The sequence below is a fragment of the Mucilaginibacter polytrichastri genome (assembly GCF_001911425.1).
Taxonomy (GTDB): Bacteria; Bacteroidota; Bacteroidia; order Sphingobacteriales; family Sphingobacteriaceae; genus Mucilaginibacter; species Mucilaginibacter polytrichastri.
Genome location: NZ_MPPL01000001.1, coordinates 4,466,794 through 4,518,065, shown reverse-complemented (window position 1 = coordinate 4,518,065; position 51,272 = coordinate 4,466,794). Strand labels below are relative to the sequence as shown.

Below are 51,272 nucleotides of genomic sequence, written 5' to 3'. Positions count from 1 at the left end.
TGCTTAAAACCATAGATCAGAATTTTAAAGATGCGGCTGTACAATATAAGCTAATGAAGGAGGAACTGAAACCCGGCCAGTTCCCTAAAACGTTTGACCCCAAAACAGGTATATCAGAAACCAGTAATTCTGACTGGTGGTGCAGTGGTTTTTACCCCGGTACCTTATTGGATATTTATAAAGAAACCCATGATGCTGCCCTGCTAACCGAGGCCAAACGCATGCTGGCCTTGCTAAGTAACGAGCAGTATAACAGAGGCACGCACGACCTTGGCTTTATGATGTATTGCAGTTTTGGCACCGCCGAAAAGGTAGCGCCAGAGGCTAAATACAAACAGATTCTGATTAATAGTGCAAAGTCATTATTAACCCGGTTTAACCCAAAGGTAGGCTGCATTAAATCATGGGATTCTAAAAAGCCGGAATACCTGGTAATCATTGATAATATGATGAACCTCGAGTTGTTGTTTTGGGCTACTAAGGTAACAGGCGACTCCAGCTATTATAAAATAGCGGTTACGCACGCCAATACTACCATGAAAAACCATTTCAGGGCCGATTATAGTTCGTACCATGTGGTTAACTACGACCCGCAAACAGGAGCTGTAATACAAAAAAGAACAGCACAGGGCTATGCTGATGAATCTGCCTGGGCGCGCGGCCAAACCTGGGGATTGTACGGCTATACCTTAATGTACCGCGAAACTCACGATAAAAAATACCTGGAGCAGGCGCAGCGCATTGCCGGTTTTATACTGCACAACCCTAATTTGCCAAAAGATAAAGTGCCCTACTGGGATTTTAATGCACCCAATATCCCGGATGCTTTGCGCGATGCTTCTGCCGGCGCGGTAATGGCTTCGGCCTTGTTAGAGCTTTGCCGTTATACCGATGCTAAAAGCGGGCGGGAGTATTTTAATGTAGCGCAAACCCTATTAACATCATTATCTGCCGAGCCATATAAAGCAACCAACGGCACCAATGGCGGCTTCTTATTGCAACACAGTGTAGGTAATATACCGGGGCATACAGAGATAGACCAGCCCTTAACTTATGCCGATTATTATTTTGTAGAGGCGATGATGCGTTACAAAGGATTTGCTAAATAGCTTTCCCTGTTTTACCTTTTAGCATATCCAGCGAATAAAAACTATCGCGCCAGTAAATACCGCCTTGTTTAAGGGTGATGAATGCCGACCGGGCCGAGATATAAGCTAATAATAAACCCGCGAAAGGTATCATCACAGCATGCCACCATTTATTGGGCAGTACTGGTGATGCCATAAAAATAGCCTGGAAAAACAGTATAAGGCATGCCATTATGCGTTCTGCCGGGGTGCCCAATATCAGCATTAATGGTACGGGTAAGGCTATTAATGCCAGGATAGCGATGATGCCTCCGATGGTTTTAAGCACACTGTAATCTGCCACGGCAAAAGAGTTTTTCATTAAGCCATTAACAAATTCCCCTACATTTCTGTACCACTCTAAGCCAATGTAGCCCCTGCCGGCTAATACTTCCTGCCGCAAGCCGGCCGCTTTAATAAGATCGCCCAGTTTCAGATCGTCATCCGGGCGCAGTTTAATACGTTGGTGTGTACCAGCTTTTTCATAGGCTTCGCGGCGTATGAGGTTAAAGGCACCAATGCCAATGGAGGCCTTCGATTTGGGATTAATAGCTGCCCAGGGCCTGAACTGCAGCATAAACAATAGTGTAAAAGTGCCAAGCATGCCATTTAGCATTTCCGACCGCGAAATTACTTCTGGCAATATGCAAAGATGATCTAGCCGGTTTTTGGTGACATACGCTGCTGCCTTACTCAGCGAATCGGGATGAAACGCTACATCGGCATCGGTAAAAAGCATCCATTCTTCGGTGCTGTTTAAATAGCCCTGGTAAAGCGCATGGTTTTTGCCCAGCCAGCCATCGGGCAAGGTAGTGATATGAGTAACTGTAAGTTGCGGATACCTGCCTGTGAACCCTGCTAATATAGCCGCGGTGCCATCGGTAGACCGGTCGTTAAGTACAATAATGCGGTAGTTGGCATAATGGAGATTACAGACACTTTGCAGCGCCTTTTCCAGATCTGCCTCCTCATTACGCACCGCGATGATGATAGCCACTGCAGGTTCTGTCTCGGCCAAAGGCTGTAATTTAAGATAGCTTATTTTTTTGCCATTAATCAGCAGGTAAATAATAATACTTACCCAGCCAATTGTGGCAATTAAACTGTAATAGAAAAGAGTCATTGTGCGGGGTTCAATCTGGCATAAAGATGAACAAAATTGGCTTGTAATTGTGCAATTTATACCCGTTCTATCACCTCATGTGCTTTTTGATTTGGGCGCCCTTATTTCACCAGGTTTAATTCCATCTGTATGTTGCAACGCTCATAAGGCGATGGATTGCCGATCACTTTCTTAAAACCTAATTTCTGATACAAGCTGATGGCCGGTTTAAGGATCATATTACTTTCTAGGTATAGTTTTTTAGCACCGACCGATTTTGCCCGTTCAATAACCGCATTGCCTAGCAGGCTGCCAATACCTTTGCCTTTAGCCAATGGCGATACCGCCATTTTAGCCAGCTCGAAGGTGTCTTCATCTTTTTTAATTAAAGCACAGGTACCAATAGGTTCGCCCTTATCCAGCGCGAAAAGGATATAACCGCCTTTATCTAAAATATATTCCTTAGCATGGTCGAGCGATTTGTAGTCGGCTTCTTCCATTTTAAAATAAGTGGTTATCCACTCTTCATTCAGTTGTTTAAAAGCCGGCTGGTATTTCGGGTCATAATCAACAATCAAAATATCTTTGCTTTCGCGCTGTTTTTTAGCATCTATTACGCGTTTATCCAGGCTTCTTTGCTCCAATATGTACTCCCACTCTTCAATGGCTTTCCATAAATTATGTTGTGTTTCGGCAAGGGCACCTTCAATGGCAGCATTTACATCCAAAAATTGCTCCTGCAAACGCTCATCGTACGACATTCCTTTTTCCGTTAGCATTACATAGTTTTTTCGCCCATCGCCCTTGTACGGGCTTTCCTTAACTATACCCTTTTTAGTCATTTCCTTTACAATAATGCTTACAGAAGGGTGCGAGTGGCCAATTTCCTGCGCTATTTGCGTAATGGTTTTTTCTTCGCCATTACACAGGGTATAATACACCGGGAACCATTTAGATTGCATCTCAACATTATACAAAGCGTATACCTTGCTGGCCTGGTCCATGTGTAGCTCTGTTAACCTGCGCATACGGCTGCCTAAAGCAAGGCGGCCAATTTTATTGTAAAATTCCATTGTTATTGGTAATTACGTAATTGATTACGCAAATATAAATTTCATAACTAATTATCCCAAACGAAATTCATAAATAATGCTTTTGTAACAAATGAGTTAATTTGGCATTTGTGCTATATTTACTGCATCAATGCCTCAACATACCCCATATTTTAAAAACAAACTGCTAATTGCTGGCGGTCTGCTTGTTTTCATCATCTTATTGGGTAACCTGCAATCGGCTCCGCAATTTGTAGATCAATTTTACTCCCGTGGGCTATATCGGGCTATTTGTGTTGTGCTGCACCTTTTGCTAGGGTGGCTGCCTTTTAGCTTTGGAGATGTATTATATATTACAGTGATAGGCTATTTGCTGTATGCCGTTTTTCATCTGCTGAAATTACTTTTCAAAAAAAGATTTAAACCTGCCGGTATCTACCTGCTGCAACTCATTATAGGTTTCCAGGTGGCCATTGTGTTATTTTACATGTGCTGGGGCTTAAACTATTTCAGGCCATCGGCTGCCAGGCGTTTAAGCTTGCAGGATACATCATACACACTTACAGACGTGGAAGCCATAACCCGTATGCTGGTTGATAGTGTAAATGAAACCCGTAATGCTTTAACGACAGCAGATTTACATCAGCAGAATAGTGCCATTTACAGCACCGCAGTTAATGCTATTGATACATTGGCGGGCACATCTGCGCACTTTAAAACCTTTATGCCGGGGGTTAAGCCATCGTTAATTAGCCCGTTGTTAAATTATTTAAGTACCTCGGGCTACTACAATCCCTTTACGGGCGAAGCGCAGATCAACTGGCAAATGCCTGTGTTCGATCGTCCGTTTACGGCCTGTCACGAAATGTCGCACCAAATGGGTTTTGGCCGCGAAGATGAAGCCAATTTTGTAGGTTACCTGGCTGGTATTCACTCATCAAACAGGCTGCTTAAATACTCGGCCTACTATGAAGGTACTATTGAGTTTCTGCATTATCTGTATCGCCGGGATACCACAGCGCATCACCAGTTAAAGGCCATGCTTAATGCATCGGTTAAGCAAGATCTTAAAACAGATAGCGCCTATTGGGAAGGTTATGCCGGGCAAATTGGCTTAATAAGCGGCCGTTTTTACGATAGCTTTTTAAAAGCCAATAACCAACCAGCGGGCCTGCGTACTTACAACCGGATGATCAGGCTTACGATGGCCTGGTACAGGAAGAAGGAGCGTGGACAGTTTAACCCTGTTAAACTCTAAACCGCCATGCTTGTTTCGGACAGGTATAAAATAGGCATTTCGCAAACTAAGCACATCGGATGCCGAAACAAGTTCGGCACTAGGGGATAAAAAAATGCAATTTTATACTATTTTTAAAATCTATGCCCGCCAAACCAGTTTCCAAAAAAATCCGTCCGCTACAACTCATTGTAATTATCTTTTTCACGGTATCGGGTGGGCCATATGGGTTGGAGTCGCTGATGAGTTATGCGGGGGCGCATGCCACTTTATTAATCTTATTAATTACTCCCATACTATGGGACGTGCCCGCTATACTAACCGTTGCCGAACTTAACAGCATGATGCCGGTAGAGGGCGGCTATTATCAATGGGTAAAAAACGCCTTGGGTATGCGTTTCGGTTTTTACGAGGGCTGGTGGACCTGGCTCTATACGTTTATAGATCTGGCCATATACCCGGTTATGTTTATCCAGTATGCCACTTTCTTTTTCCCGTGGATGGTTACTTATCAGATCCCGGTTTGTTTGGTGTTTATCTGGCTATCGGCATTAATTAATATTTGGGGTATTGTGCAGGTTGGCCGCGCATCAATGATACTCAGTGTGGCTGTACTTGGGCCTTTTGTAGTATTGTTGATAGCTGCGCTGATGCACCATTCGCTAAGTGCTTATATGCCTGCACCGTATGTAAGGCATCTTAAATTCCCGGCATTGGCTATGGCTTTGTATACCGTAATGTGGAACTGCCTGGGTTGGGATAATATTACTACTTATGCCGGCGAGGTAGAAAAACCGGTAAGGTCATATCTGATCTCCGTATTCTGTGCTTTTGCGCTTGTTATGGTGCTGTACTTTGTGGTAATGCTTATCGCGCAGCAATCGGGCATTAACCCGCAGGTGCTGAGTGATAAGCGTTTCCCGGCCCTGGGCGAATTGATCGGCGGGCATTGGCTGGGGGGCTTAATAGCCATTGGAGGGATGGCAAGCGCTATGGGGATCTATACCGCCGTGCTGCTTTCGGTATCGCGTATCCCCAAGGTAATGGCTGATGATAAACTACTGCCTAAAGTACTAACCAGGCTTCATCCTAAATATAACACACCGTATTGGTCTATCATCATATGCTCGGGGCTGGTAAGTTTAATGATCCTGTGGTCGTTCGAAGAATTGCTGATTATTGACGTTACTGTTTATGGCGCAGGCTTTTTTTTAGAATATGCCGCACTTATTGCTACGCGCATAAAACAACCCGATGCACACCGGCCATTTAAAATACCACTGGGTGTGGGCGGCTTACTCGTGCTTTTAATACTGCCAATTGCCGTATATTTTATAGCAATGGCTGGTGCCTTTGATTCGACAGAACAGGCTATAAGGCCTGCCATATTTGCCATCTTAGCCCTATCAACCGCAGAATTATGTTGGCAAATGATTAACTTAAGGCGCCGTTTTACGTTAAAAGATAAAAACCTTTGATCTATAGCAACTGATTATGTTATTACCCATAAAAATGAGGAAATTTACTTCCCTTCTTACACTAGCGTTACTTTTAACCGGCTTTGCCCAGCAGTTGGCGGCGCAATCTGTTGCTGTTGGTAAGCCTGCCGAAGTAGTAATTACTCCCTACAAAACCACCATGCTGGCAGATGGGAAAGATGAAGCGCAAATTAAAGTAGTTATTATTGATAAGAACGGTAATACCATTCTGCATGCAGGCAAGTTGATAAAGTTTACCATTACTGGTGATGCCATGATTAGTAAATTAAGCGATCATCAGCAATATAGTGAGGTGGGCATGCCAAACCATATTGTAACAGAGGGTAAATTGCATGATGGTATTTTATGGGTTACCTTGCGTTCGGGGCATCAAAAAGGGAGTGTTAAGTTTGAAGCTAAAGCAGATAGCCTGTATCCCGGTGCTACCGAAATAAAAATGATCCAACCGGGCGCTGCACATAAGATAACTACGCTGATGTATATCCCAAAAAAGGTGCAGGATAAAATAATGGGAGCAGATATCTCATTTCTGCCTGAATTGGAAGCTAAAGGCCTTAAGTTTTCTGACAAGGGCGTACAAAAAGATGCTCTTGAGATATTAAAAGATCACGGGTTTAATTATATCCGCCTGCGGATATTTAATAATCCGGCACGCGATAGTGGCTACTCGCCCAATAAAGGTTTTTGTGATCTGGAACATACCCGGCAAATGGCCAAGCGGGTTAAAGCTGCCGGTATGAAGTTGTTGCTTGATTTTCATTACAGTGATTACTGGGCCGACCCACAACAGCAGTATAAACCTGCGGGATGGCGCGGGCAAGATTTTAATACCATTAAACATGCTGTTTACACCTACACGGTTGATGTACTGCAACAGCTAAAATCTCAGGGAACCCTGCCGGATATGGTGCAGGTTGGTAATGAGATTAACCACGGGATGATATGGCCGGAAGGAGAGATCAATAACCTGGACAGTTTGGCTGAGTTAATAAACATGGGTGTACAGGGGGTAAAAGCGGTTGACCCATCTACCCCGGTAATGCTGCATGTGGCATTAGGAGGGCAAAATTTAGAGGCCCGTTTCTTTATGGATCAAATGCTTGAACGTAATGTGCCTTTTGATGTGATCGGCTTATCTTACTACCCCAAATGGCATGGTACCTTAGATGATCTTAAAGAAAACATGACTGATCTGGCCACACGCTACAAACGCCAGGTAATGGTTGCCGAATATACCCAGCTAAAAACAGAGGTTAATGATATTGCCTTTAACCTGCCCGATGGTAAATCGCTCGGTACCTTTATTTGGGAACCGCTGAACACATGGGAACAGATCTTCGATAAGGCAGGCAAATCCAACGGGTACATTGATTTGTATGATGGTATTGCGAAGAAGTATATCACGAAGTAAGATCAGAATTTTCAAAATTCAGGAATTAAGAGAATCGTCCCGGAATTGCATTCGGGGAATTCTATAATTCGCTAAATTTTGATCCAAAACACATTAACCTTTTGATAGTTATAGTTAGGTTGTATTAAACAGGCTAATTATGAGATCAATATGGAAAGGCTCAATCGGGTTTGGGCTGGTAAATATTCCCGTTAAGTTATATTCGGCAGTGCAAAGCAGCTCGCTGGATCTGGATATGCTGGATGGCCGCGACCATGCCCGCATCCATTTTATGCGGGTAAACGAAAACACCAAAAAAGAAGTGCCGTACGATAAGATCGTTAGGGCCTATAAGCTCGATGATGTTTACATTGTAGTTGAAGAGGCCGACTTTGAAGCTGCCATCCCCGAAAAAACCAAGCTGATAGAAATAGAAAGCTTTGTAGAGATGAGCGAGGTGAACCCCATGTTTTATGAAACCTCTTACTATGCCGAGCCCGAGCAGAAAAATAGTAAAGCTTACACACTTTTAATTAAAGCGCTGGAGAAAAGCAAAAAGGCCGGCCTGGCCCGTTTTGTATTGCGCAACACCGAGAACCTGTGCATTATCCATCCCGAAAATAATGTGCTGGTGGTTACCCGCATCCGCTTCGGGCAGGAGATAAGGGGGACTGAAGATCTGAACATCCCGAAAGAAAGTACCATCAGCAAAAAGGAACTGGACATGGGCCTTGCGCTGATTAACCAATATGCCGAGAAATTCGACGTATCGAAGTTTAAAGATCAGTACAGTGATGAGTTGCTGAAAATTATTAAGGCCAAAGCTAAAGGCAAACGCCCTACCATCAAGAAAATGAAGGTGGTTAAAACATCAAGCGATGACCTTTACGATCAATTAATGGCAAGTTTAAGCAAGAAAGGAGCGTAACTCATGGGCCTGAAAGAGTATGAAAAGAAACGCGATTTCAAAAAAACATCCGAGCCTAAAGGGGGTAAGGGTACTGGTAAAACCTTAAGATTTGTGGTGCAGCGGCACCATGCTTCGCACCTGCATTACGATTTCCGGCTGGAGTTGGATGGTGTTTTAAAAAGCTGGGCCGTACCCAAAGGCCCATCCATGAATCCGGGCGATAAGCGGCTGGCCATGATGGTGGAAGATCATCCCTATGATTACCGGACTTTTGAAGGCATTATACCCAGTGGCGAATATGGCGGCGGGGTTGTAATTGTATGGGACGAAGGAACCTATGAATCACTTGCCGAATCGCGTGCTGATGATGTGAAAACACTACATGCCGGGCTGCACTCGGGCGATATGAAATTTAGATTGAATGGTAAGATATTAAAAGGCGAGTTTGTTTTGGTGAAACTCCATACCGACGAAAAATCGTGGCTGTTGATTAAGCATAAAGATGATTATGCTATAAAAACCAAATACAACAGCGAAGATTTTGTGCCCGATAATATTAAAGTGCTGCTGAATAATAAGGGCGATAAAGTTAAAAAACTACCTAAACATCAAAACTCAGCCGACATAGCCGGTGCCGGTAAAGAGGAAGAAGATATTGAGCAGGAGCAAGAAGCCGAACCTGAAACCAAACCGGCAAAATCATACCAACCCATGATGGCCAAACTGGAAGCCAAGCTGGTTGACCATGCCGATTGGATCTATGAGCACAAACTGGATGGGTACCGTGCCATTGCCCATACAGGCAAAAAACCGGAGTTACTGTCGCGCAATAATATCGATTTCAGTGCCAAGTATAAATTGGTAATGGATGAGGTAAAAATTATGGATAGAAGTGCAGTGCTTGATGGCGAAATTGTGGTAGAAGATAAACAGGGCAAGGCCAGCTTTCAGGATTTGCAGAATTATTTAAAAAATGATTTAAAGAGCGACAAAAACCTGACGCTGAAATATTATGTATTCGACCTGCTGATGCTGGATGGGCACGATACGCGGCACCTGGAACTGTGGAAACGTAAAGAATTATTGAAAGCACTGATCGCTTCTTATCCTGATCTGAAAAACATTGCCTATCACGGGCATATCGATGGTGAAGGGACTAAATTAATGGCTCAGGCTAAAAAAGAAAGTTGGGAGGGTATTATCGGCAAAGACAGGGCGAGCATTTACGAAAGCGGCAGGCGATCAGAAAAATGGCTGAAGTTTAAACTCCAAAATTCGCAGGAGGCTATTATCTGCGGTTTTACCCAACCCGAGGGGGCGCGCCATTTCTTTGGCTCGTTAATATTGGGCATAAAGGAGGGAAGCCGTATCCGCTATGCAGGTAATTGCGGTACGGGTTTTAATGAGGCTACGCTTAAAGATGTGTATCATCAAATGGAGGCGCTGGTTGTGAAAGAGCGTACCCTGCCCGAAAAAATAAACCAGCGGGGTAAGGTAACCTGGGTTAAGCCGCAATTGGTTTGCGAAGTTTTTTATAGTGAATGGACGGAGGATGCGCATATGCGCCATCCGGTATTTAAAGGCTTACGTATGGACAAGGAACCAGAAAAGGTAGTTATAGAAACACCCAACACGCAATTGGCTGACGATGAAACGGTAAAGTTTAATGGCCAGAATATAAAGCTGACCAACCAGAATAAACTCTGGTGGAAAACCGAAGGCATTACCAAAGGGCAGTTGCTGCATTACTATATGCAGGTGGCTCCGTACATGGTGCCTTACCTAAAAGATAAGCCCATGTCTATGCGCAGGCAACCCAATGGCATTGAAGACGAAGGCTTTTTTCAAAAAGATGTAGACCCTGCCAAGTTACCTAAGTGGATAAAAATAGAACCGCTACACTCAGATAGTAATGATAAGGATATCCATTACATTATTGGTAAAGATGCGGCCACATTGCTTTACATGGCCAATATGGGTTCTATAGAAATAAACCCCTGGTTAAGCTCTTATAAAAAGCCAGAGAATCCGGATTATATGGTGATAGATCTGGATCCGCACGATGTGCCTTTTACCGAGGCGATAGAAGCGGCCCTGGTAACCAAGCAGGTATTTGACCGTATGGGGCTGGATGTATTTATTAAAACATCGGGATCAAAGGGGTTGCACATATATTGTTACCTGGGTGCCAAATATGATTATGATTTTGTGAAAATGTTTGCCGAATATGTGGCGCACCATGTGCATGATCAGTTGCCCGATACTACCAGTATAGAACGTAGCCCGGCCAAGCGGCCTCATAAAACCTATATCGACTTTTTGCAGAACCGACGGGGGCAAACCATTGCTGCGCCTTATTCGGTAAGGCCTAAACCGGGGGCTACGGTATCAACACCGTTGCATTGGCATGAAGTAAATAATGATTTAAAGATCTCGAACTTCGATATATTTAATATACTGGATAGAATTAGCAAAATTGATGACCCGTGGAAAGCCTTAACCGCTAAAAAAGCCGACTTGAAACAAGCATTAAAATTGTTGCAGAAAGATTAAGCTAAATTGTTTTTTGTTAATTATATAAGTAATAAAACTTTCTAATTAGTTTAATGTTGTAATTTATAACTAAAACAAAACAACATCATGGCAACAAAAGCAAAAACTGCAACAGCAGAAACCACTACCACAGAAGTGAGTGAGTCGGCATTAAACGAATTGTTTATCGACGAATTAAAAGATATTTACTGGGCAGAAAAGCACCTAACCAAAGCTTTAGCCAAAATGGCTAAAAAAGCAACATCAGATGAGTTGCGTACGGCCCTGCAAAACCACCTGACAGAAACTGAAGGACAGATTACCCGCCTGGAATCAGTTTTCGAGTCAATTGGTGAAAAAGCCGTTGCAAAGAAATGTGAAGCCATGAATGGTTTGATTAAAGAAGCAGAAGAAATTATGGAAGACACGGAAGATGGCAGCATCACCCGCGATGCCGGTATTATTTCTGCAGCTCAAAAATCTGAGCATTACGAAATTGCATCTTACGGTACTTTGAAAACTTTGGCTGCAACATTAGGTTACAACGAAGCCGCCGAACTTTTAGGCCAGACTTTAGAAGAAGAAAAAAATGCAGATGCATTACTAACCCAAATTGCAGAAGCAGGTATCAACACATCTGCAAAGAGCGAAAAGAAATAATAGGGGACAACTTATTTCTTTAAAACAACAAAGGGCCTTTAAGGTCCTTTGTTGTTTGTATTAGTTTTTATCGTAAAATTTTCCGTCAACCCAGTTTAGTGCCAACCCGGTGTCTATCATGTTGCGGGTTACTTCAGCGTTAACGATCAGAGCCAGATCAAACCTTTGAAATAGAATACAGGTTTCATAAAGTGCTTCCGTTATGCTAAGGGCCATTTCAAAATTATGTCCGCTTATTTTATTTAACTGGTACGCGCCTGAACAGTACTTATCGGGGAAATGGCTTGTTGCATCAAGTCCCAACAATTTGCATATATGAGTGAGCATATAGATGTTAATAGCGTCATCATCATCGAGCAAGTGGAATAAGGTATTTTCAAGTTGTTGAGTAAAATTGAAAGTGGAGTCATCTACTTCAATTTTCCTTATAATTGACATAGTTTATTTCTAATTAAAAAATAAAGATATAAATTCTATAGCACTCCTTTTGGAAAAATATGCAAAAGAGATAGGCTTATAAGTAAAAATACCGTGTTTATGAATGCTACATCGATGAATTAGTTACTTTGACTTGTAAGCATAAAGCATTAACTTTCGGGTTATAACATATTCCTTAATTCAATGAAACTAAAACCCATACTTTCTGCTGTACTTTTTTGTGCGGTAAGTTTATCTGCCAGTGCGCAAAACGATTCGGTAACTATCCGCAAAATTTATGACGAAGCCCTTGTAAACGGTAAAGCTTACGAGAACCTGCATTATTTGTGTAAAAATATCGGTCAGCGCATTAGCGGTTCTGCCAATGCGCAAAAGGCGGTAGAGTGGAGCAAAAAGTTGATGGAAGGTTACGGCTTCGACAAAGTTTATTTGCAGGAAGTAATGGTACCACATTGGGTGCGTGGCGAAAAAGAACAGGGCTTTATTATTGATGGTAAAACACGTACGCCGGTAGCTTTAGCAGCGCTGGGCATGTCGGTAGGTACACCCAAAGCGGGTATTACTGCCGAGGTAATTGAGCTGCACAGCCTGAAAGAACTGGAAACTTTAGGTGCAGATAAAATTAAGGGGAAGATCGTTTTTTTTAACCGCCCTTTTGATGAACGCTTTATTGAGGCAGGCCGTGCTTACGGTACCGCGGGCGATCAGCGTAATTTGGGCCCGGGTGCAGCATCTAAATATGGTGCGGTGGCCGTTATTGTACGTTCGTTAACATCGGCGTTGGATAACTACCCGCATACAGGCGCTACCAGCTATGGCACCAATACGCCAATACCGGCAGCGGCATTATCAACTATAGCGGCTAATAAGCTAAGCGAAACAATAAAAAATGCCAAGGGTAAGCCGGTGCAATTCTTTTTAAAAGATAACTGCCAGATGCTACCTGATGCACAATCATTTAATGTGGTTGGTGAGTTAAAAGGGACTGAAGAACCTAATCAATTTATTACGGTAGGTGGCCACCTGGATTCGTGGGACCTGGCCGAAGGTGCACATGATGACGGTACCGGCGTAATGCAATCGGCAGAAGTGCTGCGCATTTTTAAAGCAATGGGTTACAAACCTAAACACAGCATTCGTGCCGTATTTTTTATGAACGAAGAGAACGGCGACCGCGGCGGTTTAAAGTATGCCGAGCTTGCTGCTGCCAATAAGGAAGAGCATATTGCAGCCATAGAATCTGACGGCGGTGGTTTTACGCCACGCGGTTTTGGGATAACTACATCAGCAGCAACGCTTCAAAAAATTAACGAGAACTGGAAACCTCTGTTTACGCCTTACCAAAGCGATCACCTTACGCAAGGCGGCGGCGGCTCTGATATTGGCCCGTTAAAGCAAACTGTACCGGGTGTTACGCTGATTGGTTTCCAGGCAGACTCGCAACGTTACTTTGATATTCACCACACGCCTAATGATGTGTTTGAAAACGTGAATAAACGCGAGTTGGAACTGGGAGCAGCCTCTATGGCTTCATTGGTATACCTGATAGATCAGCATGGTTTGAAATTTTAAATTTTTACCGGGTATTCAAAACTACAGTCGTAACTTTGCGCCATACATCTAAATATCAGCGTGTCAGACGACGGAAATAGTCAACCCCAGAAAAAAGATTCATTTGCAGCCCTTCGCTATAAGGACTTTCGCGCTTATCTTGGTATGCGCTTCTTTTTTACGTTTGCCTATCAAATGCAAACAACGGTGCTGGGTTTTTACATTTATCAATTAACACACAGTAAAGTAGCCATTGCCTTTATTGGCCTCAGCGAAGCCATCCCGGCGGTTGGTATAGCGCTATATGGTGGTTATATTGCCGATAAATACGAAAAAAGAAAAATGCTGCTCTTCATATTTGGCGGCGTTTTTCTTTCTTCGTTAGTGATGTTTACTTTCACGCTTAACAGCATGAAAGCATATGATAACGGCTGGATCCTGTACATCCTGTACGCCATGATTTTCTGCAACGGTATTGCACGTGCTTTTTACGGCCCTGCTACTTTTACAGTTTATGCACATAGCATCCCTAAAGAAGTTTACCCCAACGGCAGCAGCTGGAGCAGCTCTGCCTGGCAAATGGCTTCGATATTGGGGCCGCTAACCGGGGGATTCTTATACGGTTTCTCTGGTAAGATAATCCCGGGCTTGTCAGGTATTACAGCCAACTTTAGCGTTATCTTAATATTTTTGTTTATAGCGCTTGTATTGGTTTACAGGCTGCGTAAATATCCTGCGGTATTTATACCGAAAGAAAGCATCTGGATTAGTTTGAAAGAAGGCTTACACTTTGTATTCAACAACAAAATGATGTTCTACGCCATGAGCCTCGACCTGTTCTCGGTGTTTTTTGGTGGCGTGGTCGCATTGCTGCCGGTGTATGCATTAGATATTTTAAAGGTAGGCTCTGAGGGCTTGGGCGTAATGCGCATGGCATCATCATTAGGCGCTGCGTTAACTATGCTGGCTATGGTTAGGTTCTCACCCATGAACAGGCCGTGGCGTAACCTGCTGATAGCGGTTGCCGGGTTCGGTGTATCTATTATAGGCTTCGGCTTATCTAATATATTTTACGTATCGCTGTTGTTCCTTTTCTTACAGGGGGCTTTTGATAGCGTAAGTGTAATTATCCGTGGTACCATTATGCAATTGCTCACCCCCGATCAAATGCGCGGGCGGGTATCTGCCGTAAACTCTATGTTCATCGGTTCATCTAACGAGATCGGCGATTTCGAATCGGGTATGGCCGCTAAAATATTGGGCACCACACCGGCCGTATTGTTTGGCGGCTGTATGACTTTACTGGTAGTAACGGTGACTTACTTTAAAACCAAGAATTTAATACCAAGCAGTCTGGAAGATATCCATTCGCCCGAGGTTACACCACCTGTTAATTAAACCGAATCATTAGCCTTCTTCGGATTTAGTAAACGTATAGCCACAAAAAAAGTCCGGCATTTGCCGGACTCAAATATACTTTCTTGTATAAACTATCTTGTATCTAACTACAAAGACAGCCACTTCTTCCGCACAGCTAACTGCGCTGCAGACGGCGAATCGATGCTTTCTATTTTGTATTTAAAATCGTTGTTGCGTAGCAAGGTAACCGGTAAGTTAAGCGATTGGCCATCGCGGGTTACGGTAACGGTTATTTTATCGCCTACTTTTTTATCGCCCAACAGGTTTTTGGGGTCGGCTATTGGCTGGCCATCAATTGCGGTGATCTCATCGTTTACGTTAATACCGTCAGTCCAGCCTGCTGTACCACGGCCAACACCTGTTACTTTAACATTAGTGCCTGCCGCTACTGTTTTAATACCCAGTGTTGGGTTATTGCTGGCGGCCAGGTCATCGGTTAATTTATATCCGGCGTAGCCTAAATATTTGTTGTAATCAATGGCGTCCAGGCCGTTAATATATTTCTGATAAAAGCTGTCGAGGTTTTTACCGGCAAATTTCTCCAGTCCTTGTTTAAACTCAGTATCAGTATAACCGCGTTTTTTTAGCTTGTAATACTCAGTGTACATGTATTTCATTACATCGTCCAAACAGTATTTGCTTTGGCTATCGTTAATAATTTCCAGATCCAGCAATAATGCAGCAACAGAGCCTTTATTGTAATAAGAGATGGTGGTATTGGCCGAGTTTTCATCCGGGCGGTAAGCCTTAATCCAGGCATCATAGCTTGATTGCGATAATGGCTGAATTTTAGCACCTTGGGAATTTTCTACAATGTTAATGTCGGCAGCTAATACACCCAGGTAATTTTCGGTGCTGTATAGCTTGGTGCGTTGCACAACAATGTTATCGTAGTAGGCAGTAAAACCTTCGGCTATCCACAGGTCGGTGGTATAGTTCTCGTTGTCATAATCAAAGGGGCCTAAAGCAACAGGGCGCAAACGTTTTACATTCCACAGGTGGAAATGCTCGTGCGATACCAGGGCCAAGAAGTTTTGATAACCGGTTTCGGTATTGTAGCTATTGCGCGATGCGCCAAGCACAGTAGAGCTTAAATGCTCTAAACCACCGCCGCCTTTGCTATAGTTATGTACAATAAAGGTGTAATGCTTGTTGGGGTTCTCCCCGTATACTGCGGTTTCCAGCTCCACAATGTGGGCCATATCCTTTTTCAGGCGTTCCTTATCATAGTTACCGCCGCCATACATGGCCACTTCATAATCAACGCCGGCTGCTTTAAAGCCAAACACATCCTGGTTGCCAACCTCAATAGGCGAATCGAACAGGATATCATAGTTAGGCGCAGTACGGGTAAATGGATCATTATTTACCATCTCTAAACTGGTAGAAACCTTATCCCAGCCTTTGTAAGGCACAATGTGGATGGTAGACGGATGCATTAGCATACCATCGGGGTATAAGAACATGCCCGAGGTTGATAAAAACGCATGGGTAACATCAATAAAAGCAGTACGTACCGAAATTTCGAAACTGTACATGCGGTACCTAATCTTAATAGCGCTCAGGTTAGTGGTATTAATATGCCATATATTTTTTCGGGTTTTAATAAATGGAATGGTTTTACCGTTGGCCTCTACGCTAAACGATTCGAGGTTTTTGGCAAACTCGCGCACCAGATACGATCCTGGTGTCCAAACCGGCATTTTCAGGTCTAATGAATTTTGCATTAGTCCGGTTATATTCATCTCTATATCAGCGTAATGCGCCTGTGCTTCGGGGAATTTTACCTCATAGCTGATCTTCACATTACCGGCTGCATGGCTTTCGGTGTAATTCGTCATTATAATAGTTAACAATGCAATAGTAAATAAAGCAAATTTTTTCATGCCGCCAATTTATAAAAAACTACTTAGGGGTGATTTATTGCTGTGAAAATATATGTTGTAAAATGGTTGATACAAGTAACTATTATATATTGTAACTATTATTTTAGCTTCGCATATTTATGGCAATAACAGAGCAGAGCTTGCGCAAGCTATTCCATCCCGGATGTATTTATTTGCATGTATTAGCCAGAATAGGAAATAATAAAGTTGCGCAAAGCAGCCAAACCAATTTAGAAATCAAAATCATAAGCGATACCCCACAGATATGAAAACCAGGTACATCGTATATATTGCCCTTGCCTTAGTTGTAGGCTTTTTAATATTTAATAAATTGCATGGCAGCAAGGGTAAAGATGCCCAGGGCCAGGCGGCCGACAGTAAAGGCGGTAAAAAGAAAACCGGCCCGGTGCCTGTAACCGTAATGATAGTTAAGGATACCGCCGTGACCAATAATATTGACCTTACCGGCACCATTGACCCGAACGAAAAAGTGAACCTGGTAAGCCAGACCGCAGGTAATATTACCGGCATTTACTTTCAGGAAGGCAGCCATGTAAGCAAAGGGCAGGTATTGGTAAAAGTTTACAATGCCGATTTGGTTGCCGGGCTTAAACAAAGCCAGTACCAGCTTACGCTTGCGCAGCAAAACGAGTATCGCAACAAAATATTGCTGCAAAAAGAAGCTGTAAGCCAGCAGGAGTACGATACTTCACTATCTGCCTACAACTCATTAAAAGCACAGGGCGATGTAATTAAAGCACAGATTGCTAAAACGGAGATCCGCGCACCGTTTTCGGGGGTTATCGGTTTGCGTAATGTAAGCCCGGGAGGCTATTTGTCGCCCTTAACTTCTATTGCTGTATTGGTAAACACCGACCCGATGAAGGTTACCTTTTCGGTACCCGAGCGTTACCAGCAATTAATAAAGACAGGCAGCAAGATCAGGTTTAGTGTAGCCAGCTCGCGCGAAACTTTTACGGCTACGGTTTATGCCATAGAGCCATCTATCGATCAAACTTCGCGTACTATTACCGTACGTGCAAAGGCAGCTAACCCCAAAAATCTGATCACAGCCGGCGGCTTCGCCAAAATTAATTTAACGCTCGATCAGATCCCTAAAACCATTATGGTACCTACCGAATGCGTGATCCCCGATCTGAAAGCCAGCAAGGTTTACATTGCCCATAATGGTACGGCGGTGGCCAAATCTGTAAAAACAGATTTACGTACCGATACCAAAATAGAAGTTACCGATGGTTTGAATGCCGGTGATAGCCTCATTGTATCTGGCCTGATCCAGATGCGGCCAAAAGTGCCTTTGAAAATTATTAAAGTTATTAAGTAAGCAGTATGAGTTTATCCTCAACCAGTATAAAGCGGCCGGTATTGGCAACAGTGCTCTCTGTAGTTATTGTTGTGTTTGGTATCATCGGCTACAAGTTTTTAGGGACGCGGGATTTTCCCTCGGTCGATCCGCCTATTATTACCGTGAGCACCAGTTACTCGGGCGCCAATGCCGAGGTAATTGAGTCGCAGATTACCGAACCTTTAGAGAAAGCTATTAATGGAGTACAGGGTATCCGTAATATCTCGTCAACCAGTTCGGTTGGTTCGAGCAATATTACGGTAGAGTTTACCCTCGATGCCGATCTGGAAACTGCGGCTAATGACGTGCGCGATAAGGTTTCGCAGGCACAGCGCCAGCTACCGCAGGATATTGATGCCCCGCCGGTAGTTACCAAGGCCGATGCCAACTCTGATAATATTATTACCCTTACTGTAAGCAGCAACACCCGTAACATTACCCAGGTTGATGATTATGCCGAAAACGTTTTGCAGGAAGGCTTGCAAACCATCCCCGGTGTAAGTTCTATTAACATACAAGGGCAAAGGCAATATGCTATGCGCTTGTGGATTGATCCTGCTAAGCTATCATCATACGGGCTGGCTGCTACCGATGTACGCGATGCCTTGAATAACGAGAACGTGGAGCTGCCTGCCGGTAAAATAGAAGGCAATAATACCGAACTTACCATCCGTGCATTGGGTAAGCTCTCAACCGAAAAAGAATTTAACAACCTCATTATCCGTGCCGATAGTAACCGGGTTATCCACCTGCGCGATATCGGTTACGCCGTAATGGGTTCGGCCAATGAAGAAACCGCGCTGAAAGAGTCGGGCATCCCCGAGGTTGGTTTGGCCATTGTGCCGCAGCCGGGTGCCAACTATGTACAAATTGCTAAAGATTTTTATAAACGCCTGGAGCAGATCAAAAAAGACCTCCCGCCTGATATCAGTGTTAAAGTAGCCCTGGATAATACCAAGTTCATTACCCAGTCTATCGATGAGGTGGAAGAAACCCTGGTGATCTCGTTTATCCTCGTGGTAATCATTATCTACCTCTTCTTCCGCGACTGGCTGATCGCTTTCCGCCCGCTGATAGATATCCCGGTATCGTTAATCGGTACCTTTTTTATCATGTACATCTTCGATTTCTCTATCAATATATTAACCCTGCTGGGTATTGTACTGGCCACGGGTTTAGTGGTTGATGATGGTATTGTGGTAACAGAGAATATCTACAAAAAGGTAGAAGAAGGTATGCCTATTCGTAAGGCGGCGTTCGAGGGTTCGGCAGAGATCTTCTTTGCGGTAATTTCTACCTCGGTTACGCTGGCAGCGGTATTTTTACCCATTGTGTTTTTAGAAGGTTTTACGGGCCGTTTATTCCGCGAGTTTGCAATTGTGGTAGCTGGGTCGGTATTGATCTCGGCATTTGTGTCGCTGTCGTTAACGCCGATGCTTAACGTAAAGCTGATTCGTAAAAATCAGAAGAAATCAAACTTCTACCTGCGTACCGAGCCCTTCTTCCAGAAGATGACCAATGCGTATACCGAAACGCTCATTACTTTTATGAAGCGCCGCTGGGTATCCATCGTCATCATCGTCATTTCTATGGGGCTTATCGGGATCTTGGTAAAAACTACCAAATCTGAGTTAGCTCCGTTGGATGACCGCAGCTTATTACGTTTTACGGTAACAGGTTCTGAAGGTGCCAGCTACGAGTTTATGACCCGCTACATGAACAAGGTTTCGCAACTGGTAGAAGACTCTATCCCCGAAGCCAACGTAAACATCTCGGTAATTTCGCCGGGTAGTGGTGGTGGCGGTTCGGCCAACTCGGGCTTTGGCCGTATTGGCTTGGTAGCACCCGATAAAAGGACACGCAGCCAGCAGCAAATTGCCGACTGGTTATCTAAAAAACTAAGCAAATTCCCAGATGCACGTGCATTGGTAATTCAGGAACAAACTATAAGCGGTGGTGGTAGCGGCTCGCGTACCTCATTGCCGGTGCAGTTTGTAATACAGAACCAGGATTTTGAAAAGATAAGAAAAGCCCTGCCTACCTTCTTCGCCGAAGTATCTAAAGATCCTGTTTTTGCCGGTACAGACGTGAACCTGAAATTTACCAAGCCCGAAATAACAGTGGTTACTGACCGCGACCGTGCACGCGACCTGGGTGTGAACGTAAATGATATTGCCACCACCCTGCAACTTTATTATAGTGCAGGCCGGATCAATTACTTTTTATTAAGCGGCAAGCAATACCAGGTAATTGCCCAGGTAGACCGCGCCAACCGCGATGCACCTTTGGATTTGAAATCTATTTACGTGCGCAACAGCCGAGGCAAATTAATACAGCTGGATAACGTGGTGCATGTATCAGAAGATGCCACGCCGCCATCCATTTATCACTTTAACCGTTACAAATCTGCTACCGTACAAGCAGGCCTGGCCCCGGGCTATACCGTAGGCGATGGTATTGCCGAAATGCAGAAGATCGCTAATCAAACCTTTGATTCTTCGTTCAGTACTGCGTTGAGTGGGCCGTCTCGCGATTATGCCGAGAGTTCATCAAATATCCTGTTTGCCTTCGGCTTTGCATTGTTGCTTATTTACCTGGTATTAGCTGCACAGTTCGAAAGTTTTATAGATCCGTTTATTGTGATGTTTACCGTGCCGCTGGCTATTGCCGGGGCCTTTATATCGTTATGGCTGTTTGATCAAACACTGAATATATTTAGCGAGATCGGGATGATAACCCTGGTAGGTTTGGTAACCAAAAACGGGATTCTTATCGTAGAGTTTGCCAACCAGCGGATGGAGCACGGCCTTAACAAATACGAAGCCGTTGTTGAAGCCGCCACTGCACGTTTACGACCTATATTAATGACCAGTTTGGCCGTAGTACTGGGCTCGGTACCTATTGCTTTCGCTTTGGGTGCGGGTGCCAAAAGCAGGGTATCGCTGGGTATTGTTATTATGGGCGGCATGCTGTTTTCGCTGATCCTTACCCTTTATATTATCCCGGTAATGTATATGATGTTTGGCTCGAAGGTGCGCCACAACCCCGATGAAGAACCGCCGGAAGCAGAGCAGCCCGCAGCACATGTTGAACCTAAGTTGATTGAAAATTTATAAGCAGTATGAAAATAAGACTCCCCTTTTGCCTTATTGTTGCCTGCCTTATTTTAACAGGCACTTTGCACGCGCAAGATGCCCAACTGCTGACCATCAAGGATGCAGTAGAAATAGCGCTGAAGAATAATTACAACATCAAGCTCTCGCAAAATAATGCGGCCATTGCCAAAAATAATGTAACACCCGGCGCGGCAGGGATGCTGCCTAAAGTAACCGGGCAGTTTACATCGAGCAATAGTATCCAAAACACCACGCAAACCCGGTCTGATAATACGGTTAACGTAATTAATAATGCCAACAACACAGGTACCAACTACGGCGCCAACCTTAACTGGACCATTTTTGATGGCTTTAACATGTTTGCCAGCTACAAAGGTTTAAAAGAGCGGAATGCCTTAGGACAGGTTTTGCTGCGCGATACCGTGCAGGCCACTCTGGCTAATGTATTGGCCAGTTACTACGACCTGGTAAACCAAAATGAACTGCTTAATTCATTAAAAGGTGCGATGGCAATTTCACACTTACAGCTGCGCTATGCCAATGATAAGTTTAAGGTAGGCCGGGTATCTAAATTGGATGTATTAAATGCCGAGGTTAATTACAATACCGATACTGCCAGTTACATTACTCAGCGCCAGCAATACAAAACCAGCCAGATCAGGCTAAACCAGATTCTGATCCGCGATTTGCAGACTGATTTTAAAGTTGCCGATACCATAGTAGTTGACCAGAAACTGGTACTTGGCGATATTTTAAACCAGGCACAGGGGCAAAACCCGGCCATATTGGCCTCGCAAATTAACCAGCGCCTGGCCGAAATTAGTTTTAAGCAAATACAATCAACCCGGTATCCGCAGGTAAATGTTAACAGCGGCTATACGGTGAGTAACAATAAAACGCCTGCCGGTTTTGCACAGGTACAAAAAACAAACGGGATAAGCTATGGCCTTACAGCCACCATTAATATTTTTGATGGCTTTAACCAATGGCGGCGGGAGCGCAACGCCAAACTACAGATGAATAATGCCGGTATTAACTACGATCAAACCAAACTGAGCATTAATTCGCAGGTAAGTACACTTTATGTAGGCTACTTAACCGGCCTCGATTTAATTAAGCTGGGGCAGAGTAACGTTACTATTGCCAAGCGTAACCTGGATATTTCGCTGGAAAAATATAAGATCGGTAACATCACGCCATTAGAGATCAGGGAAGCGCAAAGGAACTATCTGGATGCGCAGGCTAAGTTTTTTTCGGCTCAGTACCAGTCAAAAATTGCAGAAATTACACTAAAGCAAATAACGGCCACAGTAGATATACAGTAAGTTTAATTAAAAAATAGATTATTAATATTAAAAATAACTATTTTTGGATTTACCATGTCCGTGACCTATAAAAGATGTTTATTAATCGACGATAATTATATCGACAATTTTGTTACCCGCCGAATTTTGGAAAGTAGCAATTTTGCCGAAGAAATTGCCGTGCGCCAGTCTGCCAATGAAGCTATAAGCGCATTGAAAGACGGCTCTGTGAAACCGGATGTAATTTTCCTGGATTTGCGCATGCCTTTAATGAATGGCTTTGAATTTTTAAACGAGTTTGACAAAATCGAATTTGAAGGCAAGGAGCATATTAAAATTTTCCTGCTTTCATCATCGCTCGATCCTAATGATGTAAAGCGCACTACAGACAATAAGTATGTGGTACAATTTATTCACAAACCTCTTACCCATAAAACACTGGAAGAACTCGGTTCATGATCTTAGTTGCAGATAGCGGTTCGTCAAAAACAGATTGGTTACTGTCTATTCCCGGCCAGGAACCCATTGCATTCAGGTCGAGCGGATTAAACCCATACTTTTTAACAGAAAAGCAGATTGTAAAAATACTGCAGGATCAGGTTGCTGATCTTATAGGTTACAGTCAATCCATACAGGAAATTTATTTCTTTGGCGCGGGCTGCTCCAGTCCAGATAGGCACGAGATTGTTTCTAATGCCCTTAGTCAGTTATTTAACAAAGCCTATATCTGTGTAGATAGCGACCTTTTAGGCTCGGCTTATGCCACCTGTGGCCACGACAAAGGCTTGTGCTGCGTGCTAGGTACAGGCTCAAATATTTCGTTTTTTGATGGCGAAGAAATTCATGCCGGTAAACATGGCTTAGGTTTTGTTTTGGGCGATGAAGGTTCGGGTACTTGGTTTGGTAAATCATTGGTTACCGATTATCTGTACGGTAAAATGCCGGCCGAGATTTGTGCGCAGTTTAAAAAAGAATATAACCTGGACAAGGATATCGTGATGACGCATGTTTACATGAAATCTAACGCGAACATCTACCTGGCCTCATTTACCAAATTTATGGGGCATATTAAGGATACGGAATATGCCAAAGCAATGGTTACTAAAGGCCTTAATGAATTTATAGAAACCAACATTAAATCGTACCCCGAATATCATAAATACAAAAGCCATTTTGTAGGCTCTATTGCCAATGTTTTTGCAGATGAATTAATAAGCCTTTGCGCCGCGCAAAATATCGAAGTAGGCAAGATCATTAAACATCCTATTAATGATCTGTTGCAATTTATTTTAAGCCGCAATTAAGCGGCTATTTCTTTTTTACGGGGCGTATATTTTATGCGTACCAAAATCCAGATCATTCCCAGTAAAGCGAAGAAAGTGCCGATTTTGGCTAAATAATCGCCGTGTTTGGTGTAGAAGGTGAGATCGGAGTTAAGGTTAATATCGTCCTTAATAGCTGTGCGTACCCACCAGCCGGTATGTTTTACAACGTCTCCACGCTGATTGATAAATGCCGAAATGCCAGTATTAGCCGACCGGCATACCCACCTGCGGTTTTCAATGGCGCGCAGTTTGGCATAATCAAGGTGCTGGTCTTTACCTGATGTATTTTCCCACCAGCCATCGTTGGTTATAATGGCAATAAATTGTGCCCCTTTTAAAACAGCCTTGCCAACGTATTCGCCCCAGATAGATTCATAACAGATCACAGGGTCGGCGCCTATGCCGCTTTGGGTGTAAAATACACCAGGCTCGGGCTGGCTGCCATAACTGCCCGCCGCACCGCCCAAATGCGCAAACACAGGCTTTAAGAATGACAGCGAAGCAAACGGAATACTTTCGGCACCCGGTACCAGTTTTGATTTATGGTAAAACTGCACATTGTCAGAATTTTCGATGTTGATAGCAGTATTAAACGAGTCGAAAAACTGGTTGCCATCCATGGGCCGGGCAGTTTCGGTTTGCTGGGTATTGTAGATCTTGTAAGTTTCGGCACCGGTAATTACATTGCCGTTTTTGTATTTATTTAAGAACGATTTGATCTGCTGATACGATCCATTAGTCTCTATATGATCCTCTGAGAAAGCATCTGGAATAGCAGTTTCCGGCCAGATGAAGTATTCGGTATTTTTCTGCGCCAGCGAATCAGACAAATGGGTTAATATGCCAATTTGTTGCCGAACAGGGATATTAAACTCCTTGGCGTAAGGATCGATATTTGGCTGCGCGATTACCACATTTGATGGATTTAGCAACTCGCGGTACGCATAATACCTGGTTAATGAAAAGCCAAGCGGTAATATTAAACCTGCAAAAAAAGCAATCACAATCTTTTTACGGTGAATGGCAGTTTGGGCCTCGCTCAGGCTCATGTAAAATAAGAAGATGAGAATATTGATGAGCCAGATCCATATAGTACCGCCATATACGCCGGTGTACTCATACCATTGCACCCATTGGTGGCTTACGGCAAAACCGTTGCCCAGCGTCATCCAAGGGAAGGCCAGCGGCCAGCTTTGGTGCAGGTATTCGTAGGCAATCCAAAAGCAAACTAAGCCTACTAAGCCCACAGTTCGGTTAGTAGCCACGCGTAATCTAAAGTATAGCCAGCAAGCCGATGCCATAAGCAGCGGCCCTAATGAATAAGGGATTAAACTAATAGGTATCGCAACAATTTCGCCCACCATTTTTACCGCGTTGTACACCCAGTAAATAGAAAGTACATTCCAGATAAAAAAGCCGACGAAGGTTACGGTGAAGATCTGCTTGCCTTTATTTTTATCGGCAGACCCAATAATGCTTTCCATAGCGAGCAGCATAGGCACCAAACCAACAAAAAGCAAAAAGGTAATGTATTGCGTAGGCGGCCAGGCTAACCAAAGCAGCAAGCCGGAAAATATGGCGAGTATAAGATTCTTTTTCATTAGTAAACTATTCGCTAAAATTATGCTTTTATTATAATGATTCGTAAATTAGATAACAATGAGCGATTTAGATTTATATAACAGCATCATCGCATTGCCCGAAAACCTAAAAGAAGAGGTATCAGACTTTGTGGAGTTTTTAAAGCAGAAAGCTGAAAAGAAAACTGTGAAGAAAGAACGTGTGTATGGGTATGCTAAAGGTGCTTTTATTATACCGCCTGACTTTGATGAACCCTTGGACGTTTTTAAAGACTACATGTAATGGATTATCTTTTAGATACCCATGCTTTGTTATGGTTTATTAATGGAGAAGGTTTGTCTGATAAAATTGTTTCCGAAATAAAAAATACTGATAATAATGTTTTTCTTAAGTATTGCAAGTATTTGGGAAATAGGAATAAAGTACAGTTTGGGAAAGTTAACAATACAAATCTCTTTTAATGATATAAAAGAGTTTCTGATAACAAGCAACGTTACTTTATTGCCAATTGAGTTTTCTCATATTCAGGAACTGTTAAAATTGTCCTTTAATCATAATGACCCATTTGATAGGATCATCATTGCACAAGGTATTAGCGAAAACTTAAATATTATTACCAAAGACAATAAATTTAAGCATTATCCTGTCAAAATAATGTGGGCCTAATAAACTATTCTTTACCCTTTACACAAATTACAAACTCCCCTTTAATGGGGTGGGTTTCATAATAAGCTTTTATTTCTTCAACCGTACCGCGTACGGTTTCTTCAAACATTTTGGTGAGCTCACGCGAAACGGAGATCTGGCGGTCGGCACCCCAGTAGGTAATCATTTCATCCAGCGATTTCATAAGCCTGTGCGGCGATTCGTAAAATATAATCGTACGCTCTTCTTCGGCTAAAACCTTGTAACGGGTTTGGCGGCCTTTTTTCAGTGGTAAAAAACCTTCAAAGCAAAAGCGGTCGGTAGGGAAGCCCGAGTTGATCAGCGCGGGTACAAAGGCCGTAGCGCCAGGCAGGCATTCTACAATAATTTCATTTTTGATTGCTTCGCGAACCAGGAAAAAACCAGGATCTGATATGGCGGGTGTACCTGCATCAGAGATCAGGGCCACATTTTTACCCTCTAACAAAAAGCGGACAATCTCGCCAGATGACTGGTGCTCGTTATGCTGATGATGTGAAAACACGCGTTTATCAATGCCTAAATGTTTTAGCAGCGGTGCAGAAGTGCGGGTATCTTCGGCCAAAATAATATCAGCCTCCTTTAATATGCGGATAGCGCGGAGCGTAATATCCTCCAGGTTGCCTATTGGCGTGGGCACTAAATATAGTTTACCGGTCATTGTTCAGTTATCGGTTATTAGTTGTCAGTTGTCGGTGTTTGTCTGATAGGATTAATGCATTTTATGGCAGAAGATATAAAATCTGACAACAGACAACCGAAAACAGACAACCGATTACATATCTTTGTTGTTCAAAAAATAAAATAATGCTGCAAGTTAGTTATATCCGCGATAACAGGGAACAGGTTTTAGAACGTTTGGCTGTAAAAAATTTCAAACAAACCGACCTGGTTGATGAAGTGATTAAATTAGATGATAACCGTCGCCAGGCTCAAAACCGTTTAGATAATGTTTCCGCCGAAGCTAACGCTGCAGCAAAACAGATTGGCGAATTGATGCGAAACGGCAAAAAGGAAGAAGCCGAAGCTGTAAAAGCTAAGTCTGGTAGCTGGAAAGAAGAAATTAAACAACTGGGCGAACAGCTGGCTTTAATAGAGACAGAATTACAGCAAAAAATTGTATTGCTGCCCAACCTGCCGCACAGCTCTGTACCCAAAGGCATAACACCCGAAGAGAACGAAGTAGTTTTAGAGCATGGTGCCATTCCCGAACTGCCCGAGAATGCCTTGCCGCACTGGGAGCTTGCCGCCAAATATAACCTGATTGATTTTGAACTGGGTGTTAAAATAACAGGTGCCGGTTTCCCGGTGTATAAAGGAAAGGGTGCCAAACTGCAACGTGCATTGATCGCTTTCTTTTTAGATGAAGCAGAAAAAGCTGGTTATGATGAGCGCATGCTGCCATTACTGGTTAATGAAGCATCTGGCTTTGGTACCGGCCAACTGCCCGATAAAGAGGGGCAGATGTATTATGTAGGTGTAGATAACCTGTACCTGATACCAACAGCCGAAGTACCGATCACCAACCTGTACCGCGATGTAATTTTAAAGGCCGATGAGCTGCCGGTTAAAAATTGTGGATATACGCCATGTTTCCGCCGCGAAGCGGGTTCATACGGTGCGCATGTACGCGGACTGAACCGTTTGCACCAGTTTGATAAGGTAGAGTTAGTACAGGTAGTAAACCCTGAGACATCATACCATACATTAGAAGAAATGAGCGCCCATGTGCAGAGCCTGTTGCAAAAACTGGGCTTGCCTTATCGTGTATTGCGGTTATGTGGTGGCGATATGAGCTTTACTGCTGCGCTAACTTATGACATGGAAACCTGGAGTGGCGCACAAAAGCGCTGGTTAGAAGTGTCATCAGTATCAAACTTCGAAACCTTTCAGGCTAACCGTTTGAAACTGCGTTTCCGTAATGCAGAGGGTAAAACACAATTAGCGCATACGCTAAATGGTAGTGCTTTGGCCTTGCCGCGTATAGTGGCTACCTTGTTAGAGAATAATCAAACGCCCGATGGTATTAAGATTCCGGAAGTATTGGTGCCTTATACCAAGTTTGAGTGGATTAACTAATAGAACCAATAAATAGCATAATGGAAAAGCTCCTTGTTATGGCAAGGAGCTTTTTTGTGGTTAAGTATTTTGTTGATCAGAACTAATGCTTACTGTACTGCTATGTTCAGCACTGCCGATTTAAACAGCATGCTAATACTCTCGGGCAAGGTGAAATTGCTGGTGTAGCTGTCTGTATAAGCAGGGGTAACGGTTTCGTGCAAAAAGTAATTGACGCCAAGTGCCGATAAAAGGCTGTCTGTTTTACGATCGGCTTGGGGTTTATAACAGCAAATTTTTGTTTTGTCGTAAAAAGAGTTGGCTCTAAGCCGTCTCAGTACTCTTTCAAAATCAGCACCCAGGTGCTCGTAATCAAAAACGATCAGATCAGGGTTCATATCATATATCACCGGGAAAATCTGGCTCGCATGGGTTACATGCTTTACTTCATTCTTGGTATTCAGCAGCGGCTTCGAAAAAATCTCCGGCGCAACCAATAGTATCTTCTTGGCTTTAATACGGATCATCGCAACAAACAAATTAGGAGTAGTAAAGGTAATGCGCAAAATTCAGTTTGTCAAGCATTTACCTTTTAAAAATTAAACATTTACTCAATGTGTAACTTATAATAATAAGTTATACTGGTAGTTAATTTATTGTTTGAATTTAGTAATTTTTTACCCCTTTGCCCGTAGGGCTGCATTAGCATGTACGGTAGGGTCGGTTACCGAAGTTTTCGCCGTATCGTGAGATGCACATCAGCAGCCTCCCTTGTTTGTATTGGTGGTATCCTGGCTGCCGCCTAAAGTGGCCGAATTGCGATTGCTATTGCACGCCGCTATGCTAAAACTAAGCACTGATGCAAGTGCTATAATTTTAATTTGCCCATCGCATTTCGTCATTAGATAAATATTGACTTAAGGTTTTGGTTAATGTTTTGTTAAGCCTAATCGTGTATACTGATTATTTACTTAATTTTGCGGCCGTACGCAGGTAACAGCATATTGCTGAGGCCGGTAAATTTGAAGCATGACTCATCAAAAAATTAATATTTCTGTTTATTTCTGGTTGTTTGCGGCGCTGTTTGTAGCTTATGTGTTTGGTTTATTTGTTCCGTTGATGGATGAAGACGCCTCGCATCATGCCAACATTGCTCTGCACATGTTTCAGCACCACGATTATGTGAACCTGGTTGATGACCTCGGTAAAGACTATCTAGATAAACCCCACTTGCATTTCTGGCTGGCGGCTTTATCATACAATATTTTCGGCGTAAGTGATTTTGCTTATAAATTTCCCTCTTTTTTGATGACCATTTTGGCGGTATACTCAACTTACCGCCTGGCCAAACTGCTTTATAACCACGAAACCGGCTTGCTTGCGGCTTTGATACTTGCTGCTGCCCAGGCCGAGTTTTTGGCCAATAACGATGTGCGGATGGATGCCCTGCTCATGAGCGGCATTGTGCTGGCTACCTGGCAACTGGTAGAGGCTGTTTATTTAAACAAATGGTATAATTACGTGCTGGCTGCTTTAGGCCTTGCCATAGGCTTTTGTACCAAAGGGATGATTGGTTTTGTGATGCCGTGTGTAGCCTTGTTTTTTCTGTTGATTTACCAGCGCAACTGGAAACGCATGTTCGACTGGCAATGGATTGTTGTACTGTTGCTTTGGGGCGTGTTTATTTCGCCTTGTGTGTACTGCTATTACCTGCAATATGATTTGCACCCCGAAAAGGTGGTGCGCGGGATGGACCATATATCGGGCGTTAAATTTATTATGTGGTCGCAAAATTTTGAACGGTTAGAAGGTAAAAAATGGGGTAAAGGCCATAAAGATTATTTCTTCTTTTTCCATACCGCGCTTTGGGCGTTTTTACCCTGGTGCCTGTTAACCTACTATGCGTTTTTTGATAGGGTATCGTACTTTATCAAAACCAAATTTGCCCCGGTTAAAAATATGGAATTGCTTACGGTAGGTACCACGGTGATTATTTTCGCCATTATTTCCTCATCGGGCTATCAATTGCCGCACTACTTAAATGTGTTATTCCCTATTTTTGCAGTATTAACAGCAGGTATGCTGGTACAAAAGGTAGAAGAGCAGAATACTACCGCTTTAAAGTATAGCCTTTACATCCAGTACTTTGTAATGGGTGCGGTGCTGTTTCTGCTGGTGCTGCTTAACCTTTGGTGCTTCCCGGTACAATCGTGGCTGGTAGCTATCGTATCGGTAGTACTACTGGGCATTATGGTTTATACAATCGCTAAACCATCTTTACCTTATAAAAAGATCGTTATTGTATCTACCCTATTGGCCTCGCTTACCAATGTATTGCTAAATGGCAATGTGTATATGCAATTGTTAAAAGATTACCAGGCGGGGGTTAGCTTAGGTAAAATAGCACGGGATAAAAATATACCGGATGGCAGTATTTACAATTATAATATCCATAGTTCTTCGTTCAATTTCCATTCCCAGCACCTTACGGGTACCATGAATGGCATCGACACGGTTAAGGCTTACGCAGATACCACTAAAAAGCAATTCTGGATTTATACTACAGAACAAGGCAAAGATCAGTTAGAACAGATGGGTTTAACCACAACCACTGCTTACGGGCACGATAATTACGGCATTACCCGTTTAACAGGTACTTTCCTGAACCCGAAAACCCGCCCGCAGGTGTTAGATAAGTATTATTTGCTGCGGATAAAGTAAATAAATCTTTAATATAATTGGTCACTCCAAGTGTAATGAGGAATCTTCTTCACCCTGTATGTTCGTATGCATATGGAAGAAGATTCTTCACTAGGTCCAGAATGACAAGATTTTTGTGACAAGTTTTTGTCACAAAAACAGCTTTTAAGTCATAAAAGTGGAACATAAAGATCAATCAAATAACGAATTCAATTAATTGATTATTAATTAGTTGTAGTTGGTATCAATAGAAAATAATAACTTTTAAGTCTGTAATATGGAACAGGTGGAACACATGGAACATTCCACTTTTTTGGCGTAAAAAAGCCCATCAGCATAAACCGATGGGCTTCCTTTTATACCTCAATTGTATTATTTTACAATCTCGAAAGTAACGTTCATCTGTGAACTTAACTTGATCTTTTTAACGTCTATATTATCCTGTGGTGCTGCATCGGCACTTTCGGCTTTCATCATCATCATATTGGCGCGGTAAACCGGTTGTGGATAAATGTCGTTTGATACTTCCTGAATATCCAGCGGGCTGCCGGTATGCTCCCCAATACTGGTTAGCAGGTAAGTGGCTTTCTCTTTAGCGGCCAAAAGAGCTTTGATCTTTAAATCTTTCTTCAACGACTCAATTTTTGAGTAATCATAGCTTTCTATGTTGGTACTCTGTATGCCTTTGGCATCAACCTCTGCCAGGATCTGGTTATAGGCATTCAGGTCGTGAAATTTGATGCGGTATTGTTTGCTGGCCAAAAAGTCGGGGTTCTTTTTCTTTTGTACCGTGTAGTTGTAAGACGACAGGTTATTGATCGTAAAGTCTTCCTTTTGTATACCGGCATCAGTAACGGCCTTTTGCAGCTGGCGTTCCAGTACGTCAATAGTAGTTTTATTTTTACCGTCCATGTATTCTTTCAGGGAAATGGATACGTAGATAATATCAGGGGTAACCTCCTGCTCGGCAGTTCCGGTTACCGCAATTTTGCGTCTAAGGTCAACAGTTTGTGCAAACGCAGCGAACGTAAATGTGGTTAAGGCTGCAATTAATAGTAATCGTTTCATTTGTAAAGTTCGTTTAAAGGTTATACGAGTTGAAGTTATAAAGTGTAACTCATCAACATCAATTATCATGTTAATGTTTGGACTGAGGGGAGAGGGAAAGGATTAATCACTTTGTCATTGCCAGTGCTTGAACCGTCATGCTGAACTTGTTTCAGCACCCCACATGCCAGGTGTACAGCTTTATTAACGTATACTTAGCATGTGGGATCCCGAAACAAGTTCACTGTTGTCCGGTAAAACTTAATCAGGTATCTGAAATATGCCTTTAAGCACTCAAAAAAGCCATTTTTCATTGTGTTTGTAAAAGTAAGGCCTATGCTTTTTGCTGAAGCTTTTTTGTTTTCGAAAACCGGCTGTCCGGTAAAAATTCGAGAATAATCGTTGGTTTCTTTCAATTAGACCCTTTATGGTTATGATATAGCCTTTTACGAAAACTTTTGTGGAAAATATTGCAGCTATTTCGATTCCGGCTGTCCGGTAAACTTTTTAAAGAAAACTTTTACCGGACAACAGTGAAACAAGTTCGGGATGACGGGCGGAGATGTTCAAAACAAAAATCCCCGCCTTGCGGGCGGGGATCATCAAATATTTTAGTGGGTAATGTATCGTTCAAAAAACTCATAGATCCTCAGCATCTGGTCTATGCGCTGGCGCACGTTGCCAGATCGGCTCAGCTCATGCGTTCCTCCAGGGTGTTGTACGTACTCTACCGGGCGGTTTAAAACTTTAAGCGCCTTGTACATCATTTCGCCCTGAACAATACCGGTGCGCAGGTCGGTTTCGCCGTGCAGCATCAGGTACGGTGTGGTAATTTGGTTTACGTATGTAAACGGCGATTCGCGGGCCAGTATCGGGCGAATGTTTTCATCCCATGGGTAGCCGCCGAAATACATCGGTACCAGTTGCCATGCATTGCCTTCACCAAAAAATGTAGTGAGGTCATACACGCCGCGTTGCGATGATATGGCCGAAAAGCGTTTGGTATGGCCTGCAAGCCATGCCGTTAAATAACCGGCGTACGAGCCTCCTGTGGCTACCGTGCGGTCTTTATCGCCCCAGCCCTCGGCTAATGTGCCATCAAGTGCAGCCAGTACATCTTCTGTTGGGCCGGTACCCCAGTCTTTGTAATTACCTTTTAAAAAGTCGATACCGTAACCTCCTGAACCACGCGGGTTAGAATAGACTACGCCATAACCCTGTGCGCAGAAAAACTGGTATTCGTGCCACATGCTGCTTTCGCCCGGCCCCCACATGGCGCTTGGCCCGCCGTGGATCTGCAGCATTACCGGGTATTTTTTATTCGGATCGAAGTTGGTGGGTTTCATTACCCAGTACTCTACCTTCATGCCCTTGCTGTTGGTATAATATTTTTTTTCGGGGAAGCTGAGTTTCTTATCCTTTATCCATTCGTAGTTAAATGAGGTAATCCGTTTGGCCGATTTATTATTCAGGTCGGCAGTGTAAAGCTCATAAGGGTTTGCTACTTCTGTTTTTACATAAACCATTTGGGTTTTGCTTACATCAAGGCTGCTTAATCCTTCGTCAAACGTGCTGATCTGCTCGGGCTTTAAAGTAGCCATGCTTACCTTGAAAATAGGGATACCGCCGTTAGATTGTGCCGTGTAATAAAGCACTTTACTGTCTTTCGACCATGCAAAACCTGTAATGCTGCGATCAACCGGGATGGTTATCTTTTTTCCCGGGTTCTCAAAATCATAAATAGCCAGCTCGGGGATATTGATCTGCATTTCTTTACCAATTTGGTAAACCAGGTAACGGCCCGATGGAGAAATAGAGCTATTGCTGATATCTAAACCCGCCTCACTGATTAAAGGCTTTAATGGGCCGCCGGTAACAGGCATTTTATATATTGCCGACAAACGGCTGCGATCGGGATTTAGCAGGGTATCTAAGTTGGCTGTTAGGATAATGTTTTTACCATCGGGGGTAAATATGGCCCCGCCATAACTATTGAAACCAAGTGTAAGCGGTTTTTCCTTAGCACCTGCTTTGGCATCGATGATCATGTAGTGATTAAAGCCAAAGTCGGGGTCGGTGGCGGCTTCACCTTCAAAGTCTAGCTTGTTAAATACTTTTACTTTGTTGTCAACCTCGTCCTGCGTTAAATAGGCACGAACCTCATCTATATTGCCATTGGCGTTTTGCTTTGCTTTTGAAATGGCCAGGTTAGTTTTAAAACCCGGTTTTTCCACGCTCCAGTAAGGTACTTTTAAGCCGGGGTTTAAGATCGAATCCTTAAGCATCTCTGGGTAGGAGAGGTTAACAGAATACATGATCTTGCTGCCATCCGGCGACCATTGCGGTAAGCTGGCACCGTGGCTGTCATTTGTTAACTGCACAGGTTCGCCGCCGTTAAGGGGCATTAAAAATATTTGTGTTTTGCCCTTAATTACCCGGGTAAATGCAAGCTTGCTATCATCCGGCGACCAGGTTGGCTGCCCGCTGCTGGTAGCTATAGCTGTAATGGCTCTTGCTTCGGCACTGCCATCGGCAGGCACCAGCCAAATCTGATTACGGTAAGCATATTCTGCTTTATTGGTTTCATCCGGAACGATAGACGTGACCCGGAAAGCAATTTGTTTACCATTGTGCGAAAAAGAAACACTGTTTAATTGCTTAATCTTAGCCATGTCGGTAACGGTAATGGCCTGTTTGCCCTGCTGGGCTTTTAAGCTAAATAAACTACCGCTAAGTAATAAAAGGAATAAGGTTTTTTTCATGCTGAGGGATTGAAGCTTAAAGATAAGTAGAATGTGCAGATGTGCAAGTGTGCAGATGATTTGAAATAATGTGCAGATGCGTGAATGTGCACATGTGCAAATGAAAAACAGCCAACAAAAAAGCCGCTTCGTTTACGAGGCGGCTCAAATATTCTATAAGTCTATCTGCATATCTGCACATTCACGCATCTGCACATCAAAAAGATTATTCTTCAACAACTTCGCTGTGCGGGCTGCTTACTTCAATTTCCTGGTGTTTAAAATAACGCTTTTGGTAAATCAGTATCATAATTACACCTACAGAGATGGCAGAATCGGCCACGTTGAATATCGGGCGAAAAAACTCAAAATCCTGACCGGCCCAGATTGGCACCCATGAAGGGAATACGCCACGGATGATGGGGAAATAAAACATATCAACCACGCGGCCCTGAAATACCGGCGCATAGCCGTATAGCATACCATAAACCGTAGAATCGATAATGTTACCAACAGCACCAGCAAAAATAAGTGCCATGTTCATGATTAATCCGCGGTGATATTTGTTTTTGATAAGGTATACCAGGCCGTAACCAATACCCACAACAGCACCAATACGAAACAGGGTAAGCGCAAGCTTGCCCAACTGGCCGCCAAGCTCCCAGCCAAAGGCCATTCCATTATTTTCGGTGTATAAAAGCATACCCCGGCTGCCCAAAAATTCTATACGTTCGCCAAGGTACATGTGGGAGTGAACCCACACTTTAACAACCTGGTCTACCAGAATAATGAGCAGTGCAGTAAAAAAAGGTTTGGTATAAACTGCCTTCATTCCTATTGCTTCAATTTTGCTTCCATACTTAAGGTAGTATGTGGCACAGCGCGCAAACGCTCTTTTTGTATTAATTTACCGGTTTCGCGACAAATGCCGTAAGTTTTGTTCTCTATACGTACCAAAGCTGCTTCCAGCTGGTCAATAAATTTTTTCTGACGGGCAGCCAACTGGTTGATAGATTCTTTCTCCAACGTGGCCGATCCGTCTTCTAATGTTTTATAAGTACCCGCAGTATCATCTGTACCGTTTAAGTTAGGGTTGCTTAATGATGATGCCAGTGCATTTAATTCTTCACGGGCACCGCGTACTTTATCTAAAAGTAGTGATTTAAATTCCTGTAATTCTGAGTCAGAATATCTGGTTTTTACTGGTTGTTCTGGTTTCATTATATTTTACTTATAGCAATCATTATTTCAACATCGTCAATAACTACAGTTTCGGCATTGGTTAAGTTGCTGTCAAACTGTACGTTATCGGCTAAAATTTCGGCGCAAATATATGACAAATTGTTTTTAACCGCTCCGCTGATCAACGGATGCTCTATGAGGCGGACGTTTATCTTGTCAGTAACTTCAAAATCTTTGCTCTTACGCAGGTTCTGTATACGATTTATCAGTTCCCTTGATATGCCTTCTTGTTTTAGCTCGTCGGTAATGGTAACATCTAAAGCAACAGTTAGTTTTCCTAAACTTGCAACTTGCCATCCCGGTACGTCTTCGGCAGATATCTCTACTTCTGATACCAATATAGTGTATTTACCGTCAAGTATTGCAATCTCACCCTCATTTTCCAATAAAGCAATGGCATCGGCATCTAAAGCGTTGATCGCGTCGCCTACCGGCTTCATATCCTTGCCTACTTTTTTGCCCAGGGCTTTAAAGTTTGGTTTAATCTTTTTCTTGATAAAGCCAGCGGTATCTGTAATATACTCGATGCCTTTAATGTTGGTTTCGGTTAGTATCAGCTCTTTTACGGCATCAACCTGGTGCTGAAATTTGGCATCCAATACCGGTAGTAAAATCTTACTCAGTGGTTGGCGAACATTAATGCCCACTTTTTTACGAAGCGATAATACCAGTGATGAGATATCCTGCGCCATTTGCATGCGTTGCTCCAGTTCGGCATCAACCAGATCTTTGCGGTAAGTCGGGAAATCTGCTAAGTGGACCGATTCGAACTGTTCTTTATCGGTTGTGCTGTTTAAATCGTTATACAAACGTTCTGCAAAAAATGGCGCAATTGGCGACATTAGTTTCGAGATGGTAATTAAACAGGTATACAAGGTTTGGTAAGCCGATAACTTATCGTTAGAGTTATCTGATTTCCAAAAACGGCGACGGCTTAAACGTACGTACCAGTTGCTCAGGTGTTCGTCTACAAACGACTGGATTGAACGGGCAGCTTTTGTCGGTTCGAAATCAGCATAAAATGCATCAACTTCCTGGGTTAAGGTATTTAATAGTGATATGATCCAGCGGTCAATCTCAGGGCGTTCTGCCAGTGCAATTTCGGCTTCGCTGTAATTGAAGTTATCGATATTGGCATAAAGCGAGAAGAAAGAGTAAGTGTTATACAGCGTACCGAAAAATTTACGGCGCACTTCATCAATACCTTCTACATTAAATTTCAGGTTGTCCCAGGGTGATGCATTGCTGATCATGTACCAGCGGGCAGCATCTGCACCATATTGATTAATGGTTTCGAACGGATCGACCCCATTGCCCAAACGTTTAGACATTTTGTTGCCGTTTTTATCCAGCACCAAACCGTTTGATACCACGTTTTTAAACGCAACACCCGGGTTGTTAACCAAAGCGTTAACGGCTTTAATTTCGGGGCTGCATTCGCTTAGCATTACAGCTATGGCGTGCAGGGTAAAAAACCAGCCACGGGTTTGATCCACACCTTCGGCAATAAAATCGGCAGGGTAGGCGTTGGCAAATGCTTCTTTGTTTTCGAAAGGAAAATGCCATTGCGCATAAGGCATAGCGCCCGAGTCGAACCAAACGTCGATCAGATCAGGCTCGCGGAACATTTTGTTACCGGTGGCCGAAACCAGGATCACATCATCCACAAAGGGGCGGTGCATATCATCCAGCTTAAAACCAGCAGGCATAAAGCCAGCTTCGATAGATTTCGCTATCTCGGCATTCAGTTCTTCTATCGAACCGATACATTTTTCGTCTGTGCCATTTTCCTCACGCCAGATCGGTAGCGGGGTACCCCAGTAGCGTGAACGCGAAAGATTCCAGTCAACCAGGTTTTCCAGCCAGTTACCAAAACGGCCGGTTCCGGTTGCTTCGGGTTTCCAGTTAATGGTTTTGTTAAGGGCAATTAGTTTATCCTTAACGGCAGTGGTTTTAATAAACCAGCTATCCAGCGGATAATATAAAATAGGCTCATCAGTACGCCACGAGTGTGGGTAACTGTGCTCGTATTTTTTAACGTCGAATGCTTTGTTATCTTCTTTCAGTTTGATAGAGATCAGCACGTCAGTCGGTTTAAAACCTTCAACGGCACGCTCTTCTGCGCTGTAGTATTCTTCTTTAACGTAACGGCCTGCATAGTCGGTAACCTCATCAACAAAACGGCCTTGTTTGTTCACAAGTGGGACTTCTTTGCCGTTTTCGTCTAGCACCATTACAGAGGGTACGTTATTTTCTTTACAGGCTCTAAAGTCATCCGCGCCAAAAACAGATGCGGTGTGTACAATACCTGTACCGTCTTCGGTAGTTACAAAGTCGGCCGGGATAACGCGGAAAGCATTTGCTTCCAAATCTGCATTGGTCACATAATCCATTAGCTGATGGTAGTGTAAACCAACCAGGTCTGCACCTTTAATTTCGGCTTTAACTACCCATGGAATCACTTTGTCGCCGCCTTTGTAATCTTCAAAAGATGCGTTTTCGCCTTCGGCCTTAAAGTATTTACTAACCAGTACTTTAGCCAACACTACGCTTACCGGTTGGTAGGTGTAAGGGTTAAAGGTGCTGATCTTTACATAATCAATTTTCTCACCAACAGCCAGGGCACAATTTGATGGCAGGGTCCACGGCGTGGTGGTCCATGCTAAAATTACAGTTTGCTCATCAGCGTTATCAAACAACACCGGCATTAAGGGGTGCTGCTGATCATTCTTTAAATAAAACTGGGCTACAATAGTGGTATCCTTCACCATTTTGTAAGTACCCGGCTGGTTCAACTCGTGCGAGCTAAGGCCGGTGCCAGATTTTGGTGAGTAGGGTTGCACGGTATAGCCTTTGTACAGATATCCTGCTTTATAAAATTCTTTCAGTATCCACCAAAGCGACTCGATGTATTCGTTTTTGTAGGTAATATACGGGTCTTCAAGATCAACCCAGTAACCCATTTTTTCGGTCAGGTCGTTCCATACGTCGGTAAACTTCATTACCTCTTTACGGCAGGCTTCGTTATAATCTTCGATAGATATCTTTTTGCCGATATCGTCTTTAGTAATGCCTAAAGTTTTTTCAACGCCAAGTTCAATCGGCAGGCCGTGGGTATCCCAACCGCCTTTACGCTTTACCTGGTAACCTTTAAGGGTTTTATAACGACAAAAAATATCTTTAATAGAGCGTGCCATAGCATGGTGAATGCCGGGCATACCATTAGCACTCGGTGGCCCTTCGTAAAAAGTGTAAGGGTTATCGGCCGGGCGGCTGCTGATACTTTTTTCAAATATGTTGTGCTCTTTCCAGAACTCCAGTACCTCTTTGCCTATTTGGGGTAAATTAAGTTGCTTATATTCCTTGTACATCAATGTGTTCGCCTCAATTTTAAGAGGTGCAAAAATACGGAAATTATATATTAAAAAGGAATTGCACCGCCTAATTCCCTTTAAAGCGGGGCATCCTGTTTGTTATGTTGTTGTGTGCTAATTAGCAGGGGGCATAAGCCGGTTCATGCGCCGGTTGTGATTCACCTGCCGGGATAAAAAACTGATCGAGCTGCAACATGCTTTGTTGGGCAATAAGGCCGCTTTTACAAAAACCGAGCAGATGCTTGCCGTCTAATTGGTTGTACAGATCTGTTAAACTATCATCATCCCCAATTTTTTGGATCATTAATGAATCATCCAAAATCTTAGTAATTGTTGCACCATGTTTTTGCAATAATGACCAGAGACTATCGCCCAATAATTGCAACGAAACCCTGTAGAAGCCTATTTTATTTAGCGGAACAATTTTAGCATCCCAGGCAAGCGCACGGTATACTTCAACAATGTTTTCGAGTTTGCGCAAAATGGTTTTGAGCTCTTTCGCCGGAATTACCACCTCGACTGTAATTAATACAATATCCTGGATATCGGTGCGTGAAACGTTTAAACAGCCGATCTGATAATCGCGCTTGTTGAAATGATTGAGGATCTGCGAGAGCAATCCCTTTTTGTCATTAGCGTAAATGGCGATGATGTTTTGCGTACCCATTATTGTTCGTGCTTTCATGTTTGATTGGTTTCTGGTCAAAAAAAAAGCCCTCCGGGTTTCGGAGGGCTTTTATATATAAATTGATTTATATTTTATATTACCCTCCATTTGTTGTAAATGACAGTCAGGATAATCAGCAGAATGCTCGCAACAAGCCCGGCAAATGCTGGCATTGCTGAAATTATTGGTAAGCTATTGTTCTGTTGTTTCATACTGTGGTTGGCAAGGTAGTTATTGAGAGAGATTTATGCAAATAAATATTTGGTCTCCCTGCGCGCGTTTGTAACGCGTGCTTAATAGGTTGGGCGTTTATTAACGCCCGTTAGTTGATGGGCATAGCAAATGTCCGCCAGGTTTCGCACGCGTCAAAAGACGCACGCGAAATAAAGCTAGACGCTAATATATCGCCCTGCTCGCACCTCCGTCAACCTGCAAAGTTACTCCACTAATATATGATGCCTGCTCTGATGCTAAAAATGCCACAGCGGCGGCAAACTCTTCGGGTTTGCCAATGCGGCCTAGCGGGATGCTCTTGGTTTTTTGTTTGATGGCCTCGTCAGGGTTTACATCTTTAGGTAAGGTGTGCTTAATCCTGTCGGTGAGGATTAAGCCTGGGGCTACATTATTTACAGTGATGTTATAAGGGCCAAACTCGTCGGCCATTAACTTAGCCATGCCAACTACGCCCATACGCATAGCGGTTGAGAGTACAGAGTTTTCTAAAACAGATTTAATAGAGCCGCTAACTATATTGATGATACGGCCGCCTGTATCTGATTTTTTCAGGTAAGGCAATGCCAGCCGGCTGTTACGTGCAAAGGCCAGTAAAATATCATCAAAGGCTTTCTTCCAGGCTTCGTCGTTAAAGTTCTCAAACTTATCAAAAGGTGGCCCACCGGTGTTGTTGATGAGTATGTCGATAGTACCGAATTTATCAACCGTTTGCCGGATGAGCGACTCGATATCTGCCGGGTTAGATACATCTGCAGCAATGCAGGTAACCTCGCGGCGGGTTAGCTTTTCTATCTCGGCGGCAGCCTCGTTTAGCTGATCTATATTGCGAGAGCTAATAACTACCGTTGCCCCCTCATTGGCTAATGTGGTGGCAATGGCTTTGCCCAGCCCTTTACTTGCTGCCAGTACAATGGCTATTTTGTTGCTTAGTTTTAAATCCATTTTATTTGAATAAGGCTAACGCAACAACAGTAAATACGGAGGCTTTGTTTAACTACAAAACGGGCGCTTCCATATCTGCAAGCGGCTCGGTAAGCACTGCTGTTTTTTTATTGCGTTTCTCTAAACTAAGTAAAAAAGCCGGCAATAAAGTAAGGTTGGTAATCATAGCGATTAGCAGGGTAATAGACAATAATATCCCTAACGCTACAGTACCACCAAAGGTAGATGCTGCAAAAATACCGAAGCCAAAAAATAGTACCGTTGCTATATAGATCATGCTGATGCCGGTTTCACGTATGGTATCAGATACTACCTGCGAGATGCTTTTGGTGCTGTTCCGCATTTCCTGGCGGTAGCGGGTTAGGAAGTAGATGGTTTGATCTGATGAGATCCCCATTGCGATACTGAAGATCAATATGGTCGATGGCTTTAACGGTATCCCAAAGAAACCCATAATGCCGGCAGTGATGATAAGCGGAATGATATTGGGCAATAAAGAGATCAGTACCATTTTTAACCCGCGGAACAAGACCCACATAATAATACCGATTAAGAAGATGGCTAAGGCCAGGCTCTCGTACAGGTTTTTGATGAGGTAGTTGTTGCCTTTTACAAAGATGACGCTCGAACCAGTTAGCTCTACGTGATAGTTTTTAGGGTTAAATATCGAATCGATGCGGGGCTGCAGTTCGGTAAAAAGGCTGTTTAGTTTTTTAGAACCGGCATCAACCATCTGGAAGCTGATGCGGGTGGTTTGCTTGGTGCTATCAAGGTAGTTTTTAAGCATACCGCTATTTGCACCACCCTTGCCGGAGTTGGCTGCATAACTGAGGATGAAGTTTTGCTCCAGCCCATCCGGTAAACGGTAAAACTCCGGCTTGCCGCCATAAAATCCCTGGGTGCTAAATTTAAGTACCTGGATTAATGATAACGACTTGCTGAACTCGGGGTAAGAGGAGATCAGATCTTCCAGCTTCTCTATCTTGCGCATGGTGGCCAGGTTCATCAATCCGTTTTTATGTTTCGATTCTACACTCACCTCCAGCGGTAGTACACCTTTAAAGCTGCTTTCAAAGAAACGTAAGTCGCTTAGTATTGAACTACTTTTGGGCAGATCATCAACAATGTAACCGTTTACGTTAATGCGGCTCATGCCGTAAAAGCAAATAATTACCAATACGGTGGTGGCTATATAAATGGCAGGGCGTGCATGCTGCACCAGGTAATCAATCTTAACTAAAAATAACCGGATCAGCTTTTGATCTTTAATGCCGCTTTGGCGTGGCTTAGGTGCAGGCAGATAGCTAAAAATAATAGGGATCAGCACCAGGCTTAATGCAAACGTAGCCATAATGCTTAATGAAGCTACAAGGCCAAACTCCATCAATATCTGGCTGTTGGTAAAGCATAATACACCAAACCCAATGGCCGTGGTTACGTTGGCAATAAAGGTTGTAATGCCTACTTTCTCTATTACGATGTAGAGCGACTTTATTTTATCGCCGGTTACACCAAATTCGTAGTAATATTTGTTGAGGATAAAAATACTGTTGGGGATACCAATAACCACCACCAGTGGTGGGATGATACCCGTAAGCAGGGTAATATTAAAATGGTTAAGCACCAATAAGCCCAGGCTCCAGATCACACCCAAAATCACCACAAATACCGGGAATATAACGGCATAACCAGTGCGGAAAAAAAGCAGCAGAATGATAGCGGTGATTAATAAGGATAAGCCTAAAAACAATACAAACTCGTGCGATACCAAATCGCTCACCACGGTGCGGATTAACGGCAGGCCGGATGCATGTACCTTGATGTGGTGCTTTTGCTCAAATATTTGAGCCTGGTGCATAATCTCTTTAATAACCGGGATACGGGCAGGGGAGTTAACCACTTTATTATCAAAGGTAATAGCCATTAAGGTCGACTTGTGGTCTTCGCTCAACACCAAACCATCATAAAACGGCAGGCCTAAAATCTGGTTACGCACACTGTCTACCTCCTGGTCTGAAGTTAGCTTATGGGTGATCAGCGGTTTCAGCACAAAGCGGTGCTGGATGGTATCTTTACCAAGGTTATAAATATTGGCAAGCGAAATAACCGCTTTAATACCATTTAAATGCTGCACGTTTTGGCCTAGCTGGTACCAATCATTGTAAATATCTTTCTGGAAAATATTGTCGGCTTTAAATCCCAAAACCAAAGCTGTGCCATCCTGCCCGAATTTGCTTTGAAATTGCTTGAACCTGATGTATGCAGAATCTGTAACCGGTAAAACTTTGCCGGCATTGTAGGTAAGCTTTACCTGGCTGGCTTTCCAGCCCATAAATACACTAAGCAGGGTAACTATAACGATAACCGCTAAACGGTTTTTGAGGATGAGATCAGCAATCTTTTTCCAGATCATGCTTTATAAAAATACTAATGAACAATGAGGCGGCAAAACTACAAAAATATTCAACGTAGAGATTTGAGGAACGAGAATGTGACAATGCGTTAGCTTTAGAGGCAGTTGTCTGTTGTCGGTTATCTGTTGTCGGGAACTAATATGTATTTTTGAGTTTATGAAAAAACTGATCGAAGGTTTTGGTTATGCTTTTAAAGGGTTGGGGTATGCCGCATCAACACAACTCAATTTCAGGATTCACTTGGTGGCTATGCTCGCGGCCATTGGGCTGGGCTTTTATCTGCATATCTCTACCGCCGAGTGGTGCTGGATTATTGCCTGCATTGCCGCCGTACTGATTACCGAACTGTTGAATACCGCTATCGAGATTCTGGTTGATCTGGTTTCGCCCGAATACAATGTTAAGGCGGGGCATATTAAAGATGTTTCGGCAGCGGCGGTATTAATCACCGCCATTTTTGCAGCTATTATTGGCGCTATTATTTTTATTCCGAAATTTTAAGCCATGCTGCACAAAACCCGCGGAATAGTTTTTAAGGTTACAGACTACCAGGAGAGCAGTGTGATTGTACAGATGTTTACCGAAAAATTCGGCATGCAATCATACATCATCAACGGCATTAAAAAGCCCAAGGCCAAAATCTCGCGCAATATGCTGCAGCCCCTGCATCTGCTGGATATGGTGGTTTACCACAAAGGTTACGATACCGTACAGCGCATTAAAGAATTAAAGAGCGCGCCCGTATTGCAAAGCATCCCTTATGATGTGGTAAAAAGCAGCATGGTGATGTTTTTAAATGAGGTACTGTACAAGGCCGTTAAAATGCAATCGCCAGACGAACAATTGTTCGATTATATATTTCACTCGGTAGAGTGGCTAGACCACAGAGCCAGTCAGCTTGTTAATTTTCATTTGGTGTTTCTGGCGGGTTTAACCCGGTATTTGGGGTTTTATCCGGATGATACCAACACCACAGACTGCGATTATTTTGACATGAAAGACGGTGTTTTTACCCGTTACAAACCCGAAGGCAGGCAGTATTTATCGGCACCACACACGCAAAACTTTTATGCGCTGTTAAAATATAGTTATGATAATATGAGCCAGCTAAAGCTGGCTAACGATGAGCGGCGTTACCTTATTAACAAGCTAATGGATTATTATGCCCAGCATATCGAGGGCTTCGGCAATATCCGATCTAACGAAATATTGGAAGAAGTGCTGAGCTAAAGGGGACATTAGCCGGTAACCTCAATGAATTACCGGCTAAATATGTTATTCGCTTGGGGTAGCAACAATGCTTCCGGTTGCATCTTGCCCAAGTACATTTTTACGTATAAAATCAATATTAGATGGTGGCAACTCCGGTCCCGATGTTTGTATCAGTGAGCCGTCCTGCTGTATTTCGAGGTCTGCATTAATATTATTGTCGATATGCAGATGTAAAATGTTTCCGTCTTTTTCTACGGTGCAATCTAATTCGCGCTCAGCGTAGCTCATGGTAAAATGCTTAGTACCATCGGGCGTGTTATTTGTGTTGTCAGTCATGGTGTTGATGTTTGTGTAGATAACAATAATAAGGTGCTGATGTTTTGTTTAGAATTGAGTGTTAAGTAATAATTGGCAGTAAATCAGCAGGTTAAAATGGAGTTAAATAAAAGTGAAATTTTATTTTGAATAACAAAACAAGCCTCCTATATTTGCAGTCCCAAAAGGGAGCTTAGCTCAGCTGGTTCAGAGCATCTGCCTTACAAGCAGAGGGTCACTGGTTCGAACCCAGTAGCTCCCACATAGAAAACCCTTCAGAGAAATCTGAAGGGTTTTTTGCTTATAACGTATTTTTATCACCATGTATTATGTTTATATACTTTGTTCAAAGTTATTGGATCGATATTATGTTGGTTCTACCGAAATATTGCCCATTTAGTGAGAATATATAATTCAAATCATAAAGGTTTTACTGGTATGAAGCAGGTGAATAGTAATATAAATTCTATATATGAAAGAAGTATTTGAAATTAAAGGTTATTGGTTTTTACCGAATGATCAAGATAACCGAGTAGCCGGAACATTATATTTTGTACCTAACGAGAGCATTACATTGGAGTTGATTGGATCATTTCATTTTTCTGAAGATCACTTAATATCGGTATTCAATCATGATTCTGAACCATTAACTATCATTCATGGTGAAAGTTCTGATGCTAAGCCGATTACATTAATCAACTGCAATTCGTACGGATCACTAAATTTTGATTGCTCTTTTGCGATGCAGAAATTCTCTGTGCAATATGTTTTAAAAGGATTACATATTAATAGCATATCAGATGATGTGTTTGCCGAAATAAGTGTAAGATTACCTTTATTAACTGCTTGGGTAAATAGTTACAGAATCGAATATTCGATACCATTTAAAAATGACAGAGCTAACGGATTTGAATTGAGTTATAACTTGGACAATATAAACCTTATTCCTGTTCAAATTGATAAAAATTTAAATCTTGAGCTTGAGTTTACTTGTTCTCCTCCTGGTACAGCATATGAAGAAGAACTAATTGTTAAACAAGCTTATCAATTAAATATCCGATCTAAAAAGGCAACATCTTTTCTAAAATTACTTCAAAAGGCCTCCAGATTTAATATATTCTTATCGCTCGGCACATTAAATACCATCTTTTATGAATCGATCTCTTTATAGAATCAGGATTATTATCAAGAATCAAATAGCGGCCATAAATATTACCATCCAATTGAACTTTTTTATAATCAGCATGGCAAAACAGTTCTTTCTAAAAAAAAACAAACCGACTTCTTGTTTACGTACGACGTGATCAAAAATAGCTTTGAAGTATTGATTAGAAAATGGTATTCTTTTGATTCTCAAATGGCACCAATCTTGAAACATTTGATTGCAAGCATTAAAGATAAAAACATTTTTGATACTGGTGATTTCCTAATAGTGGTGCAAGCGCTGGAGGGGTATGCAACAAGATTTCGCCCTGATTTCCCTAAAAAAAATAAATTAATTACTTTAAAGGAGCAATTGGAAAGTCTGTGGTTGGAATTTTCATTTGTTCCCTTTATAAGAAATTTAAATATAGATCTTGACATTATAGTTAATTCAAGACACTACTATTCACACTTCTTTCCTAAAAAGGCAAACGCACACGTAGCAGATGGTATAGAACTTTATCAATTAACTCAGCCATTGAAAATTATATTAATTTGTTGTGTTTTGAGTGAAACAGGATTTGATCAGCAAAGTATTTTAAACATTATGAATGCATACAAGAGCAGAACTTAATTGACAATTACACATATATATAGTTATTTTCAACGGGTAATTTTAAGAATTATCTATATCAAATTCGCAATTGCGTAAATCACTAATAAACGGGCGATTTTGCTCTGAATCGACCACATTAAATCCTTCAGATCTAAACCCGATTTGAACCTAGCAGCTTCCATATTTGGAACCTTAGCACATAGTATTTACTAATATAAATCCATCTGAAATCTGCTGAATGCAGCATTTGTTTGCTATTTTTTTAATTTTATTTAGACTTAATATAAATAAAATTATCTTTGTCGTGTCAAACATACACTTACACGAACTACGCTATTGATGAAATCTCTACTTCAAATTTTTATTGTTTTTTTATTGCTCGGTCCATTTACTTTACAAGCCCAAACTACAGGCAAAATTTCTGGTAAAGTACTGATGGTTGATGGAAGGCCCCTGGCTTCGGGCTCGGTATCTATTAAAGAACTTGCAAAAGGTACCCTTACGGACGAGCGCGGCAGCTATAGTTTTGTTAACATAGCCCCAGGCAACTACACCATAAAAATTCAGGTACTGGGTGCAGAAGAAAAGGACATTGCCGTAACGGTTATGGCCGATCAAACTGCTACTGTTGATTATCAGTTCCCCAAAGAAAACGTACAGGCACTGCAGGAGGTTGTGGTAACAACACCCACCAACAAGTTTTCTAAAAAAGAAAGTGTTTACATTGCACGCCTGCCTTTAAAAAACATCGAGAACCCACAGGTTTATAACTCGGTATCGAAAGAGCTGATACAGGAACAAATGGCGATTGACCTTGGTAGCGTTGCTAAAAACGTACCCGGTGCAGGTATCCCAACTATTGCCAATCAGGGCAGGGTAACCTTTCTTTCGCGTGGTTTCGAGACAGAGCCAAATGCCCGTAACGGTGTTGCCGGTGCTGCATTCGCATCGCTCGATCCGGTAAACCTGGAGCGTGTAGAGGCTATTAAAGGCCCTTCGGCAACCTTGTTTGGTACAAGTATATCCAGCAGTTATGGCGGTTTATATAACCGTGTTACCAAGAAGCCCTATAATGGCTTTGGCGGCGAAGTATCTTATTCTGGCGGCAGCTGGAACCTTAACCGTATAACTGCCGATATTAATACGCCTGTAAATGCAGATAAAACAGCATTATTCCGTTTAAATACAGCTACCACATTCCAAAAAAGTTTTCAGGATCTTGGTTTTACCAACAATATCAGCGTAATGCCAAGCTTCTCTTACCAGGTTAATGATCGTTTATCATTATTGCTCGATGTAGAATTTGGCCAGGAAAAAGGAACTTCTGTTGTGCGTTTTAACCCTTATACAGGTGGTACCAACGTGCGCACCTTAAACATTGCTACAATGGGTTTCCCTTATAACAAAACCTTTTTAAGCAATGACCTGCCTTATTCAACCCAAATGCTTAATGTTTTCGGGCAGGTAAATTATAAGATCTCCTCATCATGGACGTCACAAACCGTTATATCACGTGCACGCTCTACCATTAATGGTTATATAACAGCCTTAACCGGGCGCAGCGATGTAACACTGAGGCCGCAAATTATTGTGGGTAACACCTCTTTTATTGCAACTGATATTCAGCAGAACTTTATCGGCGATTTTAAAATTGCAGGTCACCGCAACCGTATCGTAGCTGGGTTAGATTATTACAACAATTCTAACAGCTTCGACCGTGTAACGGTTAATTACAACCAGACCATTAACTTCTTTAATCCGCCGTCTACTTACCGCATCAGTAAATTCAAAGTAGATTCATTAACCAGTACCGGCACTTTAAGAAAAGAAAATAACCACGATAATACCTATGCCAGCTATGTATCTGATGTGTTTAATATAACCGACAGGCTATCGGTAATGGCCAGCTTAAGGCTGGATCGTTACCAGTATGGGGGTGTTTACAATGTTACAACCGGTGTAACTGCCGGTGGTTTAGGTGCCAATGGCGTACAAACCGGCCCTTACGGACAAACCGCTTTATCCCAAAAAATGGGTGTGGTTTACGAAGTAGTAAAGGATAAAGTATCGGTATTTGGTAACTATATGAATGGTTTCTTTAACAAAAGTGGTGTATTTGCCGATGGCAGCCAGTTTAAACCAGAGCACGCCAACCAATTGGAGTTTGGTGTAAAAGGCGATATCATAGACCACAGATTGGTTGGTAGCGTTAGCTATTATGATATCCAGGTAAAAAATCAGATCAGGCCCGACCCTAATGACAGCCAGTATTCTGTACAGGATGGTACGCGTTTAAGCAAAGGTGTTGAGGTTGATTTAACTGCCAATCCTTTCCAGGGATTAAACATTGTTGCCGGTTATGCTTACAATGATAGTAAATTAACACATTCTGATGTTACTACCAATGGCTTGCGTCCCGCTTACTCGGGCCCTGCCAGGATGTTGAACTACTGGGTAAGCTATCGTATGCCCGAAGGCGACCTGAGAGGTTTGGGATTGGGTTTCGGCGGTAATTCTGGTAGCTCATCATACAATATAAACACAACCACGCTTAAGGTAGTTGTACCTGCTTATACCATATTAGATGCCAGTTTATTTTATGATCAGCCTAAATACCGTGTGGGCTTTAAGGTAAATAACCTTACAAGCGAGCAGGCATGGTCTTTAAGATTAACGCCACAGGCACCTGCCCAATTTATTGGCACGCTAACAGTGAAGTTTTAAAAATTTTTAACGGGTAAAAGTTAATGCCCAAATTGGTTTTAGGTACATTTATTTATTCCGCCCATTATTGTTTGCCGATGCTCTATTGGGTTATCGGCAAACAATAATTACAGCGATGCCTTACACTGGTATACGAAAGTGCTTTATAAGTACCTGTAACCGCATCATCCCAATCTTCCCTGATAATGTATGGCCCCGGCATAGTGATATTAAAAAATGCTTCGCCTTTCTCATCCACAGTCAGTTCTTTTTCCCAGTTTTCCGGGTTAAATACTCTCAATTTAGTGCCTTTCGCAGCAGGCTTTCCGTTGTTAAAGGCTTTTATATGGATTGTTTTTCCTTCGCGGCTGGTAACAATGTCTAAAAATTGTATTGGTATAGTCAGGGGAGTTATCGTTTCCACATCATAAGTCGCGGCGAGGTAATCTATAGGGCGTACGTTAATGCCTCCTGTTTTAGACCGGTCTACAACCGGGTGGCTGTCATTGATCCCTAAAATGCGATAGGTGCCTTTTTCTGTTGGTGTAAATTCTCCTGCCCAGCAATCTGCTTGCTGGGTAATGGCAAGCGGTACTTTTTGGCCGCCGGGGCTAATGAGCATAAATTTGAAATCGCCTGTAAGCTTCAACTCTTTGCCTGTATCACGATGGCGAATGCTGTACTCATCGATATTGCCATAACAAACCTCAACTTTTACTGTGTGGTTCAGTTTGCCCGAACCTTTTACATCCATCCAATAGGCCGCAGCCTTGCCGGTTAACGGCATGCAAAAAAGCAGGAATAGATTAAAAATAATTGCTGTCCTCATGGCAGCAAAAGTATCCATAGTATTTTAAAAAATAACAGGGCAGATTTGCGATGCAATACAAACCATGTAAACTATCCGTCAATTTTTTAGAGCCGATCTGAAATTAGCCGGTTATCAGGTTTTAGGCCGTGCAGATTTTTAACGCAGCGGGTAAAACGCTTTTTATCGATACAATTAGCCTTTATATCGATTTATGTATGAATTAATGAATAGGTGAAGTTCATTTGCAATCTTCTTAAAAAGGATAATCTATTACTTACAAGATAATAGGTCTTTCCTCACTATCCTTTGAAATACTTTCAGGGATTAACAGCGGTGTTACAGATTGATAATTAATGTAAATGGAAGGTATAGACGAAATCGATAAAGCAATTTTACGCAGACTACAATTAGACGCCAAAGTAACAATAAAAGAACTGGCTGCAGAACTGAAGCTAACAACCTCGCCGGTACATGAACGCATTAAACGGCTGGAGCATGCCGGATACATAGAAAACTACATTGCCGTATTAAACAAAAGTCTTTTAAAGCGCTAGGTTGTTTCCATTTGCCAGGTGGTGTTAGAGTCTCATAATGAAAATTTTATAGAAAAATTTCAGCAAGAGGTAGCTGCATTAGAGGAAGTACACGAATGCTTTCATATGTCTGGCAGTGTAGATTTCTTTTTAAAAATTTATGTAGGCACGCTGGAAGACTATCATGATTTTGTTAGATATAAGCTTTCTAAAATTAATAACGTCAAAACGCTTACGAGCACTTTTATTCTAAAAGAGATAAAGAACAACCTGGCCTATATCATTTAAATTATACGGCTGTAATTAAACTTTACCCGTATAGTTATATTATTAGGCTATAG

Annotated in this window: 42 protein-coding genes and 1 tRNA gene; 26 read left to right on the top strand and 17 right to left on the bottom strand. The window is 42.6% G+C overall.

The features are described from left to right. Positions 1–1,109, top strand: a 1,109-nt coding sequence (locus RG47T_RS19370) for a glycoside hydrolase family 88 protein (protein ID WP_253187541.1), incomplete at its 5' end; no start/stop codon positions are given. Here the strand turns inward: RG47T_RS19370 and RG47T_RS19365 are convergent. Then, a complete protein-coding gene (locus RG47T_RS19365; protein WP_083627461.1) occupies positions 1,102–2,250 on the bottom strand; it encodes a glycosyltransferase family 2 protein in 1,149 nt (382 codons plus the stop codon). The genes RG47T_RS19370 and RG47T_RS19365 overlap by 8 nt on opposite strands. A gap of 101 nt (positions 2,251–2,351) precedes the next feature. Beyond that, complete coding sequence (locus RG47T_RS19360) at positions 2,352–3,302, bottom strand: bifunctional helix-turn-helix transcriptional regulator/GNAT family N-acetyltransferase (protein ID WP_074491099.1); 951 nt, start codon at positions 3,300–3,302, stop codon at positions 2,352–2,354. Between the two features lie 130 nt (positions 3,303–3,432). Between RG47T_RS19360 and RG47T_RS19355 the strand changes: the two genes are divergently transcribed. The 6 genes from RG47T_RS19355 to RG47T_RS19330 all read left to right on the top strand — a co-directional run bounded on the left by RG47T_RS19355 (position 3,433) and on the right by RG47T_RS19330 (position 11,509). Then, positions 3,433–4,539, top strand: coding sequence for a DUF3810 domain-containing protein (locus RG47T_RS19355; RefSeq protein WP_074491098.1), 1,107 nt, complete (start codon positions 3,433–3,435; stop codon positions 4,537–4,539). A gap of 122 nt (positions 4,540–4,661) precedes the next feature. Continuing rightward, complete coding sequence (locus tag RG47T_RS19350; RefSeq protein ID WP_074491097.1) at positions 4,662–5,996, top strand: APC family permease; 1,335 nt, start codon at positions 4,662–4,664, stop codon at positions 5,994–5,996. Positions 5,997–6,030: 34 nt separating this feature from the next. Continuing rightward, a complete protein-coding gene (locus tag RG47T_RS19345; RefSeq protein ID WP_171972568.1) occupies positions 6,031–7,428 on the top strand; it encodes a glycosyl hydrolase 53 family protein in 1,398 nt (465 codons plus the stop codon). A gap of 139 nt (positions 7,429–7,567) precedes the next feature. Further along, positions 7,568–8,335, top strand: coding sequence for a non-homologous end joining protein Ku (gene ku / locus RG47T_RS19340; protein WP_074491095.1), 768 nt, complete (start codon positions 7,568–7,570; stop codon positions 8,333–8,335). A gap of 3 nt (positions 8,336–8,338) precedes the next feature. Continuing rightward, the gene (gene ligD / locus RG47T_RS19335; protein WP_074491094.1) at positions 8,339–10,870 is read left to right on the top strand and encodes a DNA ligase D; all 2,532 of its coding nucleotides are present in this window, start codon (positions 8,339–8,341) and stop codon (positions 10,868–10,870) included. A gap of 87 nt (positions 10,871–10,957) precedes the next feature. Beyond that, positions 10,958–11,509, top strand: coding sequence for a YciE/YciF ferroxidase family protein (locus RG47T_RS19330; protein WP_074491093.1), 552 nt, complete (start codon positions 10,958–10,960; stop codon positions 11,507–11,509). 60 nt (positions 11,510–11,569) lie between these two features. Here the strand turns inward: RG47T_RS19330 and RG47T_RS19325 are convergent, their stop codons facing one another. Continuing rightward, positions 11,570–11,947 (bottom strand): hypothetical protein, encoded by a 378-nt coding sequence (locus RG47T_RS19325; protein WP_074491092.1) that lies wholly within the window; start codon positions 11,945–11,947, stop codon positions 11,570–11,572. A gap of 183 nt (positions 11,948–12,130) precedes the next feature. Here RG47T_RS19325 and RG47T_RS19320 point away from each other — a divergent pair, with 183 nt between their 5' ends. Both RG47T_RS19320 and RG47T_RS19315 read left to right on the top strand, forming a co-directional pair. Then, positions 12,131–13,519: a M20/M25/M40 family metallo-hydrolase gene (locus RG47T_RS19320; RefSeq protein WP_074491091.1), complete on the top strand. Its 1,389-nt coding sequence runs from the start codon at positions 12,131–12,133 to the stop codon at positions 13,517–13,519. A gap of 60 nt (positions 13,520–13,579) precedes the next feature. Beyond that, on the top strand, positions 13,580–14,896 hold the full coding sequence (locus tag RG47T_RS19315) for an MFS transporter (protein WP_074491090.1): 1,317 nt from the start codon (positions 13,580–13,582) through the stop codon (positions 14,894–14,896). Positions 14,897–15,003: 107 nt separating this feature from the next. Here the strand turns inward: RG47T_RS19315 and RG47T_RS19310 are convergent, their stop codons facing one another. Beyond that, entirely contained in the window at positions 15,004–16,803 is a 1,800-nt protein-coding gene (locus RG47T_RS19310; RefSeq protein WP_074491089.1) for a M61 family metallopeptidase, read from the bottom strand. Between the two features lie 265 nt (positions 16,804–17,068). Between RG47T_RS19310 and RG47T_RS19305 the strand changes: the two genes are divergently transcribed. From RG47T_RS19305 to RG47T_RS19285, 5 genes are read left to right on the top strand one after another with little or no spacing between them, the layout of a single operon-like run. After that, positions 17,069–18,148: an efflux RND transporter periplasmic adaptor subunit gene (locus RG47T_RS19305; protein WP_074491088.1), complete on the top strand. Its 1,080-nt coding sequence runs from the start codon at positions 17,069–17,071 to the stop codon at positions 18,146–18,148. A gap of 5 nt (positions 18,149–18,153) precedes the next feature. After that, on the top strand, positions 18,154–21,285 hold the full coding sequence (locus tag RG47T_RS19300) for an efflux RND transporter permease subunit (protein ID WP_074491087.1): 3,132 nt from the start codon (positions 18,154–18,156) through the stop codon (positions 21,283–21,285). A gap of 5 nt (positions 21,286–21,290) precedes the next feature. Further along, positions 21,291–22,610 (top strand): TolC family protein, encoded by a 1,320-nt coding sequence (locus RG47T_RS19295; protein WP_074491086.1) that lies wholly within the window; start codon positions 21,291–21,293, stop codon positions 22,608–22,610. Positions 22,611–22,664: 54 nt separating this feature from the next. Beyond that, complete coding sequence (locus RG47T_RS19290) at positions 22,665–23,048, top strand: response regulator (RefSeq protein ID WP_074491085.1); 384 nt, start codon at positions 22,665–22,667, stop codon at positions 23,046–23,048. Further along, complete coding sequence (locus tag RG47T_RS19285) at positions 23,045–23,893, top strand: N-acetylglucosamine kinase (protein WP_074491084.1); 849 nt, start codon at positions 23,045–23,047, stop codon at positions 23,891–23,893. Before RG47T_RS19290 ends, RG47T_RS19285 begins: the two co-directional genes overlap by 4 nt. Here the strand turns inward: RG47T_RS19285 and lnt are convergent. Next, positions 23,890–25,515 (bottom strand): apolipoprotein N-acyltransferase, encoded by a 1,626-nt coding sequence (gene lnt, locus RG47T_RS19280; RefSeq protein WP_074491083.1) that lies wholly within the window; start codon positions 25,513–25,515, stop codon positions 23,890–23,892. The genes RG47T_RS19285 and lnt overlap by 4 nt on opposite strands. 58 nt (positions 25,516–25,573) lie before the next feature. On the opposite strand from lnt, the gene vapB reads away from it, so the two are divergent. Together vapB and RG47T_RS27110 are read left to right on the top strand one after the other, a co-directional pair. Then, a complete protein-coding gene (gene vapB, locus RG47T_RS19275) occupies positions 25,574–25,777 on the top strand; it encodes a type II toxin-antitoxin system VapB family antitoxin (protein WP_074491082.1) in 204 nt (67 codons plus the stop codon). A 96-nt stretch (positions 25,778–25,873) separates the two neighbouring features. Next, complete coding sequence (locus RG47T_RS27110; RefSeq protein ID WP_083627460.1) at positions 25,874–26,161, top strand: type II toxin-antitoxin system VapC family toxin; 288 nt, start codon at positions 25,874–25,876, stop codon at positions 26,159–26,161. Between the two features lie 4 nt (positions 26,162–26,165). On the opposite strand, the gene rsmI is transcribed toward RG47T_RS27110, so the two are convergent. Continuing rightward, positions 26,166–26,840, bottom strand: coding sequence for a 16S rRNA (cytidine(1402)-2'-O)-methyltransferase (rsmI, locus tag RG47T_RS19265; protein WP_074491081.1), 675 nt, complete (start codon positions 26,838–26,840; stop codon positions 26,166–26,168). Positions 26,841–26,986: 146 nt separating this feature from the next. Here rsmI and serS point away from each other — a divergent pair, with 146 nt between their 5' ends. After that, on the top strand, positions 26,987–28,258 hold the full coding sequence (gene serS, locus RG47T_RS19260) for a serine--tRNA ligase (protein ID WP_074491080.1): 1,272 nt from the start codon (positions 26,987–26,989) through the stop codon (positions 28,256–28,258). Between the two features lie 89 nt (positions 28,259–28,347). Here the strand turns inward: serS and RG47T_RS19255 are convergent, their stop codons facing one another. Further along, positions 28,348–28,764 (bottom strand): hypothetical protein, encoded by a 417-nt coding sequence (locus RG47T_RS19255; protein ID WP_074491079.1) that lies wholly within the window; start codon positions 28,762–28,764, stop codon positions 28,348–28,350. A gap of 502 nt (positions 28,765–29,266) precedes the next feature. Between RG47T_RS19255 and RG47T_RS19250 the strand changes: the two genes are divergently transcribed. Further along, positions 29,267–30,958, top strand: coding sequence for an ArnT family glycosyltransferase (locus tag RG47T_RS19250; RefSeq protein WP_074491078.1), 1,692 nt, complete (start codon positions 29,267–29,269; stop codon positions 30,956–30,958). A gap of 351 nt (positions 30,959–31,309) precedes the next feature. Here RG47T_RS19250 and RG47T_RS19245 read toward each other — a convergent pair whose 3' ends face one another. The 8 genes from RG47T_RS19245 to RG47T_RS19210 form a co-directional block, all read right to left on the bottom strand. Continuing rightward, complete coding sequence (locus RG47T_RS19245; protein WP_074491077.1) at positions 31,310–32,005, bottom strand: SIMPL domain-containing protein; 696 nt, start codon at positions 32,003–32,005, stop codon at positions 31,310–31,312. A 590-nt stretch (positions 32,006–32,595) separates the two neighbouring features. Beyond that, positions 32,596–34,746 carry a S9 family peptidase gene (locus RG47T_RS19240; protein ID WP_074491076.1) on the bottom strand — a complete coding sequence of 717 codons (2,151 nt, stop codon included), beginning with the start codon at positions 34,744–34,746 and terminating at the stop codon, positions 32,596–32,598. Between the two features lie 205 nt (positions 34,747–34,951). Continuing rightward, on the bottom strand, positions 34,952–35,557 hold the full coding sequence (locus tag RG47T_RS19235) for a lipoprotein signal peptidase (RefSeq protein ID WP_074491075.1): 606 nt from the start codon (positions 35,555–35,557) through the stop codon (positions 34,952–34,954). Between the two features lie 2 nt (positions 35,558–35,559). Next, a complete protein-coding gene (locus tag RG47T_RS19230; RefSeq protein ID WP_074491074.1) occupies positions 35,560–35,946 on the bottom strand; it encodes a TraR/DksA family transcriptional regulator in 387 nt (128 codons plus the stop codon). After that, entirely contained in the window at positions 35,946–39,338 is a 3,393-nt protein-coding gene (gene ileS / locus RG47T_RS19225; protein WP_074491073.1) for an isoleucine--tRNA ligase, read from the bottom strand. Before ileS ends, RG47T_RS19230 begins: the two co-directional genes overlap by 1 nt. Positions 39,339–39,459: 121 nt before the next feature. Continuing rightward, positions 39,460–40,026, bottom strand: coding sequence for a hypothetical protein (locus RG47T_RS19220; RefSeq protein WP_139235734.1), 567 nt, complete (start codon positions 40,024–40,026; stop codon positions 39,460–39,462). A gap of 378 nt (positions 40,027–40,404) precedes the next feature. Then, entirely contained in the window at positions 40,405–41,184 is a 780-nt protein-coding gene (locus tag RG47T_RS19215; protein WP_074491071.1) for an SDR family oxidoreductase, read from the bottom strand. A 52-nt stretch (positions 41,185–41,236) separates the two neighbouring features. Next, positions 41,237–43,597 carry an efflux RND transporter permease subunit gene (locus RG47T_RS19210; protein ID WP_074491070.1) on the bottom strand — a complete coding sequence of 787 codons (2,361 nt, stop codon included), beginning with the start codon at positions 43,595–43,597 and terminating at the stop codon, positions 41,237–41,239. 157 nt (positions 43,598–43,754) lie between these two features. Between RG47T_RS19210 and RG47T_RS19205 the strand changes: the two genes are divergently transcribed. Together RG47T_RS19205 and recO are read left to right on the top strand one after the other, a co-directional pair. Further along, positions 43,755–44,099 (top strand): diacylglycerol kinase family protein, encoded by a 345-nt coding sequence (locus tag RG47T_RS19205; protein ID WP_216351080.1) that lies wholly within the window; start codon positions 43,755–43,757, stop codon positions 44,097–44,099. Positions 44,100–44,102: 3 nt separating this feature from the next. After that, positions 44,103–44,828: a DNA repair protein RecO gene (recO, locus tag RG47T_RS19200; RefSeq protein WP_074491069.1), complete on the top strand. Its 726-nt coding sequence runs from the start codon at positions 44,103–44,105 to the stop codon at positions 44,826–44,828. A gap of 45 nt (positions 44,829–44,873) precedes the next feature. Here recO and RG47T_RS19195 read toward each other — a convergent pair whose 3' ends face one another. Continuing rightward, positions 44,874–45,146: a hypothetical protein gene (locus RG47T_RS19195; protein WP_074491068.1), complete on the bottom strand. Its 273-nt coding sequence runs from the start codon at positions 45,144–45,146 to the stop codon at positions 44,874–44,876. A gap of 166 nt (positions 45,147–45,312) precedes the next feature. On the opposite strand from RG47T_RS19195, the gene RG47T_RS19190 reads away from it, so the two are divergent. From RG47T_RS19190 to RG47T_RS19170, 4 genes are all read left to right on the top strand, one after another. Then, positions 45,313–45,387 (top strand) — tRNA-Val (locus RG47T_RS19190). A gap of 210 nt (positions 45,388–45,597) precedes the next feature. Next, on the top strand, positions 45,598–46,296 hold the full coding sequence (locus RG47T_RS27105; protein ID WP_074491067.1) for an ApeA N-terminal domain 1-containing protein: 699 nt from the start codon (positions 45,598–45,600) through the stop codon (positions 46,294–46,296). Positions 46,297–46,425: 129 nt separating this feature from the next. Then, entirely contained in the window at positions 46,426–46,902 is a 477-nt protein-coding gene (locus RG47T_RS27100; RefSeq protein WP_139235735.1) for a HEPN domain-containing protein, read from the top strand. A gap of 321 nt (positions 46,903–47,223) precedes the next feature. Further along, positions 47,224–49,608, top strand: coding sequence for a TonB-dependent receptor (locus tag RG47T_RS19170; RefSeq protein WP_074491064.1), 2,385 nt, complete (start codon positions 47,224–47,226; stop codon positions 49,606–49,608). 82 nt (positions 49,609–49,690) lie between these two features. Here RG47T_RS19170 and RG47T_RS19165 read toward each other — a convergent pair whose 3' ends face one another. Continuing rightward, on the bottom strand, positions 49,691–50,434 hold the full coding sequence (locus tag RG47T_RS19165) for a hypothetical protein (protein WP_074491063.1): 744 nt from the start codon (positions 50,432–50,434) through the stop codon (positions 49,691–49,693). A gap of 323 nt (positions 50,435–50,757) precedes the next feature. Between RG47T_RS19165 and RG47T_RS26475 the strand changes: the two genes are divergently transcribed. Both RG47T_RS26475 and RG47T_RS26470 read left to right on the top strand, forming a co-directional pair. After that, positions 50,758–50,952, top strand: coding sequence for an Lrp/AsnC family transcriptional regulator (locus RG47T_RS26475; RefSeq protein ID WP_216351079.1), 195 nt, complete (start codon positions 50,758–50,760; stop codon positions 50,950–50,952). A gap of 21 nt (positions 50,953–50,973) precedes the next feature. Continuing rightward, a complete protein-coding gene (locus RG47T_RS26470) occupies positions 50,974–51,219 on the top strand; it encodes an Lrp/AsnC ligand binding domain-containing protein (protein ID WP_253187540.1) in 246 nt (81 codons plus the stop codon). The last annotated feature ends 53 nt before the right edge of the window (positions 51,220–51,272 follow it).

Coding starts and splice junctions, on each gene's coding strand:
- RG47T_RS19205 (WP_216351080.1), top strand. CDS start 43,755: ATGAAAAAACTGATCGAAGGTTTTGGTTATGCTTTTAAAGGGTTGGGG.
- lnt (WP_074491083.1), bottom strand. CDS start 25,515: ATGAAAAAGAATCTTATACTCGCCATATTTTCCGGCTTGCTGCTTTGG.
- RG47T_RS19285 (WP_074491084.1), top strand. CDS start 23,045: ATGATCTTAGTTGCAGATAGCGGTTCGTCAAAAACAGATTGGTTACTG.
- RG47T_RS19325 (WP_074491092.1), bottom strand. CDS start 11,947: ATGTCAATTATAAGGAAAATTGAAGTAGATGACTCCACTTTCAATTTT.
- rsmI (WP_074491081.1), bottom strand. CDS start 26,840: ATGACCGGTAAACTATATTTAGTGCCCACGCCAATAGGCAACCTGGAG.
- RG47T_RS19355 (WP_074491098.1), top strand. CDS start 3,433: ATGCCTCAACATACCCCATATTTTAAAAACAAACTGCTAATTGCTGGC.
- RG47T_RS19310 (WP_074491089.1), bottom strand. CDS start 16,803: ATGAAAAAATTTGCTTTATTTACTATTGCATTGTTAACTATTATAATG.
- RG47T_RS19230 (WP_074491074.1), bottom strand. CDS start 35,946: ATGAAACCAGAACAACCAGTAAAAACCAGATATTCTGACTCAGAATTA.
- RG47T_RS19165 (WP_074491063.1), bottom strand. CDS start 50,434: ATGGATACTTTTGCTGCCATGAGGACAGCAATTATTTTTAATCTATTC.
- RG47T_RS19365 (WP_083627461.1), bottom strand. CDS start 2,250: ATGACTCTTTTCTATTACAGTTTAATTGCCACAATTGGCTGGGTAAGT.
- RG47T_RS19245 (WP_074491077.1), bottom strand. CDS start 32,005: ATGAAACGATTACTATTAATTGCAGCCTTAACCACATTTACGTTCGCT.
- RG47T_RS27105 (WP_074491067.1), top strand. CDS start 45,598: ATGAAAGAAGTATTTGAAATTAAAGGTTATTGGTTTTTACCGAATGAT.
- RG47T_RS19215 (WP_074491071.1), bottom strand. CDS start 41,184: ATGGATTTAAAACTAAGCAACAAAATAGCCATTGTACTGGCAGCAAGT.
- RG47T_RS19170 (WP_074491064.1), top strand. CDS start 47,224: ATGAAATCTCTACTTCAAATTTTTATTGTTTTTTTATTGCTCGGTCCA.
- ku (WP_074491095.1), top strand. CDS start 7,568: ATGAGATCAATATGGAAAGGCTCAATCGGGTTTGGGCTGGTAAATATT.
- RG47T_RS19250 (WP_074491078.1), top strand. CDS start 29,267: ATGACTCATCAAAAAATTAATATTTCTGTTTATTTCTGGTTGTTTGCG.
- RG47T_RS19300 (WP_074491087.1), top strand. CDS start 18,154: ATGAGTTTATCCTCAACCAGTATAAAGCGGCCGGTATTGGCAACAGTG.
- RG47T_RS19360 (WP_074491099.1), bottom strand. CDS start 3,302: ATGGAATTTTACAATAAAATTGGCCGCCTTGCTTTAGGCAGCCGTATG.
- vapB (WP_074491082.1), top strand. CDS start 25,574: ATGAGCGATTTAGATTTATATAACAGCATCATCGCATTGCCCGAAAAC.
- RG47T_RS19255 (WP_074491079.1), bottom strand. CDS start 28,764: ATGATCCGTATTAAAGCCAAGAAGATACTATTGGTTGCGCCGGAGATT.
- RG47T_RS19290 (WP_074491085.1), top strand. CDS start 22,665: ATGTCCGTGACCTATAAAAGATGTTTATTAATCGACGATAATTATATC.
- RG47T_RS26475 (WP_216351079.1), top strand. CDS start 50,758: ATGGAAGGTATAGACGAAATCGATAAAGCAATTTTACGCAGACTACAA.
- RG47T_RS19240 (WP_074491076.1), bottom strand. CDS start 34,746: ATGAAAAAAACCTTATTCCTTTTATTACTTAGCGGTAGTTTATTTAGC.
- RG47T_RS19235 (WP_074491075.1), bottom strand. CDS start 35,557: ATGAAGGCAGTTTATACCAAACCTTTTTTTACTGCACTGCTCATTATT.
- recO (WP_074491069.1), top strand. CDS start 44,103: ATGCTGCACAAAACCCGCGGAATAGTTTTTAAGGTTACAGACTACCAG.
- RG47T_RS19195 (WP_074491068.1), bottom strand. CDS start 45,146: ATGACTGACAACACAAATAACACGCCCGATGGTACTAAGCATTTTACC.
- RG47T_RS19345 (WP_171972568.1), top strand. CDS start 6,031: ATGAGGAAATTTACTTCCCTTCTTACACTAGCGTTACTTTTAACCGGC.
- RG47T_RS19350 (WP_074491097.1), top strand. CDS start 4,662: ATGCCCGCCAAACCAGTTTCCAAAAAAATCCGTCCGCTACAACTCATT.
- RG47T_RS19220 (WP_139235734.1), bottom strand. CDS start 40,026: ATGAAAGCACGAACAATAATGGGTACGCAAAACATCATCGCCATTTAC.
- RG47T_RS27110 (WP_083627460.1), top strand. CDS start 25,874: ATGTTTTTCTTAAGTATTGCAAGTATTTGGGAAATAGGAATAAAGTAC.
- ileS (WP_074491073.1), bottom strand. CDS start 39,338: ATGTACAAGGAATATAAGCAACTTAATTTACCCCAAATAGGCAAAGAG.
- RG47T_RS19320 (WP_074491091.1), top strand. CDS start 12,131: ATGAAACTAAAACCCATACTTTCTGCTGTACTTTTTTGTGCGGTAAGT.
- RG47T_RS19295 (WP_074491086.1), top strand. CDS start 21,291: ATGAAAATAAGACTCCCCTTTTGCCTTATTGTTGCCTGCCTTATTTTA.
- RG47T_RS19330 (WP_074491093.1), top strand. CDS start 10,958: ATGGCAACAAAAGCAAAAACTGCAACAGCAGAAACCACTACCACAGAA.
- RG47T_RS19210 (WP_074491070.1), bottom strand. CDS start 43,597: ATGATCTGGAAAAAGATTGCTGATCTCATCCTCAAAAACCGTTTAGCG.
- ligD (WP_074491094.1), top strand. CDS start 8,339: ATGGGCCTGAAAGAGTATGAAAAGAAACGCGATTTCAAAAAAACATCC.
- RG47T_RS19305 (WP_074491088.1), top strand. CDS start 17,069: ATGAAAACCAGGTACATCGTATATATTGCCCTTGCCTTAGTTGTAGGC.
- serS (WP_074491080.1), top strand. CDS start 26,987: ATGCTGCAAGTTAGTTATATCCGCGATAACAGGGAACAGGTTTTAGAA.